Origin of the sequence: Herbidospora cretacea (genome assembly GCF_001570605.1) — a bacterium.
GTDB classification, from domain to species: domain Bacteria; phylum Actinomycetota; class Actinomycetes; order Streptosporangiales; family Streptosporangiaceae; genus Herbidospora; species Herbidospora cretacea.
The window spans coordinates 1-56949 of the sequence record NZ_BBXG01000015.1 but is presented as its reverse complement, the minus strand read 5'-3'; the positions used below and the strand labels follow the sequence as shown (position 1 = coordinate 56949).

Genomic DNA, 56949 nt, shown 5'->3' with positions numbered 1-56949 from the left:
GTCGCGTTCCTCCAGCACGTTGAGCAGGGCGACCTGGATGCGCTCGGCCAGGTCGGGGAGCTCGTTGACGGAGAAGACGCCCCGGTTGGTGCGGGGCACCAGGCCGTAGTGGACGGTCTCCGGGTCGCCGAGGGTACGGCCCTCGGCGATCTTGATCGGGTCGACGTCGCCGATCAGGTCGCCGACCGAGGTGTCGGGGGTGGCGAGCTTCTCGCCGTAGCGATCGCCGCGGTGCTTCCAGGCGACGACGATCTCGTCGTCGGCGAGCGCGCGGCAGCGTCCGCAGACGGGCTCGTAGGGGTGGTCGTTGATCTCGCAGCCCGCGATGACCGGCGTCCATTCGTCGAGCAGGCCGACGACGGTGCGGATCAGGCGGGTCTTGCCCTGGCCGCGTTCACCGAGGAGGACGATGTCGTGTCCGGCGATCAGCGCGCGTTCGAGATAGGGCAGCACGGAGTCGTCGAAGCCGACGATGCCCGGGAATCTCGGCTCACCGGCACGCAGCCTGGCCAGCAGGTTCTCTCGGATCTCGGCTTTGACTGACCGGTGGACATGTCCACTCTCGCGCAGTTCGCGCAGAGTGCTCAATGTCGGAGCAGGTGCTGGCGATTTGTGCACGGGATCGAGACTACGTCGCGATTGGAGTTCCGGCACGCGATTGCCCCGGAGAAGCGGATTGGGATCTTGACCATTGCGTGACGATCCGTGCGCGTCGGCTACGTGGGTCTGGGGAGAAACGGGGCATGAAGCCTATGCAAGACGTCTACCTGAGATAGCGCGACTTGTCCGTAAAAGAGGGGGCGAGACGATGGCGGTAATCACGAGCCGGTTCGCCGACGGTCTCGCCGTCGGGCCCAATCTCGTGGAGAGTGCGGAATCGGCCATCCGGCAGGCCGTGGAAGGCCTCTCCGGGCCCGCCGACCTGGTCTGTTTCTTCATCTGCGGGGAAGATCCCGACGACGTCGCACGGGCGGGGCAGCGGGCCATGCAGCTCGTGCCCGAGGCGGCCGTGATCGGCTGCAGCGCGACCGGGGTGATCGGCGACGCCCAGGGGGTGGAGCTGTCCCCGGCGGTGTCGGCGTGGGCGGCCAGCCTGGGCGAGGCGCGGGTGACGACGTTCGCGCTCGAGTCCCTGCGGGCCGAAGACCGGTTCGTGGTGATAGGCCTGCCGGAACGCGACCCGGACGACCGGGTGGCGATCATGCTGGCCGATCCCTACACCTTCCCGACCGACGCCTTCATCGAGCACTCCGGCGAGGTCCTGGGCGCGCTGCCGATCATCGGCGGCCTGGCCAACGGGCTGCGCGGGCGGGGCTCGGTCCGGCTGTTCGCCGACGGCGAGGTCTACGACGAGGGCGCGATCGGCGTCCTGCTGAGCGGCCCGATCCAGATCAGCACGGTGGTCAGCCAGGGGTGCCGCCCCATCGGCCCGACCATGATCGTGACAGCGGCCGAGGACAACCTGCTCCTGGAGTTGGCCGGTCAGCCCGCCCTGGCCCGCCTTGAGGACATCGTGAGCTCCCTCGACGAGGACGACCGCGAACTGGTGGCCAGCGGCCTCCAGATCGGCGTGGCCATGGACGAGTACGCCGAGCGCCACGAACGCGGCGACTTCCTCATCCGGGGCGTCCTGGGCATCGACCCCGAGCGGGAGGCGGTGGCCATCGGGGACGTCGTGGAGGTCGGCCGCACGGTCCGCTTTCAGGTCCGCGACGCCGAGACCGCCGACGAGGACCTTTACGAACTGCTCGACGCCCACGTCGAGGGGGGCGGCCGGGTCGACGGCGCGCTGCTGTTCTCCTGCAACGGCCGGGGCTCGGCGATGTTCGGCACCCCCGACCACGACGCCCTCGCGCTGCGCGACACGCTCGGCCCGATCGGGATCGCGGGGTTCTTCGCGGCCGGCGAGGTGGGGCCGGTGGGCGGGGTCAATCACGTGCACGGATTCACGGCTTCTGTCCTGGTCTTCTCGTCCATGTCGTGAGAAGGTCGCGCCGTGGCGGTTCTGGCGATCGACATCGGCGGCACGAAGTGCGCGGTCGCCCTGACCGGCGCGTCCGGAGACATCCTGACCTCGGAAGTGGCGCCCACCCCGCCTGACGGGGACGCCGAGACCCTCTGGCTCGCGCTGCTGTCCCTGATCGAGACGACGGTCGGCGACCAGCCGGTCGAGGGCGTGGGGGTGGGCTGCGGCGGCCCGATGGCCTGGCCCGAGGGTGTGGTCGCGCCCCTCAACATGCCGGGCTGGCGCGGCGGCTTCCCGGTGGTGGCCAGGCTCCGGGAGAGGTTCCCCGGCGTTCCGGTACGCATCCACAACGACGCCATCGCCCTGGCCGCAGCCGAACACTGGAAGGGCGCCGGGCAGGGCGTCGACGACATGATCGGCATGGTCGTGTCGACCGGCGTCGGCGGCGGCCTGATCCTGAACGGCCGCCTGATCAACGGCGGCACCGGCAACGCCGGCCACATCGGCCACATCGTCGTCGACCCGGCCGGGCCGCCCTGCGGCTGCGGCGGGAACGGATGCCTGGAGGCCATCGCCAGGGGCCCCGCGCTCGCGGCCTGGGCGGTGGACCAGGGCTGGGTCCCCGGCGCCCCCGCCGCCGGGCCGCTGGACCCGGAACTGTCCGAGAGGGAGGCCGCGGCCCTCTACCGCGAGAACGCCCAGGCCACCGGCCGCCAGCTGGCCCAGGACGCGGCGGCGGGCGACCAGATCGCGGTCGCCGCGCTGACCCGCGCGGGCTGGGCCCTGGGCCTGGCCATCGCCTCGGCCACCCACCTGTGCGACGTGGACCTGGTGACCATCGGCGGCGGCCTGTCCCAGGCGGGCCCGCTGCTCTTCGAGCCGCTGGAGGAGAGCCTGCGGACGCACGCGCGGATGGGCTTCGCGTCGCGGGTGAGGGTCGTGCCCGCGGCTCTGGGCCAGGAGGCGGGCCTGATCGGCGCGGCGGCCCTGATCCTGGGCGGAGACCGCTACTGGTCTCCCTGAGCTCGGCCTGACCTGTGTACCTGTGGCTTTTCACACACCATGTCCGGAAATATTCCCGGGCACCGGAAGGCTGGACTGGGTCATGGAGTGGGGTGCGCTGGTCGGGATCGCGGTGCTGTCGCTCGGGATGGTGCTGACCCCCGGGCCGAACATGATCTATCTCGCCTCGCGGGCCATCTCGCAGGGCCGCAGGGCCGGGCTGGTCTCGCTGACGGGCACCTTCGTCGGGTTCGTCGTCTATCTGACCGCCACCTGCCTGGGCCTGACCGCGATCTTCGCGCTGGTGCCGGCCGCGTACACGGCGATCAAGCTCGCCGGGGCCGCCTACCTGCTCTGGCTCGCCTGGAAGACCCTCAAGCCCGGCGGCCAGGCCGTCTTCTCGCCCAAGGAACTGCCGAGGGACTCCAACGGCCGCCTCTTCTCCATGGGGCTGGTCACGAACCTGCTCAACCCGAAGGTCGCGATCCTCTACATGTCGCTGCTTCCGCAGTTCATCGAGCCCGCCCACGGCCATGTGATCCTGCAGAGCTTCATGCTGGGCAGCGTGCAGATCAGCATCAGCATCCTCGTCAACGCCATGATCGTCCTGGGTGCGGGCGGACTGGCCGCCTACCTCTCGACCCGGCCCACCGCCGTGCGGATCCAGCGCTACGTGACCGGGAGCGTGCTGGGGGCGTTCGCGGTGCGTCTGGCCGCCGACCGGTCCGAAGCCGTTCTCGCGACGCCGTAGTGGCAGGATGGCGCGCATGGCTGCACCGATGGTGACGTACGACGACGTGCTCGCCGCCCGCGAACTCCTCAAAGGTGTGATCGCCCACACCCCGATGGTCCACTCGCGGGTGCTGTCCGAGACGATCGGCGGGCCCGTCTACCTGAAGGCCGAGAACCTCCAGCGGGCCGGGTCGTTCAAGGTGCGCGGAGCCTACGTGCGCATCGCCCGGCTGTCGGAGGAGGAGCGGGCCAGGGGCGTCGTCGCGGCCAGCGCGGGCAACCACGCCCAGGGCGTCGCCTTCGGCTCGGGCCTGCTGGGCGCCAAGTCGACCGTCTACATGCCCGAGGGCGCGCCGCTGCCCAAGGTCGAGGCCACCCGGGGCTACGGCGCCGAGGTCATCTTCGCCGGTCACACCGTCGACCACGCCCTCCACGCCGCCAGGCAGCACGCCGACGAGACCGGCGCGGTCTTCATCCACCCCTTCGACCACCCCGACGTCATCGCCGGTCAGGCCACCATCGGGCTGGAGATCATCGAACAGCTCCCCGAGACGGGGACCATCGTGCTCGCCATCGGCGGCGGGGGCCTGGCCGCCGGGGTGGCCCTGGCGGCCAAACACCTCCGTCCGGGTGTACGTGTGGTCGGCGTCCAGGCCGAACGCGCCGCCGCCTATCCCGAGTCGCTCGCGGCGGGCCACCCGGTGATGGTCGAGCCCCAGTTCACGATGGCCGACGGGATCGCCGTCGGCCGGCCCGGCGACCTGCCGTTCGAGATGATCCACTACCTGGTCGACCAGGTGGTGACCGTCTCGGAGGAGTCGCTGTCGCGGGCCCTGCTGCTCTGCCTCGAACGCGGCAAGATGGTCGTCGAACCGGCGGGCGTCGCCGGGGTGGCGGCCCTGCTCGACAAGCCGCACGCCTTCGAGCCCCCAGTCGTGGCGGTCCTGTCGGGCGGCAACATCGACCCGCTGCTGCTGGCCCGCGTGCTCCGCCACGGCCTGGCCGCCGCGGGCCGCTACCTGGCCTTCCGCATCCGGCTGCCCGACCGCCCGGGGGCCCTGGCGGCGCTGCTCCAGCGGCTGGCCGAGCTCAAGGCCAACATCCTCGACGTCGTCCACGAACGCGTCGGCGCCCGCCTCCACCTCGACGAGGCCGAGGTCCTGCTCCAGCTGGAGACGCGCGGCCCCGACCACTGCCACGACCTGCTCGCCGCCCTCAGGCGGGACGGCTACAAGCTGATCTTCTCCTGACCGCCCCTCAGCCGAGGGTCGTCGGGCGGCCCTTGTCGAACAGCCACTGGCCGAAGAGTTCGCCGAGCTTCTGCCCCGAGAGCTGCTCGGCCAGGGCGGTGAACTGCTCGGTGGTGGCGTTGCCGTATTGGTGGTCGGCGGCCCACCGGCGGATGATCGTGAAGAACGTCTGGTCGCCCACCTGGGTGCGCAGGGCGTGGAGGGCCATCGCGCCCCGCGTGTAGACCGAGTTGTTGAACAGGTCGTTCTTCTGCGCGACGCCCGGCGGGTAGTTCCAGATCGGGTCTTCGGCGTTGCGGTAGTGGCGGTCGAAGATCTGCTGGACGGTGCCCTGGCCCTGGTGTTCGCTCCACAGCCACTCGGCGTAGGTCGCGAAGCCCTCGTTGAGCCACAGGTCCTTCCAGCGGGAGATGCTCACGCTGTCGCCGAACCACTGGTGGGCCAGCTCGTGGGAGATGATCCCCTCGTCGGGCTCGAAGCCGCCGTAGATCGGCTTGGTCTGGTTCTCCAGCGCGTAGCCCGACGCGTAGTCGTCGATGACGCCGCCGGTCGACTTGAAGGGGTAGGGCCCGAAGATCGTCGACCAGTAGTCGGTGATCCGGCCGGAGAGCTCGTAGAGCCGGGTGAGCTGACCCTGGTAGCGGGGGTCGACGGCGGCGTAGACGGGCGTGCCGGCCTCGGAGGTGCCGGTCTTCACCAGGAAGTTCCCGGTGGTCATGGTGGCCAGGTAGCTGGCCATGGGGTGGGTCTCGCGCCACACGAAGGTGGTCTTGCCGCCCGACGACGCCGGCCGGCCCTGCAGTTCGCCGTTGGCGATGGCGGTCACGCCGTCGGGGACGGTCAGCCGGAAGTCGTAGGTGGCCTTGTCGGCCGGGTGGTCGTTGGACGGGAACCAGGTCTTGGCCCCGTTGGGCTCCGCCGTCACGAACGACCCGTCCTTGGTCGGGATGAAGCCGTAGCTGCCCAGGTTGGAGGAGTCGCGCACCGGCTGGGGCTCGCCCTGGTAGGTCACCACGGCCTGGAACGGGACGCCCTTGCGCAGGTCGGCGGTGACGGTCATCTCGTCGCCCGACCGGGAGAACGGCGCCGACCGGCCGCCGACCGTCACCGCGTCGACGGTGAAGCCGCGGAGGTCGAGGTTGAAGCTCGACAGGTTCTCGGTCGCGGTGGCGTCGATCGTGGTCGTGCCGGCCAGCCGCCGCGACGCGGGGTCGTAACCGAGGGCCAGGGTGTAGTGGCCGACGTCGTAGCCGCCGTTGCCGTCGGTGGGGAAGTCGGCGTCGCCGATCCCGCTCGCCCCGGCCGTCCCGGAGCGCGCCGGACCCCGGTCGGACGCCCCCGACGGTGAGCAACTCGTGAGTGTGACGACGATGAGCGCGCCCGATAGCGCGCTGGTGAACCGGCCCTGCAGCATGGGTGCCCCTCCCCGAACGACCTGCCGGGACACTTTATGCGAGGCTGCGGACACCCTCAGGCATCGACGACCAGGGTTGATGCCGCTTTGTCGTGCAGTGCCTGCTTTCTTCGGTCGAACAAAATCCAGACGAGGTCCAGGAAGCCCAGGCAGCAGGTGGCCGTGAGGACGACGTACACGATCGAACGGACCGCCGCCTGGCCGGTGCCGATGCGCGTGCCGTCCTCCCGGGTCACGCGCATGTGGAGGATCTTCTTGCCGGGCGTCTGGCCGTTCCAGTAGGCGTGGAAGAGCCAGTAGTACAGGAACCCGATCAGGAAGCCCCAGAACCAGTGGGTGACCTGCTCGGTGTGCCACACGCCGGTGCGCTCGTCGTACACCTCCGCCCAGGTGTCGTACGTGAACGGCGTGGAGAGGATGGCGACGACGACGGCGTCCACGATGCCGGCGAGAAGACGGCGCCACCGGCCGGCGAGGGGTTGGCCGACCGGTGGCGGGGCGCCGGGACCGGGCGTCCCGTACGGGGGACGCCCGCCCGGCGCGGGCGGCGGTGTCCAGGGCTGGGACGGGTCCTGGCCCGGGAGATCGCCCGGCGGCGGTGTCGGAGAAGCCATGCCAGGGTGATCACCCGCTGCGGACCAGGACAAATCCGCCGCGTAGTAAAGATCTACAGGTTGCCGCGGAGCTCCTGCTCGCGCTCGATCGCCTCGAACAGGGCCTTGAAGTTGCCCTTGCCGAAGCCGAGCGAGCCGTGCCGCTCGATGAACTCGAAGAACACCGTCGGACGGTCCTGCACGGTCTTGGTGAAGATCTGCAGCAGATAGCCGTCCTCGTCGCGGTCGACCAGGATGCGCCGCTTCTTCAGCTCCTCGACCGGGACGCGCACGTTGCCGATGCGCTCACGCAGCGCGGGGTCGTCGTAGTAGGAGTCGGGCGTGTCCAGGAACTCCACCCCGGCCGCGCGCATCCGGTCGACGGTGTCGAGGATGTCGTTGGTCGCCAGCGCGATGTGCTGCACGCCGGGACCGCCGTAGAACTCCAGGTACTCGTCGATCTGCGACTTCTTCTTCCCGGCCGCCGGCTCGTTCAGCGGGAACTTCACCTTGCGGCTGCCGTCGGCCACGACCTTGGACATCAGCGCCGAGTACTCGGTCGCGATGTCGTCGCCGATGAACTCGGCCATCCGGGTGAAGCCCATGACCCGCTCGTAGAACTCGACCCACTCCTCCATGCGCTCGACGTTGCCGACGCAGTGGTCCACCGCCTGGAACATCCGCTTGCCGGGCTCCACAATGGGCTTGGCCTCGACGTATCCGGGCAGGTAGACGCCGGTGTAGTTGGACCGGTCGACCAGGGTGTGGCGGGTCTCGCCATAGGTGGCGATGGCGGCCATCACGACCTTGCCGTGGTCGTCCTCGACCACGTAGGGCTCGGCGATGCCGGTCGCGCCCTGCTCCAGCGCGTGCCGGTAGGCGGCCTCCACGTCGGGCACGTCCAGGGCCAGGTCGATCACCCCGTCGCTGTGCGCGGCCACATGGCGGGCAAGATCGGTGCCGGGACGGATCGCGCCCCGCAACTCGAACCGGGCGCCACCCGACTTGAGCACATAGGCGACCTCGTCGCGGCTGCCGGTCTCCGGACCCTTGTACGCGATCAGGGTCATCCCGTAAGCCGTCGAGTAGTAGTGGGCGGCCTGCTTCGCGTTGCCTACCGCGAACACGACCGCGTCCATGCCGTGGACAGGGAACACGTCATCGCTCATGGGCCCACTCTGTGGTTAAGTGTCCAACCTGTGCAACTGTGTCCGAAAACAGTGGACAATGTGTCTACCGGATGGCAGGCCGGGAAGAGAAAAGTTGTGAGCGTTGACCAGCTTGACATCAGGCTTGTGGCACTGCTGAACGAGGAGCCCAGAATCGGGGTGCTCGAGTGCAGCCGCCGGCTCAACGTCGCCCGGGGCACCGTCCAGGCGCGGCTCGACCGGCTGGTCGCGCGGGGTGTGATCATCGGCTTCGGCCCCGAGATCGACCCGGCCGCCCTCGGCTACGACGTCACCGCCTTCGTGACCCTCCAGATCCGCCAGATGTCCGGCCACGAACCGCTCGCCGACCGGCTCGGCCGCATCCCCGAGGTGCTGGAAGTCCACACGATCACCGGCAGCGGCGACATGCTGTGCCGTATCGTCGCCCGGAGCAACGCCGACCTCCAGCGGGTCATCGACCTGATCGTCGATCTCCACGGGGTCATGCGCACCGAATCGGTGATCGCTCTGGACACACCTGTCCCTTACCGCACACTTCCGCTGGTCAGGGCGGCACAACGCTAAGTGTGCGGAGCATCGCGACGTATCGTTTACGGTGATGGTTCATCGTCGGCCGGGGGGTGCGCGTGGGGATCGGCAGGAAGTTCGCGGGTTTGTGGCCGCGACGGAGGTTCCTGCGCATCGCCCTCATCGGCGTCGGCGTCGCCGCCATGGCCGTGATCGGTGGATTCGCGGTGATCTGGGTGCTGACCCCCATCCCCGACACGACCCAGGAGTCGGCCACCGCGCAGGGTTCGGTGATCTACTACCGCGACGGCAAGACCGTCCTGGCCAACCGGGGCGTCGACCGCAAGGCCGTCCCGCTCTCGGAGGTGCCGAAGGCGGTCAGAGAGGCCGTCATCGCCGCCGAGAACCGCACCTTCTACCAGGACCAGGGCGTCTCTCTGTCCGGCACGGCCAGGGCCATGTGGTCGACCCTCACGGGCAACCAGATCCAGGGCGGCTCGACGATCACCCAGCAGCTCGTCCGCAACTACTACAGCGGCCTGAGCCAGGAACGGTCCATCGGCCGCAAGCTCAAGGAGATCATGATCTCCCTGAAGGTGGATCGCTCCAAGTCCAAGGACTGGGTCCTCGAGCAGTACCTGAACACCATCTACTTCGGCCGGGGCGCCCACGGCATCCAGGCCGCCGCCCAGGCCTATTTCCGGGTGGACGTCGGCAAGCTGACCCCCGCCCAGGGCGCCTACCTGGCGGCGGTGATCCAGCAGCCGTCCAACTTCGCCAACCCGACCGGCGCGATGCTGACCGCCGCCCAGGCCCGCTGGAAGTCGGTCGTCGACGGCATGGTCAAGATCGACGCGGTCACCGCCGGGGAGGCCGCCCAGATGACCTTCCCCGAGCTGAAGAAGCAGAAGAAGCCGCTGTCGCTGTCGGGCCAGAACGGCTACATGCTCGCCCAGGTGGTCAACGAGCTCAACCGCATGGGCTATACCGACGAGAACATCTTCCAAGACGGCCTCAAGGTCACCACGACCTTCGACAAGAAGCTGATGGCCGCCGCCTCGGCCGCCGTCTCCGACGTGCTGCCCGAGGGCACGCCGAAGAAGGTCCGCGCCGGCCTGGCCGCCGTCGACCCCGACAACGGCGAGGTGGTCGCCTTCTACGGCGGCCGCGACTACGCCCAGAGCGAGTGGAACAGCGCCTTCGACGCCAAGGTCCAGGCCGGGTCGACGTTCAAGGCCTACGCCCTGGCCGCCGCGCTCCAGGACGGCAAACCGCTGACCGACCGCTACTACGGCAACTCGCCGATGTACGTGAACGGGGCCAGCATCCCCAACTCCGGCGGTTCCTCCTACGGGTCGGTCAACCTGGTGCAGGCCACCCAATATTCGGTCAACACCGCCTTCGTCGACCTCGGCCAGCAGATCGGCCTCGACAAGATCGCCGCCGCCGCCGAAGCCGCCGGGATCCCCGCCGCCCAGCTCGCCCAGCACCGCAAGGCGGCCACCTTCCCGCTGGGGGTGGCGTCGGTGAGCGCCGTCCAGCAGGCCGGGGCCTACGCCACGTTCGCGTCCGGTGGCGTCCACCACGACCCCCACGTGATCAGGTCGGTCACCGACGCGTCCGGCAAGACCCGCAAGACCGACACCACCGGCCGCCGCGTGTTCACCGAGGACACCGCCGCCGACGCCACCTTCGCCATGGAGCAGGTCGTCACCGCCGGCACCGGCACCGGCGCCCGCCTCTACGACCGCCCGGTCGCCGGCAAGACCGGCACGACCGACGCCTCGGCCGCCGTCTGGTTCAACGGCTACGTGCCGCAGCTCTCGGTCGCGGTCGACATGTTCCGCGACGACAACCTGCCGGTGACGATCCCCGGCTACGGCGAGCTCTACGGCGGAACCCTCCCGGCGCAGATCTGGAAGGCGTTCATGACGGCCGCCATGGAGGGCAAGCCGGTCAAGGAGTTCCCCGACCCGGTGACCTACTACCGCTGGGACAACGACTACTACCGCCCGACCGACGACGACGAGCGCTCCTACGAGTCCGGCGACCCCAGCCCCGACCCGAGCCCGACCTCGCCGGGCGACGACGGGAACTCGCCGCCGCCCAGCGACGACGGCGGCGGCGGTCCTGAGGCGACCCCGCCGCCGTCCGAGGGCGGCGGCCCCGGCGACGAGCCGCCGGGCGACGACCAGCCCGACCAGCAGCCGCCCGACCTGCCGACCGACGGCGGCCCGCCCGACGTGCCGGTCGGCACGCGCTAACCGGCCAGCTGGGCCCGCAGGTCGGCCGGGGTGGTGACCGGCAGCCGGCAGGCGAAGCCACGGCAGACGTACGCCGCCGGTTCGCCGTCGACGAGCGTGCGGCCCGTCATGAGCGGGACGTCCCCCTCGCCCAGCGCGATGACCATGCCCGGCGCGCCCGACAGCAGGGCGGCGCGGTGGAGCGCCCTGGTCCGGTCGTCGGAGGGCGCGCCCGTGATGGCGACCTCGACGGGTCCCGCGAGAGCCGCCGTGGCGACGGCCAGCCCCCAGCCGGCGAAGCGGGCGTAGCGGTCGGCCAGCGTGGAGACCGGCCCCAGCGCCCCTTCGGCCGCCTCGCGGTGTCTCGCCGAGCCCGAGAGGGCGGCGTAGGACAGCAGGGCCCCGGCCGCCGCGAACTGGCCTGACGGGGTTGCGTTGTCGGTCGGGTCCTGCGGGCGCTGGAAGAGGCGTTCGCCGTCGTCGGCGGTGTCGAAGAAGCCGCCCTCGCCGTCGGGGAACCGGTCGAGCAGGGTGTCGAGGAGGGCTCCCGCCCGGTCGTACCAGCGCTGGTCGCCGGTGATGCCGTAGAGGGTCAGGAACCCCTCGGCGACGTCGGCGTAGTCTTCGAGCACCCCGGCGTTGGCCCCCGCGCGGCCGTCGCGGGAGGTGCGCAGGAGGCGTCCGTCCCTGATGTGGACGGCGTCGAGGAGCTCCGCGGCCTTCGTCGCCGCCTCGACCAGCTCCGGCCGGTCGAGCAGCGCGCCCGTCTCGGCCAGGGCGGCGATCGCCAGCCCGTTCCACGCCGCGACCACCTTGTCGTCGCGGCCGGGCCTGACCCGCAGCTCCCGCGCGGTCCGCAGGCGGGCCCGGACCGAGGCGTGGCGCTCCTGGTCGTCGGGGTCGTCGAGGAGCTGCAGCACCGAGGTGCCGTGTTCGAACGTGCCGGTGACCTCGAACAGCTCCGCCGCCCACGCGGCGTCGGCCTGGCCGAGGACCTCCTGGAGCTGGTCGGGCGTCCAGACGTAGAAGCGGCCCTCCTCGCCCTCGCTGTCGGCGTCGAGCGCCGAGGCGAAGCCGCCCTCGGGCGTGCGGAGCTCGGCGATCATCCACCCGGCCGTCTCCAGAGCCACGCGCCTGGCCAGCGGCGAGCCGGTGTCGCGCCACCAGTGGGCGTAGACGCGCAGCAGCAGGGCGTTGTCGTAGAGCATCTTCTCGAAGTGGGGCACGATCCAGGCGTCGTCGACGCTGTAGCGGGCGAACCCGCCGGCCAGCTGGTCGTAGAGGCCGCCCCTGGCCATCGCCTCCAGGGTCCGGTCGGCCATGGTGAGGGCCTGCGGGGTGCGTACGCGCAGCAGGAACTCCAGCACCATCGACGGCGGGAACTTCGGCGCGCCGCCGAACCCGCCCCGCCCCTCGTCGAAGGTCTCCTGAAGGCTGTTGACCGCCGCCTCCAGGGTCTCCCGGGTCGGCAGCGGCCCCGACGGCAGCGCGGCCCGCTCGTTGAGGGCCTCCACGACCTTGCCGCCCTGGTCGAGCACGGCGTCACGGTCGTTGGTCCACGCCTCGTGGACGCCCATCAGCAGCCGCTGGAAGTTCTGGCGGGGGAAGTAGGTGCCGGCGTAGAAGGGATGGCCGTCGGGCGTGGCGAAGACGGTCATCGGCCACCCGCCCTGCCCGGTCATGGCCTGCGTGGCGCCCATGTAGACGGCGTCGACGTCGGGCCGCTCCTCGCGGTCGACCTTGATGTTGACGAAACGGGCGTTCATGATCGCGGCGGTGCCCTTGTCCTCGAAGGACTCGTGGGCCATGACGTGACACCAGTGGCAGGCGGAGTAGCCGACGGAGATCAGCAGGGGCACGTCCCGCCGCCGCGCCTCGGCGAAGGCCTCCTCACCCCACTCGAACCAGTCGACGGGATTGTCGGCGTGCTGCAACAGGTAGGGACTCGTGGCCCCGGCCAGCCGGTTCATACGGCCCAGCCTAGGTGAGCCGTCCGACTGGGGAAGATCGGCCGCGGGGCGGTCACCTCATGGGGGGCGCGTGGCGCTCCATCAGATATTCGTCCCGCCAGGCCCCGTCGAGGAAGACGTGCCGGCGGGCGACGCCGATCGTGGTGAAGCCGTTCTTCTCCAGGACCCGTTTCGACCGGGGATTGTCGACCCGCACCGACGCCTCGACCCGGTGTAACTCCAGCTCGCAGAACGCGATGTCCAGGACGACCCCCAGCGCCGCCGTCGCGACCCCGCGCCCGCCCTCCTTCTCCGCCACCCAGTAACCGACCCGGGCCGACTGGAGGGCGCCTCGGAGGATGGTGTTGAGCGTGATGAAGCCGCACGGGCGGTCGCCCAGGTAGATCAGGGCGGGCCAGCGGTCGCCGGCGCGCATGGCCGTCACCATCATGCGGATGTTGTCGCGCTGGCCGCCGACGGTGAAGAAGTCGTCGGTGCGGACCGGTTCGTAGGGCCGCAGGAAGTCGCGGTTCTCCTGGTAGACGGCGGCCAGGTCGGCCGCCATGGTCAGCCCCGCCGGCCGTATTTCCAGATCCATCCAGCGATGCTACGTAGCCGATGTCGGCAGATTGAAGACCAGGTCGAGAGCGGTTACCTCGAAGAGATGGGCGATATAGGGAGTCATCCCCACGAATCGCATCTCGGCGGGGTGTTCCTCGGCCGCGTGATAGAGGTGGATCAAGGTCGCCAGGCCGGACGAGTCGATGAAGGTGACCCCCGACAGGTCGATCTCCAGGACCCGCAGGCCGCTGTTCATGAATGTGGGCGTCAGGGCCGCCAGGTCACCCGACGTCGTGTAGTCGAAGTCGCCGGAGAGGGTCAGCCGGGTGACCCCTGGGTCCGGGCTCTCGAGCTCGATCAGAAAAGGCGCGGTGTCCATCAGGCTCCATCTGCGGCGAGCGTGCCCTCCGCCAGCAAGTGGCGGGCGCGCGGGAAATCGTGCAGTTCGTCGTGGAGGAGGCGCAGGGCCAGCGCCACCGACCTCGCGGGCACGCCGCGGGCGCGCAGGAGGTCGCAGGTCCACTGGACGAAGTCGGTGAAGAGTCTCGTGTCGTCGATGTAGAGGGCGGCGGCCAGGAAGTCGGCGATGTGGCCGAGGTCGTCGGCGGTGTGGTCGACCTGGGCCTGCGTGTAGTCGAGCATCCGGGGGTAGCGCCGGGGGAGCTCGGTCATCACCCGGGCCAGGATCTCGCCCCGGCGCTTGACGAACAGGGTGTACTCCTCGTCGGCCAGGTGGGCCAGGGTCTCGCCGGGGGTGGGGAACGAGGGGAGCCGGCCTTCCTCGAGCAGGTCGGCGGCGGCGTCGGCCGTGGGGGCCCAGCCGTCGGCGCCGAGCTTGACGGCGAAGCGGCCGTCGGCGCCGAAGCCCGCGCCGCCCGCCAGGACCGGGATGCCGACGGCCTGGCAGGCCGTCAGGGTCGCGTGGGCGCGCGGCAGGCGGGTGGCCAGCGCGCAGCCGATCGCGACCGCGTCGGGGCCGGTCTGGTGGAGATGGGTGATGAGGTGAGGGCCGGGCACGTTCGCGCCGAGGAAGTCGACCTGCCAGCCGCGCAGCCGCAGGACCTCGGCCAGCAGGCGGGTCGGCAGCGCGTGGTATTCCCCGTCGGCGCAGGCCACGGTGATACGGCTCTTGGTCGGGCGGGGGCGGACGCTGGTGGTGATGGCGGCCACGGCGCGCTCGCTGATCGCGGTGGCGCCGTGTTCGCGGGCGACCGACCAGTCGCCGGCCGCCCACAGCTCACCGACCCGGCGCTGGGCCGGGGCGATCACGTCGAGGAGCAGGGACTCGGGCGGCACCCCGTCGCCGAGCAGGCCCAGGACCAGGTCGATGGCGCCGAACTCGTCGGCCGCGCCGACCCTCTCCAGGTAGTCGTCGACCGCGCCGGCCACCTTCACCGGGCTCGTCACGCTCATCGTGACCGCCGGATCGCCAGCAGGGCGCGGTCGTCGAAGACCCCTCCCGCCAGCCAGTCGCTGTTGAGCTGCTCCAGGCGCTCGACCACCGCGCCGGCGGGCAGGCCGGCGCAGGTGGCGAGGGCGGTCTTGAGCCGGCTCGCGCCGTACATCTCGCGGCCGGTGGTGCCGCCGAAGGCCTCGGTGATGCCGTCGCTGTAGAGGAGCAGCAGGTCGCCGGGGGCGAGCTCGATCGTGGCGGTACGCAGCACGATCATGCCCGACTTGATCGCGCCGAGCAGGGAGCCGCGCGCGTCGACCTCCTCCACCGTGCCGTCGGCCCGCAGCAGCAGCGGGGCCGGGTGGCCGGCGACGGCGAGGTCGATCACGCCGTCGGCGGGCCGGATCGCCGCCAGCACCAGCGTCACGTGGGAACTGGGCGTCGGTGAGCCCAGCAGCGCCCGGTTGATCAGGCGCATGAGCTTCTCGGGGTCGCGTTCGAGCAGCAGCAGGGCGCGCAGGCTGTGGCGCACCTGACCGGCCAGCACGGCCGCGCGCGGGCCCTTGCCGCACACGTCGCCGAGGGTCACCAGGGGGCCCTCGGAGGTGGGCAGCACGTCGTAGAAGTCGCCGCCGATCAGGGCGGTCTGCTGGGCGGCCCGCAGCGAGCCGGCCAGCTCCAGCCCGTCGACGACGGGCAGCGGCGGCGGCAGCAGGTCGCCCGCGAGGATCGCATTGGTCGTGCTCTGCTGCTGGTAGAGCACCGCGGCCGAGATGGCGGCGCCCGCACGGGCGGCGAACACCCGGACCAGCGTCTCGGTCTCGTCGTCGTAGCCCTTGCCGCCCTCGCGGCGGGCCAGCACGAGCGCACCTGCGGGCACGCCGTTGCCCGGCAGCGGGGTCACCAGCAGGTGGCCGACCGGGCCGAAGCCGTCGGGCAGCAGCCAGTCGGGCGCCTGCGACGGGTCCAGCCAGCGGCTGGGCACCGGCGGGAAGCCGGCCAGCGCCTCGGCCAGACCGGGCACCTGGTCGGCGGAGGCGACCGGGATCTCGCCCTCCTCCAGCCCGGCCTCGGAGGACCGGAGCCAGGAGGTGCGGCGCATGCCTCCCGGCGGCAGCACGACCATCGCCACGTCGGCCAGCAGACCGGCCGCAAGCTCGGCGGTGGCGCGGGCGCACCGGCGGGTGTTGAGCGAGGCCGACAGCCGCCGCCCCGCCTCGACGAGGAACTGGGTGCGCTCACGCTCGGCCCGCAGCGCGTCGGCGCGGGCCGCCTCGGCCGTGACGTCACGCAGGTACCAGGCCTGGTGGACGATGCCGAAGATCTCCCGGCGGACCCGCAGCAGACGGTCGCCGACCGCCGTCTGATAGGTCTCCCCGGGTTCGCGGCTCCGATCGAGGACGGCGGTCACGTCGCCCGGAACCATCTCCGTGGCGGCATGGTTGACCAGCACGACCGCGCCGTCGGCGTCGCACAGCACGACTCCGTCGGCGGCCGCTTCCACGATCGCCCGCAGCACCTCTGTCGAGGGCGCATGCGTTACCGACTCCATCACCGGCCCTTTCACGCGAGGATCAGCCAACTTTACCGGGCCGGGTCAGCCTCGACGCGTGAAGTCACATTGCCCGGAATGATGGCAATCATGCGGGTTGCGAATTGACCCGCGGGTGGCGGGTAGTTAGCGTGCGACGAGCTAGTACAGGGGGACGGAGTGAACACCGACCAGCATCTCCGGTGGGCGATCACCACCGACCTGGTGAGCCTGCGCGGCCGGGTGACCGCGCTGGCGACCGAGGCGGGCCTGCGCGGCCACCGCCGGGGCGACCTGGTCACGGCGGTCAACGAAGCCGTGATCAACGTGCTCGAACACGGTGGAGGTGAGGGCGTCGTGGAGATCTGGTACGACCATGAGGGCGTGACCGTCGAGGTCACCGACTCGGCGGGCACCCTCCAGCCGCAGGACATCCACCGCAGCCGCCCTTCGTCGAGCACGCCGCGGGGCTTCGGCCTGTGGCTGATGGGCCAGCTCTGCGACGAGTTCAGCATCTCCCAGATGGTGGGCAGGTCCCGCATCCGATTGCGAATGGTCCTTGCCCAAGCACCCCGCTAGCCGCGTCACACCGGCGGGCGTAGGCTCACGACACGTGAGCGAGCGAGCCGTCAGGCACAGAAGTCGGAAGCACCTGCCGACGGAGGAGACCGCGTGAGCGTCGATCTGGACTTCGCGGCTCGCCACGCGGGCCGGGCCGCCCGTGAGCTGACCCGGCGCGACGTCGCCCGAGCGCTGCTGGCCGTCCAGTCGGGGCAGGCGCTGGTGTCGCTGCCCGACCTCAAACGTGAACTGATGGCGGCCGGCAACCCGCTGACGCCGGTGTTCTGGGAGTCGGCCAAGTCGACCCTGACCCGCATCGAGTCGGGGGTGGCCACGGTCGGCGACGTGCAGCGCTGGCTGGAGTCGACCGGCACCGAGCCGATCCTGCTGACCCGCAGCTACTTCGTCTGGCCCGACGAGAGCGAGCGCGGCCCGGTGGCCACCGAGATGTACGGCCGCCTCGTGGCCCACCTCGAAGACCTCGTCGCGGCGGGTGTGATCGATCCCGACGCGCTCGCCCAGGGAGACGTGACCTCGCGGCAGGCGTACGAGGAACTGCAGGAGCGCTGGCTGACCGCGGGACTGCCCGACGGGCGGGTGCCGGGCGTCTCGGTGAGCGAGGAGCAGGACGCCGAGCTCTACGCCGCCTGGGACGAGGAGGAGGCCTACGCCCTCCAGGAGCTCAGAAGGGCCCTCGACGACCTGCCCGAGCCGCCCTTCCCGGCGGCCGACCTCAAGGCGGCGGCCGAACGGCTGCGGCGCTCCCTGGTGGCGCCCGGATTCCCCGGCAACGTGCTGCGGGCCTGCGCCGGCCTCGACGAGCACCTGCTGCCCGACACCGACGAGGACCTCTGGCTCCAGGTGGCGGCGGGCATCGCCGCGCCCATCTCCGACCTGCCCGACGAGGAGGACGCCGCCCGGTTCTTCGACCTCGACGGCGAGCTCAGCCACGAGGACTCGGTGCTGGCGTCGCTGTGCGCGATCCACCACGCCGACTGGCTGGCCGCGATCGTCGCGCTGACCCGCTACGGCCCCGGGGTGCTGGCCTCGCCCGAGCGGATCGCCCGGTTCATCGCCGACTCGGAAGACCTGGTGAGCGAGCCCGACGACCCCGAGGAGCTGGAGGCGACCGAGATGCTGTTCACCTCGGTCACCCCGCTGTGGGCCCATCTCGGGATCGTCGACAAGGCCGAGGTGCTCACCCCGCTCGGCTGGTGGGGGCTGCCCAAGGCGCTGGAACGAGCCTGGTCAGGCGACTAGGTCGGCATATTCGGGGTGGCGGTCGATGTAGCCCTTGATGAACGGGCACATCGGCACCACCTCAAGGCCCCGCTCGCGGGCCGAGTCGAGCACCGCGCGGGCGAGCTTGGAGCCGAGGCCCTTGCCCTCGTGGGCCGGATCGATCTCGGTGTGCACGAACACGATCCGGCCGGGCCGCGGCAGCCGGTATTTGACGAAGCCCGCGACGGCGCCGTCGACGCTGATCTCGAAGCGCTCGGCCTCGGCGTTGTCGGCGACGTCAGTCACTTTTGGACCCCTCGTGGGGCACCTCGATCTTCGCGATCTGCCGGTTCATCGACTTGATCAGGAAGAACAGGGCCACACCGATGGCGGCGACGACGAGGAAGCCCAGCAGGCCGGGCCCGATGGCCGTCGGGTCGGTGGCGGGAGTGGCGATCGACATCACGGTATGCAGTCTACGAGCAGGGGGTGGCGCCGGTCCCGGCGGGGACCTGGATGCCGGCGAACAGGTCGTCCTCCGGCAGGGTCACGTCGACCAGTGAACGGGCCAGGTGGTAGTCCTCGGTCGGCCAGATCTCCTGCTGGATCTCGCGCGGGCAGGCGAACCAGAAACCGTCGGGGTCGACCTGGGTGGCGTGGGCCATCAGGGCGCGGTCGCGGGTCTCGAACCAGTCGCCGCAGGGGATCCGGGTGGTGGTCTCCCACTTCTGCGGGCGGTCCTCCCAGCGGGCGATCCAGTCGGCGTAGGGGGAGCCCAGGCCGCGGCTGTTCATCGCCTCGTGGAGCGCCTCGAAGCGCGCCTTGGTGAAGCCGCCGTGGAAGTACATCTTGAGCGGCTGCCAGGGCTCGCCGGTGCCCGGGTAGCGGTCGGGGTCGCCGGCCGCCTCGAAGGCCTCCACCGACACCCGGTTGGTCTTGATGTGGTCGGGGTGCGGGTAGCCGCCGTCGTCGTCGTAGGTGAGGATCACGTGGGGACGGAACTCGCGCACGGCCGCCACCAGGGGGGCCGAGGCGACCTCCAGGGGCTGCAGGGCGAAGCAGCCCTCGGGGAGGGGCTCGTTCTCGTCCTCCGGCAGGCCGGAGTCGACGAAACCGAGGAACCGCTGGTCGACGCCGAGGATCTCCCTCGCGCGCTCCATCTCCAGGCGGCGGACCTCGCCCATGTTCTCGAGGATGTCGGGGCGGTCCATCTTGGGGTTCAGGATCGAACCGCGTTCGCCGCCCGTGCAGGTCACGACGAGGACCTCGACGCCCTCGGCGGCGTAGCGGGCCATCGTCGCGGCACCCTTGCTCGACTCGTCGTCAGGGTGCGCGTGCACGGCCATCAGCCTCAGCGCGTTCGTCACGGTTCTCCTTAGTTGGGGCGGATTCCCGGTGTGGGCCACGGCCGACCCGCGGGTTGCATCCAATAGCGTTGACGAGAATTGTCTCGGACAACGCCGGGACCTCGCGAGGAGATTCCTTTCATGTCGGCACCAGCTCCGCGCCCCATCCTGGGCACCCCCGACGAGTTCCCGCCCAGACCCCCCATGGGGCGCGGCCGGTTCGTCGTGTACGTGGTCATGGCGCTCGTCGTCGCGGTCGTGGCCGGCGGCTGGGGTTACGTGATCCTGTCGGCGCGGGGTAACCCGGAGGTCCGGGCCGACGTCGTAACCTTCGACACCAGCCGCCCCGGCACCGCCGAGATCACCTTCATGGTCCACAAGCCCGACGATCGCGCGGCGACGTGCCGTCTCCGGGCCGTCGACGTCCACCACGTCGAGGTCGGGACCCGGGAGATCACCATCCCGCCGGGTGATGGTGACGTCACCCTCACCGAACAGGTGAGGATCAGCGCGCAAGCCACAAGCGTAGACGTACAGGGCTGCTCACTCGTATAGACTGGAATCTTTGGGGAAGCGTTCGAAGGCGTTAACTTGTTAGCCCTTCGACTCACCTAGGGAAGCAAGGAGAACCCGCGTGGCCGTCTCCCAGAACGAGAACGTCACCTGGCTGACGCAGGAGGCGTACGACCGCCTCAAAGAGGAGCACGACCGCCTTTCTGGTCCGGGTCGGATCGAGATCGCCAAGAAGATCGAGGCCGCCCGCGAGGAGGGCGATCTTAAGGAGAACGGCGGCTACCACGCCGCCAAGGACGAACAGGGCAAGATGGAGGCCCGGATCTTCCACCTCCGGCAGATCCTCGACACCGCGAGGGTGGGTGAGGCGCCGCGTACCGAAGGCGTGGTCGGTCCCGGTATGACCGTGACGATCCGGTTCGAGGGTGACGACGAAGAGGTCACCTTCCTGCTCGCCTCCCGTGAGGAAAGTGGTTCGCCGATCGACGTCTACTCGCCGAAGTCGCCGCTGGGGGCTGCGATCAACGGCAAGAAGATCGGTGAGAAGGCCAGCTACTCGATGCCCAACGGCCGCTCGATCACCGTCGAGGTGCTGGAGGCCGTTCCCTACATCGGCAGCTAGGTCGTCCTGAGGACATTCGAATCCGCCGGAGCACCGCGCTCCGGCGGATTTTGACTTCTCGGACCTCATTGGGCACTCTCGTGGAACGGGACAGCCCGCTGAGATCATTCGGAGGGAGTGGTGGCGTGCCCGGTCCGCGGATCGGAGACCTCCTCAGGGAGGCCCGCCAGGATCTCGCCTTCCGGCCCCGCTTCCGCCGCCCCCAGCTCGCCAGGAGGGCGGTCCCGGTCATCGGGGTCGCGCTCGCGGTGGTGCTGATCACCGACTTACTCGTGCTCGCCGGGCTCGACGAGGTGCGCGAACGCGACGCCCTCGACGTGCGCCGCCCCCCGGTCGCCGCCGGTGACTACGTCGCGGCCAGCGGCCAGCTCCCCACCAACGCCGTCGCCCCCCTGGGCCGGCTCTCCCGCCCCCATCTCTTCGTCGTCGCCCGCGAGGCGCTCACGCCCGAGCAGGTCGACAGCGTCCGCGGCCAGAAGGGCGTGAAGACGGTCGAGGTCGCCGACGCCGCCGACGTGAACCTGGGCGGCTGGCGGGTGCCGACGATGGGCGTCGACCCCTCGACGTTCCGCAAGTTCACCCCGAAGAAGACCGCCGCCTCCGACGAGCTGTGGACCAACGTCGCCGCCGGTGACGTCGTGGTCTCCTACGAACTCGGCAAGGAGGGCGGGCTCAAGCTGGGCGACGACGTCCGCAGCCCCGGGGCCGAGCTGCGGGTGGGCGCCTACGCGACGGTCGGGCTGGGGTCGATCCACGCGGTGGTCTCCCGCGAGACCGCGACCCGGCTCGGGCTGCCCCACGGCAACGCCATGGTGGTCAGCGCGCCCAGCGTCGACTCGGCCAAGCTGCGCAAGGCGCTGCTGAAGGTGCTGCCGGGCAGCCAGATCGCCACGATCAACCCGGTCGTGATCGCGCCGCCGCGCCAGCGCATCGCCCAGCCGCGCCAGGTCGTGCAGTGGCCGGCCACGGCGCTGATGTCCAACCCGCAGATCGAGACCGCGCTCAGGGCGGCCTCCTCGAAGCTCGGCAGTCCCTACGTGTGGGGGGCCGAAGGCCCCGACACCTTCGACTGCTCCGGCCTGGTGCAGTGGGCCTACGGCCAGGCGGGCATCAAGATGCCCCGGGTGACCAACCAGCAGTGGGCGACCGGGCCGCAGGTGCCGCTCTCCCAGGCCCAGCCGGGCGACCTGCTCTTCTGGCGCAACGACCCGACCAACCCGGGCTACATCTCCCACGTGGCCATCTACTGGGGCAACGGGCAGATGCTCCACTCGCCGCGCACCGGCGACGTCGTGAAGATCGTGCCCGTCAACACCCGCAACCTCGCCGGGGTGGTGAGGGTCAGCCCTCAGGTCGCGGCGCGGGTTCGATAGGCAGCCCGGCTTCGAGGAGGGCGAAGGCGTCGTCGATCATCCCGGCGAAGTCGACGTCGTCGTCGGCGGTCGCCCAGGTCTGCAGCACCGGGATGATCGTGCCCATCACCGCGCCGATGAGGACCCGGACCTGGAACGAGTCCGGGTCGACGCCGGCGCGCCGGCCGATGCCCTCGGCGAGCACGTCCATCGTGTCGAAGATGTTCTGGAGCACGCGGGTGCGGATGGCCGGAATGCCGAGCTGGAGCTGGGAGCGGGCCCGGATGTCGCGGATCTCCTGGTCGGGGATGGCCCGCATGGCCTCGCCGAAGGCGTTGCGCAGCGCCCTGAGCGGCGGCAGGCCGGCCGGCTGGGCGGTCAGCCGCTCCAGGATCATCGGGTCGTAGTCGTCCTGGACGACGATGTCTTCCTTGGTGGGGAAGTAGCGGAACAGCGTGCTCGGGGACACCTCGGCGGCCTCGGCGATCTGCTCGATCGTGGTGGCGTCGTAGCCCTGCTCGGCGAACAACCGCAGGGCCTGCTCCTGGATCGTCCGCCGGGTCTTCTGCTTCTTGCGCTCACGGAGTCCCGGCGAGTTCATGGTTCGATTCTCCCGCCGGTTCCGGCGCGGCGGAACGCATGAAGGCGACGATCAGCAGCGCGGCGAGGGCCATCAGGCCGCCGCAGGTCCACAGCACGGCGTCCATCGCGTCGCCGAAGGCCGCCCGCCCGGCCTGCGCCCATCCGGGGACCCGGACCGCCGCCGCCACCGAGTCGCGCACCGGGGCGGGGGCGCCGGCGGGGAGCGCGTGGGCGTACACGGAGGAGAGAAGGCTGCCGAGCCCGGCCACGCCGAACGCGCCGCCGGTCTGGCGCAGGGCCTGCAGGACGCCGCTGCCCATGCCGGTGCGCTCCGGCGGGAGGAGGGCGAGCAGGCCGTCCATGGCCGGGACCATCGTCAGGCCCACGCCCGCGCCGGTGACGGTGAGCCAGATCGCCGTGTACGTGTAGTCGCCCGGCAGCACCGCCCCCGCCATCAGCCCGGCGGCCAGCACGACCAGCCCGGCACCCATGATGACCCGCAGGCTGAGGCGCTTGATCAGGCGTTCGCCGACGAGACCGCCTGCCATGAGCCCGCCGATCATGGGCACGATGCGCAGGCCGGTGGCCATGGCGTCGAAGCCCTGCACCGCCTGGAGATAGAGCGGCGCGACGAACAGGACGCCCATCATGCCGAGCGAGACCACGGTCGCGCCGAGAGCGCCCCACACGAAGGTGCGGTCGCGGAACAGCCCCAGGTCCATCATCGGGGCGGCGGAGCGGGCCTCCACCCGTACGAACAGGAAGAGCAGCACGAGCCCGGCGGCGATCGAGCCGAGCACCAGGGCCGAGCCCCAGCCCCGCACCGGGGCCTCGATGACGCCGAAGACGAGTGCGGCGAGCCCGGCGACCGACAGGAGCGTGCCGGGCACGTCGGTGCCGCGCTTCTCGGCGGCGCGGGACTCCGGCACCAGGAAGGCCACCGCGACCAGCGCGACCGCCACGGCGGGCAGGTTGATCAGGAAGATCGAGCCCCACCAGAAGTGGTCGAGCAGGTAGCCGCCGACGATCGGGCCGAGCGGCAGGCCCACGGCCATGCCGCCGGTCCAGACGGCGATGGCCCTGGCCCGCTCGGCGGGCGGGAAGATCGTCGGCAGGATCGACGTGGACAGCGGCATGATCAGCGCCGCCCCGGCGCCCATGAGCGCCCGCCCGGCGATCAGCCAGCTGGTCGAGCCGGCCAGCATCGCGATCAGCGAGGCGACGCCGAACGCCACCAGGCCCGCGATCAGGAGCCTCTTGCGCCCGAAGCGGTCGCCGAAGACCCCGGCGGGCAGCAGCAGGGCGGCGAACACGACGAGATAGGCGTCGACGATCCACTGGAGCTCACCGGTGGTGGCGCCGAGATCGACGGCGAGGGTGGGCAGCGCGACGTTGAGCACGGTCGCGTCGAGCCCGATCACGAGGACGGAGAGGACCAGGGCTGACAAAGCCCACCATCTGGAAGTTGCCATGAATTGATAGTAACTCTCAAAAAGTAGTTACTGTCAAAATATCTCCGCCCGATTCTCTGGCAACGATGTAATGTTGATTACATGAGTGCAGAATCTGAGTGGTTCGCCCACCGTCTCCCCGAGAACTGGTTCACCGAGCGCCCCGAGGTCGTCGTCGACCGCGAGGAGATCACCGTCGTCGGCGCGCTTCCCCCGCTGACCGTCACCGAGGGCCTGCCCGACGCCGAGCGGGCCGCCGCCGAAGAGGGCTACGTCGAGCGGTTCCGTGAGGAGACCCGCGAGCGCCGCATCGAGATCGCCCGCCAGGCGGAGCACAGGTTTCGGCGCAAGGTCGCCTGGGGCGTGAAGATCGGTGAGCAGACCGTGATGTTCACCACACTTTCCGTCCCCGTCATGACCCGGCTCCGGCAGGGTGAGCGCCAGGTGCTCGACACGCTCGTCGCCGCGGGGGTCGCGCGCAGCCGCTCCGACGCCCTCGCCTGGTGCGTCCGGCTGGTCGGCCGCCACACCGACACCTGGCTCGCTGACCTGCGCGATGCCCTCCAGGCCGTCGACCGCGTGCGCGCCGCGGGCCCCGGCGGAGTGGACTGAACCAATTCCCCGAATGGTCTGGACCATTCGCAATGGCCTATACCAATGTTTAGTCGTAGAACAACTGGTAAGGGGTGGTCAGCACAATTGGAAATCATCCGTCAGGGGTACGCTCCATCCATCATCTACTTCGCTGACCTGCGGTTATGGCGGCGAATATCCGGTGGTCCACACCAATTGGATTTACCGGGTAATCGTCGCGGATGATGAATTGGCCCTGACGTACATTAAGGAGCCGCCCTCGTGTCCGTGTCACTGCAGCTTTCGCATCCGACCACTCACGCCGAACTGGCCGCCTGGGTCAGCGAGATCGCGGAACTCACCGAGCCCGACCGGATCGAGTGGTGCGACGGGTCCGAGGCCGAATGGACCCGGCTCACCAACATGCTCGTGAAGCAGGGCACGCTGACCCGCCTCAGGGCCCGCCCGAACAGCTTCCACGCCGCCTCCGACCCGTCGGACGTCGCCCGCGTGGAGGACCGGACGTTCATCTGCTCCGAGCGGGAGAAGGACGCCGGGCCCACCAACAACTGGATCGAGCCCGGCGAGATGCGGCGGACCTTCGGGCGGCTGTTCAAGGGCTCGATGCGCGGCCGGACGATGTACGTCGTCCCGTTCTGCATGGGCCCCCTGGGCGGCCCGATCTCCCAGCTGGGCGTGGAGATCACCGACTCGGCCTACGTGGCCGTCTCGATGAAGGTGATGACCCGCATGGGCGAGGAGGCCCTGCGGCTCATCGAGGAGCGCGGCGACTACGTGAAGTGCGTCCACTCCGTCGGCGCCCCGCTGGCCCCCGGCCAGGAGGACGTCGCCTGGCCGTGCAGCGACACCAAGTACATCAGCCACTTCCCGGAGACCCGGGAGATCTGGTCGTACGGCTCCGGCTACGGCGGCAACGCCCTCCTCGGCAAGAAGTGCTACGCCCTGCGGATCGCCAGCACGATGGCCCGCGACGAGGGCTGGCTGGCCGAGCACATGCTGATCCTCAAGCTCACCCCGCCCAGCGGCGAGACCCGCTACATCGCGGCGGCCTTCCCGTCGGCGTGCGGCAAGACCAACCTGGCCATGCTCAAGCCGAGCATCCCGGGCTGGAAGGTCGAGACGATCGGCGACGACATCGCCTGGATGCGCTTCGGCGACGACGGCCGCCTCTACGCGATCAACCCGGAGGCGGGCTTCTTCGGCGTCGCGCCCGGCACCGGCGAGACCACCAACGCCAACGCGATCACGACGCTGTGGGGCAACAGCATCTTCACCAACGTCGCGCTGACCGACGACGGCGACGTCTGGTGGGAGGGCCTGACCGACGAGCCCCCGGCCCACCTGACCGACTGGCGCGGCCATTCCTGGACGCCCGGCTCGGGGGAGCTCGCCGCCCACCCGAACGCCCGGTTCACCACGCCGGCCCACCAGTGCCCGACGATCGCCCCCGAGTGGCAGGACCCGAACGGCGTGCCGATCTCGGCGATCCTGTTCGGCGGCCGCCGGGCCACGGCGGTGCCGCTGGTCACCGAGGCCCGCAGCTGGCGGCACGGCGTCTTCATGGGCGCCAACGTCGCCTCGGAGAAGACCGCCGCCGCCGAGGGCAAGGTCGGCGAGCTGCGCCGCGACCCGTTCGCGATGCTGCCGTTCTGCGGCTACAACATGGGCGACTACTTCGCCCACTGGCTCGACGTCGGCGAGACCGAGGGCGCGAAGCTGCCGCGGATCTACTACGTCAACTGGTTCCGCAAGGACGGCGAGGGCCGGTTCGTCTGGCCCGGCTTCGGCGAGAACATCCGGGTGCTCAAGTGGATCGTCGAACGCCTCAACGGCCAGGCCGAGGCGGTCGACACCCCGATCGGACGGCTCCCCGTCAAGATCGACACCGAGGGCCTGGACATCGCCGAAGACGACATGGACCTGCTGCTCACCGTCGACCGCGAGGTCTGGCGCGAGGAGGCCGCCCTGATCCCGGCCCACTTCGAGACCTTCGGCGACCACCTGCCCGAAGGCCTCTGGGAGGAATACCGCTCCCTGGTCGCCCGATTGGGGTGACCCCACCAGCAGGAGTCCCGCCGACGGCGTCGGGATTCCCCCACCCGAGACGGCTCGCGCCGGGTCCAGCCGGATCCACGGCGCGAGCCGTCTCGTCGTTTTTGTGGTCTCCTGCTGAAGACGGAGGAAATGGCCGTTATTACGGCCGATGCGCGAACCCGGCGCCCCATGGGATCGTCTAATCAGTCGTAACTCTCCCCTGGGGTCATGGAGGCGGCATGGACTCCCTCGTCCTGTTCATCCCGGCGATCGTCGCCGTGGTGCTGGTCTTCCGTCAGGCTCGCCGGGTCAAGCAGGAGCAGCGCCGGGTGAAGTCCGGCGGCGGCTACGCTCCGCCCGGCCTCGATCCCTACTCGCTGGCCTTCCTCGCGGGCGGCCCCCGGCGGGTGGTCAACACCGCGGTCGCCGTGCTCGTCTCCCAGGGCCGCGTGCGGATCTCCCGCGACGGCTCGGTGACGGCCGTCCGCGGCATCGCCGGGGCCCCCGCCGAGCGGGTCGAGCAGGAGGTGCTCGACCTCGCGACCGGGGTCAACGGCCGGCCGCTGGCCGACATCCGGCGGACCGTCTGCGTGGGCCCGGCCGTCACCGGCATCGACTACGGGCTGCGGGGCCACGGGCTCGTGGTGGCCGACTCGGCGCTCACCTCGGCCCGGCGGGCCAACACCAAGCTGCGCTGGCTGTGCGGGCTCGCGGGGCTGTTCGTGCCGGTCAGCATCGTGTCGCTGGCGTTCGGCTGGTTCGAGTCGGTGCTCTGGAGCGTGCTCACGCTGATCGTCTCGGTGCTCACCTGGATCATCGGGATGGCGGTGGCGTCCGGGAACGCCAAGGAGAACCTCAGCGTGCTGACCCCGGCCGGGCACGCCGCGCTGCGGGCGGCCAAGGCGCGCTACCCGCGCACCCGCGAGCTCGCCTACGCCCACAACAGCGGCAACGACAGCACGATCGCCCTCTACGGCCTGGCCATCTACACCGGCCCCGGCCACGCCGAGATCCAGCACGGCGGTGGCGGCTGCGGCGCCGGCGCCTGCGGCGGCGCGGTGGGCGCCGACTCCGGGTGGGGCTCCGGTTCCGACTTCGGCGGCGGCGACTTCGGCGGCGGCGGGAGCGACTCGGGCGGCGGCGGCGACTCCGGCGGCGGGTCGAGCTGCGGCGGAGGGTGCGGTGGTGGCTGCGGTGGCAGCTGACCGGCTGGGCGTGGGGATCGGCTGGCGGTCGGAGATCGACCTGACCGTCGAGCACCTGCCCGGGGTCGAGTTCACCGAGGTCATCGCCGAGACGATCGTCCCGGCGCGGGTGCCCGAGTCGCTGCGGCTGATGCGCGGGCGGGGGATCCCGGTGATCCCCCACGGCGTCGCGCTCGGCATCGGCGGCGCCGAACGGCCCGACCAGGCCCGGCTCGACCACCTGGCCGCCGTCGCCCAGGCCCTCGGGTCTCCGCTGGTGAGCGAACATCTCGCGTACGTTCGGTCGGGAGACCTCGAAGCCGGGCACCTGCTGCCGGTGCCGCGCACCCGCGACGCGCTGAGCGTGATCGTGGAGAACGTCCGCATCGCCCTCGACTGCCTGCCGGTGCCGCTGGCCCTGGAGAACGTCGCGGCCCTGTTCGGCTGGCCCGGCGACGAGCTCACCGAGGCGCAGTTCCTCGGCGAACTGGTCGAACGGACCGGGGTGAAGCTCCTGATCGACGTGGCCAACCTCTACACCAACCAGGTCAACCTGGGCCTCGACGCGGTCAAGGCCCTCGACGCGCTGCCCCTGGAACACGTCGCCTACGTCCACGTCGCGGGAGGCCACGGTCACGGCGACGTGTGGCACGACACCCACACGGCCTCGCCGCCGCAGGAGGTCCTCGACCTCCTGGCCGAACTCTCCGCCCGCCACCGGCCCCCGGGCGCGCTCCTGGAGTGGGACGCCGACTACCCCAGCGACGCGGTCCTCTCCGAGGAACTCGACCGGATCAGAGCGGCCCTGAACCGTGGCTGACCCTCGGGCTCAGCTGGCCGATCAGCAGCGGGCGCTGCTCGCGGCTCTGGTGGCGGGGGCCGCGCCGCCTCACGGGTTCGACGCGGAGCGGCTGCGGATCCAGGCGAGCAGTCTGATCGCCAAGAGGCGGGGGCTGGTCGCAGCCCTTCGGCCCGACGTCGTCCGGGCGCTCGGGCAGGCGTTCGGGCGGGAGTTCCACGCTTATGCTTCCGGCCGTCCGAAACCCCAGGGCGGATCGCGGGCCGACGCGGCGGCGTTCGCCGAGTGGCTGGGGGAGCGGGGGCTGCTGGCCGCCGCCGAGCCGGAGCGCCAACAAAAGCGGCACTGGTGGCGAATTACCCCAAAGAAGGATCAATACCGGTAGGGCCGGTTTGCCGGGGTGTGCCCGGGATACCCTCTGTGGCGTGGGTGGACTACGGTGCGTTGACGGTTCGTACCTGACGGTTGATCCCGTGGCATGCCGCGACAGCGCCGGGGTGCCCTACGAGGTCACGTTGGAGCTGTTCCGCGACGGCGTGCCCTACGGCTCGGTCGGGGAGCGGTGCGGCTGGTATCTGGCCCGGCTGGCCCGGTCGGTCGCCGAGGCGCGCGATTCCCAGGGGGCCTGGGACGACCCCGACGACCGGTTCCCCGGCGACGACGAGGAGGAACTGTTCGGGTTCCGCTACCGCAGCCGCACCGACGTCGTGGGCGGCGGGGAGCTCCGCTGCCAGCTCAGGCTCATCCCGGTCTGGGTGCCCGGCCGGGGCGTCACCGGCCGGTGGCGGCTGACCCGGCGGGCCCACGTCGAGGCCTGGGGCGCTTCGGGGGCCGGATTGCGGGCGACGCTCACTTCCGGAGAACTCCTGATATTCCTGAGCACATTGGTGACTGAGTCAGAAGTCCGGCTAGGAACCCAATATGGGATGGAACGTAACAGCTCCCTCATTTCGGGAGCGGGGACCTCATCGCGCCCCCGATAATTGCTTGACCATGTCTGTCATGTGACAGCGGGCTCAGGCGAACACCGGGGGAGTCATGGACCTGCGCGATCTTGTTTACAAGGTGTACGAACGCAGGCTCGAACGGAAGCTCACCTCGATCCAGGCCCCCCGCCACGTCGGTGTGATCGTCGACGGCAACCGCCGCTGGGCCCGCTCCAACGGCCACGAGGACGTCCGCCACGGCCACCAGAAGGGCGCCGACAAGATCTCCGAGCTCCTCGTCTGGTGCAAGGAGGCCGGCGTCGAGTACGTCACCCTCTGGCTGCTCTCCACCGACAACCTCTCCCGTGACAAGAAGGAGCTCGAACCGCTCCTCCAGGTGATCGAGAACCTGGTCACCGACCTGGTCGACCAGGGCTGGCACGTCAAGCCGATGGGGTCGCTCGACCTGCTGCCCGATCACACGGCCCATGTCCTGAAAAATGCCAAAGAAGCGACATCTCACCGACCTGGGCTGATTGTGAACGTGGCCGTTGGGTATGGAGGAAGACGTGAGATCGCTGATGCGGTGCGCTCCCTCCTCCAGGAGCACGCGAGCAAGGGCGCGAGCATCGAAGACCTCGTGGAGGTCCTCGATGTGGAGCACATCGCCGAGCATCTCTACACGCGTGGCCTGCCCGACCCGGATCTCGTCATCCGGACCTCGGGAGAGCAGCGACTCTCCGGATTCCTGCTCTGGCAGAGCGCCCACTCGGAGTTCTACTTCTGCGAGGCCTACTGGCCTGATTTCCGCAGGGTGGACTTCTTGCGGGCACTTCGCGCCTACGCCGCGCGTAACCGTCGGTACGGATTCTGAAACGGCATGTGAACACCCCCTTTCGGCAAGGATTGGAGCGTTGGCGCAGGGGGATTCAGGACGTACCGTAAGGAGTGAGCATCCACGCTCACCTCGGGAGAGGGCCCGTTCTTGCGTCTTGATGACTTCGCAGGAGGGGCCGGTTCCCGGCTCCGCCTTCGAGGCGTCCGGGCCCGGTCCGTTCACCACCAGTCAAGGCAGGGCGCCGACCCCAGGCGCCCGGGGGAGAACGCGTGGCATTGTCCAACCCGTCCATGTCCGGTCACACGCCTGGCACCTCCCGGCGCACGTACATCCTGGACACCTCTGTCCTGCTCGCAGACCCGGCCGCACTCAGCCGGTTCGACGAACATGAAGTGGTGCTCCCCGTTGTCGTGATCACAGAGCTGGAAGGTAAGCGGCACCATCCCGAACTGGGATACTTCGCCCGCAAAGCCTTGCGTTTCCTGGACGATCTGCGTGTCCAGCACGGTCGCCTCGACGAGCCGATCCCGATGGGCGAGGGAACCATCAGGGTCGAGCTCAACCACAGCGATCCATCCGGCCTGCCGGCCGGGTTCAGGCTGGGCGACAACGACACGCGCATCCTGACCGTCGCGCAGAATCTGGCCTCCGAGGGCCTCGACGTCGTGCTGGTCTCCAAAGACCTGCCGATGCGGATCAAGGCCGCCTCGATCGGCCTGACCGCCGAGGAATACCGCGCGGAGCTGGTCGCCGAATCCGACGAGACGTGGACCGGCATGGCCGAGCTCCAGGTCACCGCGGAAGACGTCGGCGAGCTCTTCGAACACGGCGGCACCGAGCTCGAAGAGGCCCGCGACCTGCCGACCCACACCGGTCTGCGGCTGCTGACCAGCAAGGGCTCCGCGCTCGGCCGGGTGCTCCCGGACAAGTCGGTGCGCCTGGTGCGCGGCGACCGCGAGGTCTTCGGCCTCCACGGCCGCAGCGCCGAGCAGCGCATCGCGCTCGACCTGCTGATGGACCCGGAGATCGGGATCGTCTCGCTGGGCGGCCGGGCCGGCACCGGCAAGTCGGCGCTGGCGCTCTGCGCGGGCCTCGAGGCCGTGCTCGAACGCCGCCAGCACCGCAAGGTCATCGTGTTCCGCCCGCTCTACGCGGTCGGCGGCCAGGAGCTCGGCTACCTGCCCGGCAGCGAGAACGAGAAGATGGGCCCGTGGGCCCAGGCCGTCTACGACACCCTGGGCGCGGTGACGACGCCCGAGGTGATCGAGGAGGTCCTCGACCGGGGCATGCTGGAAGTCCTGCCACTGACCCACATCCGCGGCCGGTCGCTCCACGACGCGTTCGTGATCGTCGACGAGGCGCAGTCGCTGGAACGCGGCGTGCTGCTGACGGTCCTGTCGCGCATCGGCGCCAACTCGCGGGTCGTGCTGACCCACGACGTCGCCCAGCGCGACAACCTGCGGGTCGGCCGGCACGACGGCGTGGTCGCGGTGGTCGAGAAGCTCAAGGGCCACCCGCTGTTCGCCCACGTCACCCTGACGCGTTCGGAACGCTCCCCGATCGCGGCCCTGGTGACCGAGATGCTGGAAGACATCACGCCCTAACGGGGCAGTTGCCGGCCCGGCGCCGCGAGACTCCAGAACTCGCGGCAGGTGTGCTCACCGTAGGACACCGGGCCGGTGACGTCCGTCCTGGTGATCGTGACGGCCCAGATGTCCTGCCGCTGCCGCATGGCGGTGCAGGTCATCTGGGCCTGCGCCTTTTTGGTGATCGGGCGTGCGCCGCTGACGAACAGCGACAGCCGGAAGCCGTCGGCGTTGTCGGGGTCGTTGCGGACCGCCCCGAACCGGGTGAGCTGGCTGGTCTGCCAGACCAGGCCGGTGAGCTCGCTGGTCAGGCCCGAGGTCGAGCGGGTGCCCGCCTCGAAGAGGGCGGCCATCACGTTGTCCATCGAGTGGGAGGCCACCGCGACGCTGCTGGGCTCCAGCTTGCCCGCGCGCAGCAGGTAGACGGTCGCGACGGCGGCCTTGGGGCTTATCACCGGCGGCGGGCCGCCGTCCTGGACGCCGGTCGAGGTGACCCCACAGCCGGTCAGGGCCGCCAGGAGCAGAACGCTGAGCCGTTTCCTCATGGGCGCGGTATCCACAACGTGAACTGGGTTCCGGGGTCGGCGAGTTTGACGGTGATCGTGCCGCGGTGGAGTTCGGCGTTGGCCTTGGCGATCGACAGGCCCAGGCCGCTGCCGCCCGAGCGGGCCCGGTTGGCGCCGGTCTTGAAGAAGCGCTCGAAGACGTGGGGCAGGTCCTCGCGGGGGATGCCGGGGCCGTGGTCGCGGACGCGGACCTCCAGGCCGCTGGGCAGGACCTTGGCGGTGACGGTGACGGGGCGTTCGCCGTGCTTCAGGGCGTTGCCGACGAGGTTGGCGACGATGACGTCGAAGCGGCGCGGGTCGACCCGGTAGGTCAGGCCGTCGGGGACCCGCAGGGTCACCTGGTCGGTCCAGCCGCGGATCTCCAGGCACTCGGTCAGCTCGTCGCCGACGTCGACGGTCTCGCGGCGGAGCACGGCCGCGCCGGAGTCGAAGCGGCTGACCTCGATCAGGTCGTCGACCAGGGAGCGCAGCCGCTCGATCTCGGCGACCACGAGGTGGACGGCCTGCCCGGCGTCCGGCGGCAGCCGTTCGGCCTCGTCGGAGAGCATGTCGGTGACCGCCGTCATGGTGGTCAGCGGGGTGCGCAGCTCGTGGGAGACGTCCGCGACGAAGCGCCGCGACATCGCCTCCAGCGACGACAGCTCCTGGACGGTCTGCTCCAGCGCCCGCGCCGTCTCGTTGAACGTGGCGGTGAGCTCGGCGAGTTCGTCGCGGCCGTGGACCGGCAGCCGGGTGTCGAGCCGGCCGGCTCCCAGCGCGCGGGCGGCCTCACCGAGGCGGCGTACCGGAAGAAGGACCTGGCGGGCCGACAGCAGCGCCACCGTGAGCGCGAGGACGAGCGTGAGCGAGCCCGCCTGGAGCAGCGCGGCGCGCAGGTTGACCAGCACCCGGTCGACGTCGGTCATGGAGACGAACACGAAGACCGTCATGCCGGTGGAGCGGACCGCGCCGCTGCCGGTCTGGCGTTTGACGTCGGTGCCGACCACGAGCGTCGGCTCCTGGTCGACCTCCATCGTCCGGTAGGCGATCCGGGTGCGGGCGGCGGCCCGGACGTCGTCGGGGATGTCGGCCAGGGTGACGTGCGCGCCTTCAGAGAACCGGGGCGGCTCCTGGCCGTATTCGACGATGACCTGGCGGTCGGGGCCGCTGAGGCTGGTGACGAGGTTGCGCAGGTCGTCGTCGGTGACCGAGGCGTCGTTGGGCCACAGCAGGTCGCTGGTGCCGATGGGCAGGGTCAGCCGGTTCATCGTGTCGCGGACGTCCTCCACCGCGCTCGACTCGGCCCGGCGCAGCAGCTCGCCCCGGACGATCTGGTAGCCGATCCCGGCGACCATGAACGAGGCGGTCACCGCCACGACCGTGAAGGTGACGACGAGCCGCTTGCGCAGGCTGCTCACGGAAGACTCACGGGCCGCTGAAGCGGTAACCGAACCCGCGCACCGTGTGGATGTAGACGGGGTCGCCGGGCGTCGGCTCGATCTTGGCGCGGATGCGCTGCACGCACGCGTCGACCAGGCGCGAGTCGGCCACATGGGTGTGGTCCCAGACCGAGCGCAGCAGGTAGCGGCGGTTGAGCACCTGGCCGGGGTGGCGGACGAGCTCCAGCAGCAGCCGCAGCTCGGTGGGGGTGAGGTGCACCTCGCGGCCCTCCAGCGTGACCTTCAGGGCGCCCCGGTCGATCATCAGCTCGCCGAAGGTGACCCGGTCGGTGGAGGCCGACTCCATGCGGCGCAGGATGGCCCTGATCCGGGCGTCGAGCACGCGGGGCTCGACCGGCTTGATCACGTAGTCGTCGGCGCCGGCCTCCAGGCCGACCACCACGTCGAGGTCGTCGCCGAGGGCGGTCAGCAGGATGATCGGGAGCGAGTCGAGCTTGCGGATCCTCCGGCACACCTCGACCCCGTCGATGCCGGGCAGCATCACATCGAGGATGACGATCTCCGGCCGCCGCGCCCGGATGTGCTCCAGGGCCTCCTCGCCGGTGCCGAAAGCGGTGATCGAGTGACCCTGGCGGGCGAGTGCGAGCTCGAGTCCCGTTCGGACCGAGGGGTCGTCTTCGACGAGGAGGATGCCAGCCATCCGGTCATTATGCGGCCTGCCCGGACCGGAAGAAGCTGGCATAAGGCGACGAAATCGGGTGTGACCAAAATCACATCAGTGAAGAAAGTCCATGTTAACCCCCTTTGTCTAAAGAAGTGGTCAAGCGGGTTTCGTGAATCGGTTGCGGACCACCCACCCCCACACGGCAAGCTCATAGGTCGTGAGTTCTGGTCAGCCTGTCAGGGAACGCCGCCCCGGGGCCCGTCGCGCCCGCGGTCCCGCGTCGCCGCCCCCGCCCACGCCGTCGTCCCCGCCGAGCTCGTCGGAGCCACCGCCGCCGCCCAAGCGGCCCAAGGGCCCGATGTTCACGCCCAAGCGCCTGATCATCACCGGTGTCACCGTGGCGCTGGTCGCCGGGTTCACCACCTTCCTCGTCCGCACCGCCGTCGAGAACGCGGCCCGGCCGCAGACCCCGATCGACGTGCTCGGGTTCAACCCGGACATCATCGGCAACGACCCCAGGATCGACGCGCTGAAGGCCGACGCCGCGGCGGCGATGCAGAAGAACGAGCTCGCCGGCGACCGCGAGGGCCGCGAGCCCTTCGGCCCCAACGACAGCGTCAAGATCCCGAAGGAGGCGCCCGGCGGCGGCGGCTTCCTGCCGGCCGACTTCCCGCCCGGCTCCAGCCCCGACCCCGGCTCCAACAAGGCTCTCGGCAAGCAGATGAACGCCGCCATGGGCTGGGAGGGCGAGTGGGGCTGCCTGGAGAAGCTCTGGGACAAGGAGAGCCACTGGAACGAGCGGGCCATGAACCGCTCGTCCGGCGCCTACGGCATTCCCCAGTCGCTGCCCGGCAGCAAGATGGCCTCCGCGGGTTCCGACTGGCAGACCAACCCGGCCACCCAGATCAAGTGGGGTCTTGGCTACATCAAGGGCCGTTACGGCTCACCTTGTGGCGCCTGGGGCCACAGCCAGCGGGTGGGTTGGTACTAGGTAAGGAATGGTCAGCCTTCGGCAAGGCTGAACCGCGCTCGGGCGCATCCCCCGCACGCTGAGGGGATGCGCCAAGGGCTGAAAGTCTCCGTCGCGGTCCCTGTCGGAAATGCCGGGCCCGCCACCGACTCGTTCGACGCGTGCGTGCGCTCACTGCTGGAGCTCCCGCCGGACGAATACGAGGTCATCTTCGCCGACGACGGCTCGACCGACGGCACCCGCAAGCGCCTCGACGCCCTCGCGGCGACCCGGTCCAACGTGCGGGTGCTGCATCTCGAACGGACCGGCAACCCGGCCCACGGCCGCAACGCCGCGCTGTCGGTGGCGCTGGGCGAGTTCGTCTTCCTGATGAACGCCCACGACCGGCTCGAACCGGGCTCGCTCCAGCGGCTGTTCGAGCGGGCCAAGGAGACCGAGGCCGACGTGCTGGTCGGGCGGCTGGCCGGGGACGGGCCGCCGGCCGCCGCGTTCACCCGCGACCGCGACCGGGCCGACCTGCTCCGCGACCGGCTGCTCACCGCCGTGACCGCGCACAAGCTGTTCCGGCGCGAGTTCATCGAGACCCACCAGCTCCGGTTCGCCGACCGGGCGCTGTCGGAGCAGGCGTTCGTGCTGCGGGCCTACCTGTCGGCCAAGGTGATCGCGGTGGCGGCCGGGCACGTGGTCTGCCACCTCGCCCACGGTGCGCCCGGCGCCGAGCCCGAGCCGGGGGACTGGGACCTCGTCGCGGGACTGAGCGCGATCATGGACATCGTCGAGGCGCAGACCGAGCCGGGCGTCCAGCGCGACCGCATCGCCGCCCACTTCTTCCGCAGCGTCGCGCTGCGCCGCCTCGGCCCGCCGTTCCTCGGGCTCACGCCCGAGCGTCAGGAGCTTCTGTACGGCCACCTCAAGGCCATCACCGCCACCCGGTTCCCCGGGTCGCTCGACACCCATCTGCCGGTCCACCTGAGGGCCAGGGCCGCGCTGCTGCGCACCGGGGACGCGAAGGGGATCGCCGACCTGGCCAGGGCGGCGCAGGGGACCAGGCTCGGGGCCGAGCTCGGCGACCTGCGCTGGGCGGGCCACGTGCTGTCGCTCACGCTGACCGCCGAGCTGCTGGCCCCCGACGGGTCGCCGATGGTGTTCGCGGCCGAGGGCGACCGGGTCTGGTGGGTGCCGCCGTCGCGGGTCGACCGGCTCGACCCCGCGCTGCGCGAGGTCACCGAGGCGGCCGGCGAGGTGCGGATGGAGGTGTACGTCCGCCACTCCGAGACCGGGGAGATGCACTTCCTGCCGGTCACCGGCGACGTCGAACGGCTGCCGGTCGAGGGGGGCGTGCGGCTGCGCGCCTCCGGGGAGGCCCGCTTCGACGTCGGCACCGCCGCCTTCGGGCGGCCCCTCGACCCGGGGGTGTGGGAGGTGCACGTGCGGATGCGCGGGGTGAACCCGGCCCGCACCCGCGTCGTCCGCCCCGACCACGGGGTCACCTCGGCCGGGATGATGGCCGAGTACCCCCGGCGGCTCGTGGTGCCGTGCTGGTCGGACAAGGGCGAGCTGAGCGTGTGCGTCGAGCCGCGCTCGTTCGCCGAGTCGATCGCGCTGGTCTCGCAGGCGGCCACGGTGTCGGCGCACGAGGGCGCGGTGTTCGTGTCGGTGCCGGTGCCCTACGTGCCGCCGAACGGCGGGCCGGCGGCCGAGCTGGTGCTGCGGCGGGTCGGCGGCCGGACCGTGGTCGCGCCCGCGCTGATCGAGCCGGGCGAGCCGGGCAGGTTCGCCGGGCAGCTCATCGCCAAACTGCCCGGCGGGCGCGGCGGGCTGACCCGCGGTCTGTGGCGGCCCAAGCTGCGGATGGACGGCAGCCTCGTCGACCTCCGCTTCGCCGTCGAGACCCAGCGCGGGAAGGCGGTCGTGCGGACCCTGGAGACCCCGCGCCCGCCCACCCGCTGGAAGCGGCTGGTCGCCTCGGTGAAGCGGCGCTACGGGATGATCTGAGCCAGGTGCTTGCGGAGGGCCGCGCGGAACTCCTCGGGCTTCTCGATGTGCGGGCTGTGGCCGGTGTCGTCGACGACGACCTCGGTGTAGTCGCCGTACGCGTCCAGGAACGCCCGCGTCTGGGCGACCATCGGCTGCGCCGGGGTGCCCGGGGAGCCGGGGATCGCGCCGAGCGCGCCGAGGTGGGCCAGGTCGAACAGCGAGGCGTCCGAGACGATCACGTCGTGGGAGCCCCGGATCCACAGGATCGGCGGCTTGGGGTCGACGCCGCTCAGGTCGATGCGGAAGTGCGCGGGCGACAGGGTGTTGAGCACGCCCCGGGTGCCGGGCGCGACGCCGGGCCAGTTCTCCGAAGGGACCCCGTCGCCGGGGTAGTGGTCGTCGCCGATGCGCGTGGTCAGCATCGAGGCGACCCAGCGCTCCTCGCCGGGGACGGGGTTCTTCACGTACGTCGTGCGGAACACCCGCAGCGGCGTCACCGGGCCGTCGCCGGTGTCGCGGTTGGCCAGGGCCGACACGAAGTCGGGGTTGGCCCCGCCCGCGCCGCTGCCCGCGTGGTCGGCGTGGGTGACCGTGCCGGCGACGTCGTGGGTGCCGCCGAAGCCGTAGGGGGACACCGGGTTGACCAGCGTCACGCTGGCGACGACCGAGGGGCGGTCCATGAGCGCCTGGAGGACCACGCCGCCGCCCAGGCTCCAGCCGACCAGGTGCACCCGGTCGATCTCCAGCGCGTCGAGCAGCGCCAGCACGTCGTCGCTGTAGTCACGCACCCCGCGGGTGGCGTCGACCGGCTCGGGGTCGGTGTCGCCGAAGCCGCGCAGGTCCACCGCGAGCGGGCGGCAGGTGTCGGCCAGGGCTTCGAGGGTGTCCTCCCAGAAGGCTCCGGAGGACACGTTGCCGTGCACGAACAGCACCGCTTCGCCCTCGGCGCCGGGCACCGACCGGACGTTCTGCGTCAGCCTCGCGGTGCCGATTCGTTCCATGTTCATGCTCACAACCTAGAAGTGACGCCCGTCACTGGCCATGGGCGTACGGCACATATCACCGGCCCGGCGGATGGCGGAAGGCGCTACCGAGCCGTAGCGCGAGCTGGATCTCCAGCGCCCGCTCCGGGTCCTGCCAGCCGTCGCCCAGCAGCCGCCCGATCCGGTCGAGCCGCTGGGTGACCGTGTTGACGTGGATGTGCAGCGCCTCGGCCGTCCGGGTGAGCTGCCCGCCGCACGCGAAGTAGCCGACCAGGGTCTGGACGAGCTGGGTGCCCTTCTTCTCGTCGTAGTCGCGCACCGGCCCGATGACGCCCTCGACGAACCCCGCCACGTCGCGCCCCTCGCCGATGACCAGCCCGACGAAGCCCAGTTCGGCCGCGCCCGCGCCGTCGCCCGCCCGGCCGAGCGCCAGCAGCGCCGACGCGCACCGGCGGGCCTCCTCGTAGGCGGCGGCCACGTCGGACTCCGCCCGCGCGGCCCCGGCGGTGGCCGGGCGGCCCAGACTGGCCGACAGCTCCGCCGCCACCCGCTTGGCCGTCACGCCGGGCTTGTCGCCCGGCAGCAGCAGCACGACCTCGTCGCCGCGCGCGGTCGCCAGGCCGCCCGCCAGCGCCGCTTCCGACGACGCCCAGAACGCGGCCCGCTCCCGCTGCCCGTGATGGGAGGCGGCCACCAGCACGTGGGGTTCGGCCAGGTCCAGGCCCAGCCGCCGGGCCCGTTCGGGCAGCCCGGCCAGGTCCGGCCGGGCGATCAGGTCGTCGAGCAGTTCCCCGCGCACCCGCCCCTCGGCGTCGGCCACGCTGCGCCGGAACAGCAGCAGCAGGGCGGTCACCAGCGCGGCCCGCTCCAGGATGCGCCGGTCGGTGTCGGCCACCGGCCCGGCCGTGCGCAGCACCAGCGTGCACAGCGGGGCGCTCTCCGAGCCGCCCACATCGACCGACGCGATCAGGTTCCGGCCCCGCTCCACCGACCGGCCGAGCGCCCGGGAGGCGCGCGCGGCATCCGGGACGCTCGGGTCGACGTCGCCCGGGTCGCCCACCAGTGGTTCGCCGGAGCCGTCGAGCACGGTCAGCCGCCCGCCGATGACCTCGGTGACGACCGCCGCGACGTCCTCCACGCCGCCGCCGCGCAGCACCAGGCCGGTCATCCGATCGTGCGCGTCGGCGGCCCGTTCGATCGCGGTCGAGTGGTTGCGGATCAGCCGGTTGGCCTCGCTCAGCTCGGTCAGCGCGGCCCGGGTCTCCTCCAGCCGCCGCGCGGTGTCGATGGCGACCGAGGCGTGCGCGGCCAGCGACGACAGCAGCGCGATCTCCTCGCGCGCGAACGGCCTGACCCCCCGGTCGGCCGCGAACAGCACGCCGATGACCTGGTTGCCCAGCCGCAGCGGCACGCCCAGTATCGCGACCAGCCCCTCTTCGGTGACCGCGTCGTCGATGCCGCTCGCGCGGCGGAACCGCTCGTCGGCGAAGTAGTCGGAGGTCGCGTAGCCCTCACCCGTCTGGGCCACCAGGCCGCCCAGGCCGGTGCCGGGAGGAAGGCGTACGGCACGGAAACGGGAAGTGATCACGCCGTCGGTGACCCGCATGTAGGTGTCGCCGCGCTCGGCGTCGTTCAGCGTCAGGTAGGCCACGTCGGTGCCGAGCAGCCCGCGCGCCCGGTGGACGATCGCGGCCAGCACGGCGTCGAGGTCACGCAGGCCGGCCAGGTCCTTGGCGGTGTCGAACAGCGCCGACAGCTCGGCCTCGCGGCGGGCCCGGCGACGCATCACGGCCCTGATCCGCAGCGCGGCGACCTTCTCGCGCTCCAGCGCCTCCAGCGTGGCCGCGTCGGCCCCGGCCGCCCGCGCCTGGAGCACCGGCCCCTCGAACTCCACGGCCGAGGCCTCCCTGGCCAGCAGTTCCAGGAAGACGTTCATCAGCGCGCGCTCCAGCCTCCGTCGAGTGGAATGGACACCCCCGTGATGAACGATCCCGCGGGGCCGCACAGATAGGCGACCATCTCGGCAACCTCTTCGGGTTCGACCAGCCGCTTGATGGCGGCCGGTTGCAACATGATGCGCTCGACGACGTCCTCGGGCGAGATCCGGTGCGCCTCCGCCTGGGCGGCGATCTGGTCCTCCACGAGCGGGGTGCGGACATAGGCCGGGCAGACACAGGTCGAGGTGATCCCGTAGGGGGCGCCTTCGAGCGCGACCACCTTCGACAGGCCTTCGAGGGCGTGCTTGGCCGTCACGTAGGCCACCTTGAACGGCGAGGCCCGCAGCCCGTGCACCGAGGAGATGTTCACCACCCGGCCGAACTTGTTCCCCTTCATGTACGGCATCGCCGCGCGGATAAGCCGGAAGGGCGCCTCTACCTGCACCGACAGGAGACGGGAGAAGACCTCCGGGGGAAACTCCTCGATGGGCGCGACGTGCTGGAACCCGGCGTTGTTCACGATGATGTCGGCGTGCTCCGCATGATCGCCCAGCGGCCCCTCGAAGGCGGCGGGATCGGCCAGGTCGGCCGTGACCGCGACGCCCCCGACCATGGCCGCGGTCTCGGCCGCCTCGTGGTCCCGCAGGTCGACGACGACCACCCGGGCCCCCGCCGCCGCCAGCCTGATCGCGCAGGCCCGGCCGATGCCGCTGCCCGCGCCCGTCACCAGAGCCGTCCGCCCGGCGAGGTCTTCAGTCATGGGGCCCGAATCTACGCGTCGGGGTCGTTGTCGCCCATGTGGGGCTCCGACATAGCAGGCTTTTCCGGTATGTGTCCGGTCATGGGCAGCACGTCGAGGAGCTCGTTGAGCTGCTCCTCGCTGAGACCGCTTCTTTCCAGGGCGACGTCACGGATGGTCCTCCGCTCCTTCAGCGCCTGCTTGGCGATGCGAGCCGCCTCCTCGTAGCCGACGTACCGGTTCAAAGGGGTGACGATGGAGGGCGACGACTCGGCGTACTCCCGGAGTCTCTCGGTGTTGGCCGTGATCCCGTCGACGCAGCGGTCGGCGAGCAGCCGGGAGACGTTCCCCAGCAGGCTGATCGACTCCAGCAGGTTCCGCGCGATCACCGGCATCTGGACGTTCAGCTCGAACGACCCCGACGCCCCCGCCATCGTGATCGTCGCGTCGTTGCCGACGACCTGGGCGGCGACCATCGTCACGGCCTCCGGGACGACCGGGTTGACCTTCCCCGGCATGATCGAGGAGCCCGGCTGGAGGTCGGGCAGGTTGATCTCGCCCAGCCCGGTCCGCGGCCCCGACCCCATCCACCGCAGGTCGTTGGCGATCTTGTTGAGCGAGACCGCGATCGTCTTCAGCACGCCCGACAGCTCGACGAGGGCGTCCCGCGCGCCCTGGGCCTCGAAGTGGTTCCTGGCCTCGGTGAACGGCAGCCCGGTGGCGCGCGAGATCTCCGCGATCACCTTGCCGGCCCACTCGCGGTCGGGGGTGTTGATGCCGGTGCCGACGGCCGTCCCGCCGAGGGGCAGCTCGGCGACCCGGGGGATCGCCGCCTGGAGCCGCTCGATGCCGAGTTCGACCGCCGCGGCGTAGCCGCCGAACTCCTGGCCGAGGGTGACCGGGGTGGCGTCCATGAGATGGGTCCGGCCCGCCTTCACGACCTCGGCGAACTCGGTCGACTTGGTCTCCAGGGCGGTGCTGAGATGCTCCAGGGCCGGGGTGAGCCTCTTGGAGATCTCGATCACGGCGGCGACGTGGATCGACGAGGGGAACACGTCGTTGGACGACTGGGCGGCGTTCACGTGGTCGTTCGGATGCACCGGACGCCCCAGCCGCTCCTCCGCCAGGGTCGCGATCACCTCGTTGGCGTTCATGTTCGACGACGTGCCGGAACCGGTCTGGAAGACGTCCACGGGGAAGTGCTCGTCCCATCGGTTGGCGGCCACCTCACCCGCCGCCTCGGCGATCACCGCCGCCATGTCGGCCTCCAGCAGGCCGTAGGAGGCGTTCACCACGGCGGCGGCGGCCTTGACGGTGCCCAGCGCGGAGATGTGCGCCGGCTCCAGCCCCCGGCCGGATACCGGGAAGTTCTCCACCGCGCGCTGCGTCTGCGCCCGCCACTTCGCCAGATCGGGGACCTCGACCTCGCCCATGGAGTCATGCTCGATGCGCGTCATACCCCCCAGTCTGTCCCCAGACGGGCGAATGATTCAGTCGGGGTGGCGCTGGAACCGGAACGAGGCGAAAACGGCGTCCTTCTGCTTCTTGGCCTTCGCCCAGCCGGTCTCGGGGACCGAGTAGAAGACGGCGTACCCGCCGCCGTCCGGGACGTCGACCCACCGAGAGACGACGTGGACCAGCCCGTCCCTGCCCTCGTAGGCGTACTCCCACTCGGCCGTGTCGGCCCCCTCGTAAGGGGACTCCTCCAGCGGCGCGATCCGGATGAGCGCGTAGCCCTCGTAGGGCTGCTTGGCCTCGGCGGCCTCGATCGTCTTCAGCAGATCGGTCTCGATCTCCACCTTGGCCACCCGGACCGAGGCCTTGCCCTTGGCCGAGAAGGCGACCTGGGTTCCCTTCTCCGTACGACCGAAACCGGCCGGGACGTCGATGGTGAACCCGTCCCCCTGCTGGCGCTTCATGCCCTTGGCCGGAGCGGGCGCCGGAGGCTCCGGCGGGTAGGTGGCCGAGGTCGGGCTGGGGGGGATGATTCGCCCGGCCGTCTGCTTCTTGGGCGCGCCGTTGGCCCCGAACGCCGACACGGCCACGATGGCCAGCGCCACGAACGCGACGAACGCCAGCACCAGCAGCACGACCAGCCGCCCCTTGCCCCGCGGCTTCCCGGGAGGGGGCGGGGGCGCGGCCCCCTGCATGGAGAAGATGTCGGTCCCCAGCCCCCGGGGGACGGCCTGGGTGACGTTGGGGTCGCCGCCCTGGTCGTAGGGGTAACCGGGCTGGTTGCCCTGCGCCGGGGGGAAGCCGGGCGGAGGGAAGCCGTGCTGGTGAGGGTGACCCATCTGGGGCGCGTGGCCCGCGGGCGGAGGCGCCCACTGCTGCTGCGGGGGGTGCGGCGGCAGCGGTAGGGCCGAGGGCGGCGTGACATCGGAGTCGATCTCGGGACGGCGGGGGGCCGGGTCGGGCGGATAGACCCGCTTCCCGGGAAGCTGCCCTTGGACGATGGTGACGTCATCAGCGAGGACACCGGAGTTGTCGCCCTCAGGCCTCACGACGACAACGGTCTGATCCCCCGGAATACCGGGCCGCCCGAACCGAGTGGCATCAGGATCCTCGAAACCACCCGCGCTGTGAGCACTCTCACCCGGGACATCAGTGCCAGGCCAACCCGAACTGAGCCCACCTGCGCCGGGACCACCTGCGCCGGGACCGCCCGCGCCGGGACCGCCCGCGCCGGAACCACTTGCTCCTGGACCGCCTACCCCAGGAGCACGTGTGCCCGGACCACCTGCGCCAGAACCATCCGAACCGGGACCGGCCTCACCGAAACCACGTGGACCGCCAACCCCGGGAGCACCTGTGCCCGGGCCGCCTGCGCCAGGAGTGGGAGCGCCACTAAAGGGGTGGCCCGTATGTGCAGGCTCGCCGCCAGGTGCGAAGGCGCCTGCTTCAAGACCACGGCCAGCGGAATCCGGACCTATTCCAGGTCCAGGAATTTCGGCATCTGCTTCTGAACGCCCACCTGCCGGACGCGGCCCACCAACGGGACCGGCCGAACTCGGTACACCGGGTGAACCCGGACCGCCCGCCGAACCTGGCCCTTGCGCCAAACCGGGCCTCTGCGTCCAGCCGGGACCTTGTGCCGAACTGGGCCCTTGTGCCGAGCCGGGCCCATGTGCCGAGCCGGGCCCTTGTGCCGAGCCGGGCCCTTGAGCTGAACCGGGCCCCTGTGCCGAACCGGGTTCTTGTGCTGAGCCTCGACCCCGTGCTGAATCCCGACCGCCCGCTGAGCCCTCAGGCTCGGATGGGCGAGAGCTCACGAAGCCAGATGCCGAAATTTCGGGATCTGCCCACGTCGGGTGGACATCACCGGGCACCGCGCTCGGGGTTCCACCTGCTACCGGTCCTCTGGACCCTGCCCCACGTCCGGAAATTTCCGGATCTGAGCCGCCCGACCGGGCTCCCGGCGTCGGGCCAACGCCGCCACGTGCGGAAATATCGGCATTTGCGGCGCTCGCGCCTCCTGCTCCCGGGCCGCCTGCTCCCGGGCCACTTGCTCCCGCGCTGCTTGCTCCTGCGCCCGATGCGGCACCGGCTCCGCCACGTCCCGAAATATCGGCATCTGTTGCCGGGGAGCGCGTTGGGGCCGTGGTTCGGTTGGGGTCCTGGTTCTTGGTCGTGCTGTCCAGGACCGGGCGGGGGGCGCCGAAGGGGCGGTCGACGCTGTGGTCTCGGTCTCCGTAGGGGGACACCGCGTCGGGGGCGAAGGCTCCGCCCGGCGGGCGGGGGGCGCTGGAGCCGGACGCCGGGAACTGGGTCATCGTCGGGGTGTCGGCGACCGCTCTGAGCAGGACCGAGGCTCGCTCGGCGGTGATGCGCCGCGTGTGGTCCTTCTCCAGCATCGCCTCGAGGACCGGTCGAAGCGGCCCGGCGTTGCGGGGTGGGTCGCATACTTCGGTCATCAGGGCCGCGAGGGTCTCGGCGATCGAGCGCCGCTCGTAGGCGGGGCGGGCCTCGACCGCGTAGTAGAGCGTCGCGCCCAGAGACCACAGGTCGGACTCCGGGCCCGTGTAGTCGCCGCGTGCGCGTTCGGGGGCGGTGTAGCCGGGGGAGCCGATCACCATGCCGGTCTGGGTCAGCGCGGTGTCGCCGCGGGACTTGGCGATGCCGAAGTCGGTCAGGACCACCCGGCCGGAGTGGGTGATCAGCACGTTGCTCGGCTTCACGTCGCGGTGCAGGATGTCGGAGGCGTGGGCGGTGCGCAGGGCGCCCAGCAGGTCGGCGCCGATCTCGGCGACCAGGCGGGGCGGCAGGGGGCCGTCTTCGTCGACGACCTGTTCCAGGGAGCGGCCCTCGACGAGTTCCATGATGATCCACGGCACGCCGCCGACCTCGATCGCGTCGAAGATCGTCGCCACGGAGGGGTGGTGCACCCGGGCCGCCGCGCGGCCCTCGCGGATCATGCGCTCGCGGAGTTCGGTGCGCTGATCCTGGGTCAGGCCAGGGTCCTGGCGGATCTCTTTGACCGCCACGTCACGCCCGAGCGTGCGGTCGACGGCACGCCAGACGGTGCCCATCGTGCCGCGCCCGAGGGGGGAGATCAGTTCGTAGCGCTCCGCGAGCAGCCTGCTCTGCATGACTAGAAAGATAGCGTCCTAGGCCTTGAGGAACGCTTTAGGTTCACTTGCGAAATTTTCTCGGCCAGAACCGGCGTGGAAGCACGATGCGGACGAGGTTCCAGAAGCTCCGGGTCAGTGGTCCGATGGGCACTTCGTAGGTGGCCGGCTTCCGGTGTGACCCTTCGGCCGGCCGTCGTCGTTGGGCCGGGATGGGCACCGCCGTGTAAGCGCCGGTCGGGTGGGGTTCGTGCGGGAGGACCTGGGGCGCGGGCGGGCGGTTCTCGGCCCGGTGCTGCCCGCGGTGCGGGGGCTTGCGGGTGGGCGGCGGCGCGGCGCCGGGAGGGCGGACCGGCGGGCGGTGGACCGCGATCGGCTCCTCGGCGGTGCCGCCGGCGGCTATGCGGGCCAGCATCAACGCCGCCCGCACCCCGTCGAGGCGGACCGCCGGGTCGATCTGCAGCAGGCCGCGGAGCACGGGGGCCAGCGGGCCGGCGTTGTCCATCGGTATGGGGGCGCCGCTGGTCAGGGCGGCCAGCGCGGCGGCGGCCGTACGGCGACCGTGAAGGCCCCGGCCCTCGACGGCGGTGTAGAGAGTCGCGCCGAGCGACCACAGGTCGGCGGCGGGGGAGGCCTTGTCGCCGAGGACACGCTCGGGCGCGATGTACCCGGCGGAGCCGAGCACGATGCCGGCCTGGGTAATGGAAACGTCACCTTCGAGTGCGGCCAGACCGAAGTCGGTGAGCACGGCCCGGTCGTCGGTCACGAGCACGTTGCTGGGCTTCACGTCGCGGTGGAGGATGCCCTTCGCGTGGACGGCGCGCAGCGCGCCGAGCACCTGGCGGCCGATCTCGGCGACCCTCACGGGATGTTGCGGGCCCTGGGCCTTCACCAGTTCCTCAAGTGACTGGGCCTTGAGGAGTTCCATGACGATCCACGGCCGGTCGTCTTCGGTGACGACGTCGTAGACGGTGATCACCGAAGGATGGGCGACCATCGCGGTGGCGCGGCCCTCGCGCTCGGTGCGGGCGCAGAGCTCGGCCCGCAGTTCCTCGTCGAGGACGAGCGGCAGCCGCACCTCCTTTACCGCCACGTCGCGGTCGAGAAGCTCGTCACGCGCACGCCACACCGTGCCCATGCCGCCGCGGCCTACCGGCTGAACGAGCCGGTAGCGCGCGGCTAACTGGTATCCGGACGGCGCACGCATGGGTGGCAGCTTACCGATTTGTGCCTAGTCGCCTGTAGAGACCGGGCCGATTCATTGTCGAGAACTTTTGTCAAAGTCCGTCAGGTTCGGCGTCCGATGGACAGAATCGGCCTAGTTGTGTCGGTGAAGAAGTCATTGCCCTTGTCGTCCACCACGATGAAGGCCGGGAAGTCGACCACGTCGATCTTCCAGACCGCCTCCATCCCGAGCTCCGGATATTCCAGGACTTCGACCTTCTTGATGCAGTCTTGCGCCAGGCGTGCGGCGGGACCGCCGATCGAGCCGAGGTAGAACCCGCCGTAGGTCTTGCAGGCGTCGGTGACCTGCTTGGACCGGTTGCCCTTGGCCAGCATGACCATCGAGCCGCCCGCCGCCTGGAAGCGCTCGACGTAGGAGTCCATGCGGCCCGCGGTCGTGGGGCCGAACGAGCCCGACGCGTAGCCTTCGGGCGTCTTCGCGGGTCCGGCGTAGTAGACGGCGTGGTCCTTGAGGTACTGCGGCATCTCGCCGCCGGCGTCGAGGAGCTCGCCGATCTTGGCGTGGGCGATGTCGCGGGCCACCACGAGCGGGCCGGTCAGCGACAGGCGGGTCTTCACCGGATATTTGGCGAGCTCGGCCAGGACCTCGGGCATCGGGCGGTTGAGGTCGACGCTGACCACGTCGCCGCCGAGGTGCTCGTCGGTGGTGTCGGGCAGGAACCGGGCCGGGTCGGTCTCCAACTGCTCCAGGAAGACGCCCTCGGTGGTGATCTTCGCCAGGGCCTGGCGGTCGGCCGAGCAGGAGACGGCGATGGCGACCGGGCACGACGCGCCGTGGCGCGGCAGCCGGATCACGCGGACGTCGTGGCAGAAGTACTTGCCGCCGAACTGTGCGCCGATGCCGAGCTTCTGGGTGAGCTCGAAGACCTTCTGCTCCATCTCCAGGTCGCGGAAGCCGTGGCCCTCGGGGGACCCCTCGGTGGGCAGCGCGTCGAGGTAGCGGGCGCTGGCGTACTTGGCCGTCTTCAGCGCGAACTCGGCGGAGGTGCCGCCCACGACCACGGCGAGGTGGTAGGGCGGGCAGGCGGCCGTGCCGAGGGAGCGGATCTTCTCCTCCAGGAAGGCCAGCATGCGCTTCTCGTTGAGGACCGCCTTGGTCTCCTGGTAGAGGAACGACTTGTTGGCCGACCCGCCGCCCTTGGCCATGAACAGCAGCTTGTAGGCGTCGTCGCCCTCGGCGTAGAGCTCGATCTGGGCGGGCAGGTTGGAGCCGGTGTTCTTCTCCTCCCACATGGTGATCGGGGCCATCTGGGAGTAGCGGAGGTTCAGTTTCGTGTACGCGTCGTAGACGCCCCGCGCGATGTGCGCGGCGTCCTGCCCGTCGGTGAGGACGTGGCGGCCGCGCTTGCCCATCACGATCGCGGTGCCGGTGTCCTGGCACATCGGCAGCACGCCGCCGGCCGAGATCGACGCGTTCTTCAGCAGGTCGAGCGCCACGAACCGGTCGTTGCCGCTCGACTCGGGGTCGTCGACGATCTTCCGGAGCTGGGCCAGGTGGGAGGCGCGCAGGTAGTGGGAGATGTCGTGGATCGCGGTCTCGGTCAGCAGCCGCAGCGCCTCGGGCTCGACCTCCAGGAACCGCCGTCCGGCCGCCTCGACGACCCGGACCCCTTCGGAGGTGATCAGCCGGTATTCCGTCTCATCGGCCCCCAGCGGAAGGAGGTCGGTGTAGCTGAACTCGGGCATGGGGTCGAGCCTCCGTTGATCACGCCGGTGTGAGCTGTTCAGCACTTTACGGCAACCGCCGGAGGGCCCTGCGCGAAGGAGCAGATAGTGACAAAGTAGACATTAGACACCAATGCGGGAGGAATCATGGCCTTTATCGCGATCGGCATCATCGGCGTCCTCTTCGTCGTCTCGGCCCTGATCTTCATGCTCATCAGGACCGTCCGCCGGGACCTGAACGACCCGCACCCGCACTGGCCGGTCGGGTAGCAGCCCGGCGACGATGCCGCAGACCACGATCGCGGCACCGGCCAGTTCCGCGCCCGACGGCAGGCCCAGCCCGACGACGGTCCCGGTCGTGATCGCGCCGACCGGGATCACGCCGGCGAACAGCCCGGCGCGGCCGGGCCCCAGCCGGGGCAGCGCGGTGTACCAGAGGAAGAACGCCCCGCACGTCACCACCGACGCCAGGTAGGCGAGCCCGAGCGCCTCGGGCAGGGTCGGTACGCGCAGCATGTCCGCGCCGTCGATCGCCAGGCCCGTGACCAGCAGCAGCGGTACGGCCAGCGCCGCCGACCAGGCCGTCACCCCCACCGCCCCCAGCTTGGGCAGCAGCGGCAGCGCCAGCAGCGAGAAGCACACCTCGCATCCGACCGCGCCCACCGCCCACAGCAGCGCGCCCACCCCGCCCCCGCCGAACCCGACCGCCAGCAGCGCGCCCGCCACCACGACCGCGGCCGCCACGACCAGGCGCGGCCTGGGCCTGCGCGAGGTCAGCACCGCCATCACCAGCGGCACCGTGGCCAGCATGGTCCCCACCAGCGCCGGTCCGGCCCCCCGGGTCGACTCGATCACGCACACGTTGAACAGCACCAGGCCGGTCAGCGCGAGTGCGACCAGAAGCCCGTAATCCCTTACCGTGAGGTGGGCCCGGGGCCCGCGCCTCGCCCTCACGATCGCGAACATGATCAGTGCGGCGACGGCGTAGCGCACCGTCTGCCCGCCGTAGAGGGGATAGTCCTTGATCAGGCCACTCACCGCGGCGAGAGTGCCCACCAGGAACATCGCCCCCGCCGCCGCGGCCACCGTCGTGCCTCTGCTCATGACGTTGGATGCTATGAATGTAATGGTTCACGTAATCAGTCCAATTTCTCCACCAAAACGAGGACCAATCGGTGGCCGACCTGCATCTCTCCCTCGACCGCCAGGCCGGCGGTCTCGCCCGCCAGGTGGCCGGTGAGCTCCGCGAGGCGGTGCGCACCGGCCGGCTGCCCGCGGGCACCCGGCTCCCGGCCAGCCGCGACCTCGCCCGCGATCTGGCCGTCTCGCGCGGGGTGGTCGTGGAGGCGTACGAGCAACTCGTCGCCGAAGGCTTCCTGGAGTCCCGGATCGGGGCAGGGACGACCGTGGCGGCCGTCACCATCGAGGAGCCCGCGTCGCCGGCCGACCCCTCCGGCGACTTCGGCGGGCGGCCGACCTCGCCCGACCTCGGCGCGTTCCCCCGGCAGGCGTGGAGCGCGGCCTACCGCCACGTGCTGGCCACGCTGCCCCACGACGCGCTCGACTACGGCGACCCCGGCGGGGTGCCCGAGCTCCGGAGCGAGCTGGCCGCCTATCTGAAGCGGGTCCGGGCGGCGCGGGCCGAGCCCGAGAACGTCGTGGTGGTGACCGGGGTCGCGCAGGGGCTGTCGCTGGTCGTCCAGGCGCTCGGGCCGTTGCGGCTGGCCACCGAGCTGCCGACGAGCGAGCGGCAGACGCCGCTCCTGCGCAGGGCCGGGGCCGAGCTGGTCGGGATCCCGGTGGACGACGAGGGGATCGACGTCGCCGAACTGGCCCGCAGCGGGGCCCAGGCGGTGCTGCTGACCCCGGCGCACCACTATCCGACCGGGGTGGTGCTGTCGCCGCGCCGTCGGGCCGAGCTGATCTCGTGGGCGGCCAGGACCGGGGCGACCGTCCTGGAGGACGACTACGACGCCGAGTTCCGGTTCGACCGCGAACCCGTCGGCTGCCTCCAGGGGCTCGCCCCCGGCCGGGTGGTGCTGGCCGGGAGCGTCAGCAAGGCCCTCGCGCCGGGCCTGCGGCTGGGCTGGCTGGTCGCGCCCGCCAAGCTCGCCGCCGAGCTCCGCAAGGTCCGCAGCGAGTTCGACCTGGGGTCACCGGTGCTCGACCAGTACACGCTGGCCCACTTCATCGCCAACGGTGCCTACGACCGGCACCTGCGGCGGATGCGGCGCGAATACCGGGCCCGCCGCGACGCCCTGGTGGGCGCGCTGGGCGAGCGGTTCCCCGAGGTCAAGGTCTGCGGCATCTCGGCCGGGCTGCACCTGTTCGCCGAGCTGCCGCCCGAGTGGGACGCCCGCGAGTTCGCCGCTCAGGCGGTCGCGGCCGGGCTGGCCGCCGAACCGGTCGACGGGCCCGCCGTGGTCATGGGGTTCGCCCGATGGCCGGGTCATCGGCTCGCGGCCGCCGTACGGGAGATGCGAAGCCCCTGGCCAGCACCACGATCCCGGCCGCCAGGATGAGCGGCGCGACGAACGCGGCCTGGAACCCGGCGGCGTCGCCGATGCCGCCGACCAGCGCGGCCCCCACGATGAAGCCGACGTAGTTGAACATGTTGACCCGCGCGATGGCCACGCCGGTCCCGGCCGGGTCGAGCCGCCCGGCCGCCGAGAACGACTGCGGCGCGACCACCGACAGCCCGACCCCGGTCAGCGCGAACCCGGCGATGGCCGTCACCTCACCCGGCGCCAGCACGATCAGCAGGAACCCGAGCGCCGCGACCGCCCCGCCGACCCGCACGATCGTGGCGGGCCCGAACCGGCGGACCGCCGCGTCCCCGCCGACCCTGACGACGAAGGTCGCCGCCTGGTAGGCCCCCAGCGCCCACGGCGCCAGCCACGCCTCGGCGCGGAGCGCCTGGTCGAAGTAGACCGACCCGAAGTTGGAGACCGACGCGTCGCCCACGTAGAGGAAGGCCATCGCCAGGCAGAGCGGCAGGATCGGCCCCCACGGGACCTTGACCCGGGGCGTCTGCGCGACGGACTCGACGTGCTCCTCGGCCGGGCCGCACAGCCACCGGTTGGCGGCCAGCGAGATGATCACGGCCGGGACCATCGCGATCGTGAACACCGGGCCGAGATCGAGCCCCTGGCCCGCCGCGTTCGAGGCCCAGGCCGCGCCGATCACCGCCGCCAGGCTCCACAGCGCGTGGAAGCCCGTCATCACCGGCCGGGCGTAGCGCCGCTCGACGGCGGTGCCCTGCATGTTCATCCCGGCGTCGACCCCGCCCAGGCCCAGCCCGAACAGCACCAGCGCCGCCACCAGGAACGGCACGTTGGCCGCCCACCCGGTGAGCGCGACCGCGACGCAGGCGAGCGGCTGGACGTACAGGATCATGAAGCGGCTGCCCCACCGGGCGGCCACCTGGCCCGCCACGACGCTGCCCACTCCGGCGATGACCGGGACGACCAGCAGCAGGAGGGTCAGCTCGCCCTCGCTCAGGCCGTGTCTGCGCTGCAGCGCCGCCACCTGGGTGAGCAGTGTGGAGAAGGCCAGCCCCTGCACGAAGAACACGGCGAAGGTGGCGATCCGGGCCTGCCGGTCACGCGGCACGAGAGCCCCCGAATATGAGCGAGGTTCAGATTTTCGCTCAGGCTAGGGGCGGGCCGGTTCCAGGTCAACAATCTCCCGCACGGTCATCGAGAAGGCGACCAGGATGATCGCCGCCGAGATCGGCAGCAGGTCCAGCTCGATCGCCGGCAGCACACTCGCCACCAGCACGGACGCCGGGATCCAGAACGGGACCAGACGCCGGATCGCGAGGTGGGTCAGCATGGCGAACAGAGCGACGTAGAAGAGCGGCGGCCCGGCGACCCGGACGACCACCTCCAGCCCCGGCACGTCGTAGACCTGGCCGAACAGGTCGCCCATCTCCGCGCGGTCGGCGGACAGGAAGCCCACCACCAGGTCGATGAGGAACTGCGCGGCGAAGGCGGCCAGGCCGAGGAGGCCGACGACCGTGAAGCCGGTGTGGGTGTGCCGCCCGAGGTCGAGCAGGACGACGGCGTAGAGGCCGAGGGCGACCAGGAAGGCGAGGTGGCCCGTGGTCCAGGCCAGACCGGGGCCGTGCTCGCTCAGGAGCCGGATCACCCCGTACGCGAAGGTGAGGAGGGGCGCGCCGAGGTAGGCGATGCGCGGATTCATGCGTTCAGCGTCGCGTCCGCATCGGTCGCCGGGATCGCCCGGAAAGCTGAACCGGGGCTCCTTCCCGCGGCGGAGCTCCCCGGAGGCGGCGGCTCAGGGATGACCCTGAGCGGGGGGATCCGGGCCTTTCCCGGGTGGGAAATCCGCGCGCACCCCGTAATCTTCGAAGAGTGAGCAACGACTTCCGTGAATGGATCGCCGCCCTGGTCGCCCCCAACCAGGGCTCCTCCGGTCCGCGGCCCGAGGAGTTGCGCGCCTCCGACGCCGACCGCGAGCGGGTCATCTCCGTGCTCACCGACGCCATGGCCGACGGGCGGCTGTCCCGGCTCGAACACGAGGAACGGGTCGACGCCGCCTACCAGGCCCGGACCCTCGGCGACCTGATCGGGCTCACCCGCGACCTGCTGCCGCCCGACCAGCAGCCGATCGCCCTGCACAACCGGCCCGTCGCGGCCGTGTTCCGGAACGAGACGCGCGGCGGGCGCTGGATCGTGCCCTCGACGGTCCCGGTCAGCTCGATCGGCGGCAAGGTCGACCTCGACCTGCGCGACGCGCTGCTCCAGTCGCGCCGGATCGTCGTCCAGCTCGCCGTGGTGGCGGGCACGGTCAACATGACCGTCCCGGAGGGCGTCCGGATCACGATCGCCCCCGGCGCCCGGGTCCCCCAGTTCAAGGACCAGACCCGGCCACCCGCCGACCCCGACTGCCCGGTCATCGAACTGACCGGATACGTCTGGGGCGGGCGAGTGATCGCCAAGTCGCCCAAGCCCCCGAAGAAGGGCTGGCGGCGCTAGAGCGCGGTGTCTCAGAGCGCGGTGTCGAAGTTGATCGCGCTGTAGGCGCCCAGCTTCCAGAGCTGGTGTTCGCTCTCGATCCGCCGGATCGTGCCCGACCGGCCCCGCATGACCAGTGAGTGGGTACGGGCCACGCCGCCCCGGGTGTGCCGGCCGCCCTGGTAGCGCACGCCGTTCATCAGCTCGCCGTCGGTGACGCCGGTGGCGGCGAAGAAGACGTCGTCGGAGCTGACCAGGTCGTCGGTGGTGAGCACCCGGTCGAGGTCGAGGCCCGCGTCCAGGGCCTTGCGGCGCTCCGCCTCGTCCTGGGGCCACAGCTTGCCCTGGATGGTGCCGCCCAGGCACTTCATCGCGCAGGCCGCGACGGTGCCCTCGGGCGTGCCGCCGATGCCGAGCATCAGGTCGATGCCGGTGCCCGGCTGGGCCGCCATGATCGCGCCGGCGACGTCGCCGTCGGTGATGAACTTGATCCGCGCGCCGGTCTCCCGGACCTCCCGCACCAGGTTCTCGTGGCGGGTCCGGTCGAGGATCACCACGGTCACGTCGGACGCCTTGCCGCCCTTGGCCTTGGCCACCGCGGCCACGTTGCGGGCCACCGGCGCCTCGATGTCGACCACGTCGGCCGCCTCGGCGCCCGTGACGAGCTTCTCCATGTAGAAGACGGCGCTGGAGTCGTACATCGAGCCCCGGGGGCTCACCGCGATCACCGAGATGGCGTTGTTCATGCCCAGGGCGCACAGGCGGGTGCCGTCGATCGGGTCGACCGCCACGTCGCACTGCGGGCCGGTGCCGTCGCCGACCTCCTCGCCGTTGAACAGCATCGGGGCCTTGTCCTTCTCGCCCTCGCCGATCACCACCACGCCGCGCATCGACACCGTGTTGATCAACTGGCGCATGGCGCTGACGGCGGCCCCGTCGGCGCCGTTCTTGTCACCCCGGCCGACCCAGCGGGCGCTGGCCATCGCCGCCGCCTCCGTCACCCGGACCAGTTCGAGGGCGAGGTTGCGGTCGGGAGCGCGGTGCTCGGTCGCAAGAGGCGGCGGCACGGACTGATCTGAGTTCATAACCCTGCCCTACCCGGTATCGCCTGTTGATTCTGCGTGAGTCGTGCCACACCGCCCGGCTCCATCGATAATCTCGCCTGCATGAGCGGCGACAGCACGAAGGAGACCGTCCGGGGCACCTCGGAACGCGGCGCGGCGACCCGGGTGGCCCTCCTCGACGCCGCCCGTGACGTCTTCATCGTCCAGGGGTTCGCCGAGGCGGGCGTGACCGAGGTGGTCCAGCGGGCCGGGGCCAGCGTGGGCAGTCTCTACCACCACTTCTCCGGCAAGGCCGATCTCTATCGGGCGCTGTTCGAGGAGTTCCAGGACCGGCAGGCCCAGCGCACCAAGACCGCCGTCCAGGAGGTCCGCGCCCAGGGGGAGACCGAGCCGATGGGGCTGTTCCTGGCCGGGGCGCGGGCCTATCTCGACGGCTGCGTGCAGGAACGCGACCTGGCGGCGCTCTTCCTGCGGGGCGACGGCCCGCCCGGGTTCGAGGTCGTCATCCGGGAGCGGCTGCGCACCTGGGCCCGCCGCAACGCCTCGCTCTTCGAGCACGAGGACGCGCTGGTGGTGGTGATCACGGGGGCGCTGGCGGCGGTCGTCCAGGAACTGACCCTGTCGGCCGACCTCGACGCGGCCCGGCTGATGGCCGACCAGGCCCTCGCCATCATCGGCCGGATCAGGAACCCCTGACCCGAGCCGGTAGGCTCGTTTATCGTGCGCCGATACACCCAGGGTCTCTATGGCTACGTCTTCGCGCTGCTGGTCTGCTTCGCCGGCGTGGGGCTGTTCCTGCTGGTCGCGACGCCGAGCAGCACCGAGCACATCCCCCGCGTCGAGTTCGCCGTCGACGCGGGCAACGCCGCCCGCGCGGCCGAGTTCCCCATCGAGGTGCCCAAGGCGGTCCAGCCCGACTGGGTGCCGACCAGCTCCCGCCTCACCACCGACAAGGGCGTGGTGACCTGGCGGCTCGGCTTCGCCACCGGCAAGCGCATGCACGCCATGCTGGCCCAGAGCAACGAGCAGCCCCTGGCGGGCTTCGCCAACCGGATGGCCAACACCGAGACCCCGGCCGGCACCGCCGTGATCAACGGGGCGACCTGGGAGAAGCGCTTCCGGGAGGACAAGAACCAGCGCTCGCTCGTGCGCGTCCTCGACGGCCGCACCGTCGTCGTCACCGGCTCGGCCGACTGGCCGGAGCTGGGCGCTCTCGCGGCCAGCCTGGTCGAGCGGGACGTCTAGCTGTATTGACCACGAACGTTGTTGACTGCAGGGGTTGATCAATAGCGAAGACCTCCGGTGTGGTGGAGCTGTCTAGGAACCGCCCACCGGAGGTCTTCGTGCCCCACCGTAACGCCCGGCTGACCGTGTATGGCCGCCAACTGCTCATCGATCGGGTCCAATCCGGACGGCCGGTGGCCCACGTGGCGGCCGAGATGGGCATCTCCCGCGCCACCGCCCACAAATGGGTGCGCCGCTGGCGGCAGGAAGGGCCCTCTGGTCTCCATGACCGCTCCAGCCGCCCCCGCACTACACCGCATCGCACCCCGGCGGAGGTCGAGACCCAGGTCTGCCAGCTGCGCGCCACCCGCAAACTCGGCCCGGCCCGCCTGGGCCCGATCGTGGGCCTGCCGCCCTCAACGGTCCATCGCATCCTGACCCGCCACGGCCTGAACCGCCTGGCCTGGCTGGACCGCCCCACCGGCATCCCGATCCGCCGCTACGAGCACCCCCGCCCCGGCGACCTGATCCACATCGACGTCAAGAAACTCGGCCGCATCCCCGACGGCGGCGGCTGGCGCGTCCACGGCCGCCAAGCGCGTCCCGGCCGCCACCACCCGGCCGTCGGTTTCGACTACGTCCACTCAGCCGTCGACGACCACAGCCGGCTGGCCTACAGCGAGATCCACACCGACGAGAAAGCCGCCACCTGCGCGGCCTTCCTGCGCCGGGCCGCCGCCTTCTTCGCCGCCCACGGCATCACCCGCATCCACCGGGTCATCACCGACAACGCCCTGAACTACCGCCGCGCCCATGCCTGGAAACAGGCCCTGGCCGAACTGGGCGCGGCCGCCAAGCACACTCGCCCCCACCGGCCGCAGACCAACGGGAAAGTCGAGCGCTTCAACCGCACCCTGCTCGATGAATGGGCCTACCAGCGGATCTACACCAGCAACACCCAACGCGCCGCGGCACTGCAGGACTTCCTGCACAGCTACAACTACCATCGCTGCCACACCGCACTCGGAGGCCAGCCACCGATCAGCCGCGTCAACAACGCACCGGGTTCATAC

At 71.0% G+C, this 56949-nt stretch carries 54 protein-coding genes and 1 pseudogene (1 of these 55 only partly in view); 26 read left to right on the top strand and 29 right to left on the bottom strand.

Annotation, left to right across the window (positions count from 1 at the left end; genetic code table 11):
* Positions 1-588, bottom strand: partial view of a sigma 54-interacting transcriptional regulator gene (locus tag AW270_RS25985; RefSeq protein WP_439649074.1) — the beginning only. 786 nt of this gene lie to the left of the window's left edge; the window shows 588 of its 1374 coding nt (coding positions 1-588); it begins with the start codon at positions 586-588; its stop codon lies beyond the left edge, outside the window.
* A 220-nt stretch (positions 589-808) separates the two neighbouring features.
* Between AW270_RS25985 and AW270_RS25980 the strand changes: the two genes are divergently transcribed.
* From AW270_RS25980 to ilvA, 4 genes are all read left to right on the top strand, one after another.
* Positions 809-1984, top strand: a complete 1176-nt coding sequence (locus tag AW270_RS25980) for an FIST signal transduction protein (protein WP_061298523.1) — start codon at positions 809-811, stop codon at positions 1982-1984.
* 12 nt (positions 1985-1996) lie between these two features.
* A complete protein-coding gene (locus tag AW270_RS25975; RefSeq protein WP_061298521.1) occupies positions 1997-2989 on the top strand; it encodes an ROK family protein in 993 nt (330 codons plus the stop codon).
* Positions 2990-3071: 82 nt separating this feature from the next.
* Positions 3072-3719, top strand: a complete 648-nt coding sequence (locus AW270_RS25970; protein ID WP_061298519.1) for a LysE family translocator — start codon at positions 3072-3074, stop codon at positions 3717-3719.
* Between the two features lie 16 nt (positions 3720-3735).
* Positions 3736-4950: a threonine ammonia-lyase gene (ilvA, locus tag AW270_RS25965; RefSeq protein ID WP_061298517.1), complete on the top strand. Its 1215-nt coding sequence runs from the start codon at positions 3736-3738 to the stop codon at positions 4948-4950.
* Between the two features lie 7 nt (positions 4951-4957).
* Here the strand turns inward: ilvA and AW270_RS25960 are convergent, their stop codons facing one another.
* The 3 genes from AW270_RS25960 to hppD are packed head-to-tail and all read right to left on the bottom strand — an operon-like array spanning position 4958 to position 8126.
* Complete coding sequence (locus AW270_RS25960) at positions 4958-6364, bottom strand: M1 family metallopeptidase (protein WP_061298514.1); 1407 nt, start codon at positions 6362-6364, stop codon at positions 4958-4960.
* A 56-nt stretch (positions 6365-6420) separates the two neighbouring features.
* Positions 6421-6978, bottom strand: coding sequence for an RDD family protein (locus tag AW270_RS25955; protein ID WP_082801843.1), 558 nt, complete (start codon positions 6976-6978; stop codon positions 6421-6423).
* Between the two features lie 53 nt (positions 6979-7031).
* The gene (gene hppD / locus AW270_RS25950) at positions 7032-8126 is read right to left on the bottom strand and encodes a 4-hydroxyphenylpyruvate dioxygenase (RefSeq protein WP_061298510.1); all 1095 of its coding nucleotides are present in this window, start codon (positions 8124-8126) and stop codon (positions 7032-7034) included.
* A 96-nt stretch (positions 8127-8222) separates the two neighbouring features.
* Here hppD and AW270_RS25945 point away from each other — a divergent pair, with 96 nt between their 5' ends.
* The gene (locus tag AW270_RS25945) at positions 8223-8690 is read left to right on the top strand and encodes an Lrp/AsnC family transcriptional regulator (protein ID WP_061298508.1); all 468 of its coding nucleotides are present in this window, start codon (positions 8223-8225) and stop codon (positions 8688-8690) included.
* A gap of 62 nt (positions 8691-8752) precedes the next feature.
* On the top strand, positions 8753-10897 hold the full coding sequence (locus AW270_RS25940) for a transglycosylase domain-containing protein (RefSeq protein ID WP_245674853.1): 2145 nt from the start codon (positions 8753-8755) through the stop codon (positions 10895-10897).
* On the opposite strand, the gene AW270_RS25935 is transcribed toward AW270_RS25940, so the two are convergent.
* Genes AW270_RS25935 through AW270_RS25915 form a run of 5 tightly spaced genes read right to left on the bottom strand, consistent with a single transcriptional unit; the run spans position 10894 to position 16331 of the window.
* The gene (locus AW270_RS25935; protein WP_061298506.1) at positions 10894-12846 is read right to left on the bottom strand and encodes a thioredoxin domain-containing protein; all 1953 of its coding nucleotides are present in this window, start codon (positions 12844-12846) and stop codon (positions 10894-10896) included. The genes AW270_RS25940 and AW270_RS25935 overlap by 4 nt on opposite strands.
* A 52-nt stretch (positions 12847-12898) precedes the next feature.
* Positions 12899-13423 (bottom strand): GNAT family N-acetyltransferase, encoded by a 525-nt coding sequence (locus tag AW270_RS25930; RefSeq protein WP_063819339.1) that lies wholly within the window; start codon positions 13421-13423, stop codon positions 12899-12901.
* A 9-nt stretch (positions 13424-13432) separates the two neighbouring features.
* Positions 13433-13765: an STAS domain-containing protein gene (locus AW270_RS25925; protein WP_061298503.1), complete on the bottom strand. Its 333-nt coding sequence runs from the start codon at positions 13763-13765 to the stop codon at positions 13433-13435.
* Positions 13765-14799, bottom strand: a complete 1035-nt coding sequence (locus AW270_RS25920) for a cobalamin B12-binding domain-containing protein (protein ID WP_061298501.1) — start codon at positions 14797-14799, stop codon at positions 13765-13767. The genes AW270_RS25925 and AW270_RS25920 overlap by 1 nt, the downstream gene beginning before the upstream one ends.
* Positions 14796-16331 (bottom strand): SpoIIE family protein phosphatase, encoded by a 1536-nt coding sequence (locus tag AW270_RS25915; protein WP_157522636.1) that lies wholly within the window; start codon positions 16329-16331, stop codon positions 14796-14798. Before AW270_RS25915 ends, AW270_RS25920 begins: the two co-directional genes overlap by 4 nt.
* Positions 16332-16490: 159 nt before the next feature.
* On the opposite strand from AW270_RS25915, the gene AW270_RS25910 reads away from it, so the two are divergent.
* Positions 16491-16889, top strand: coding sequence for an ATP-binding protein (locus AW270_RS25910; protein WP_061298497.1), 399 nt, complete (start codon positions 16491-16493; stop codon positions 16887-16889).
* A 93-nt stretch (positions 16890-16982) separates the two neighbouring features.
* The gene (locus tag AW270_RS25905; RefSeq protein WP_061298495.1) at positions 16983-18131 is read left to right on the top strand and encodes a hypothetical protein; all 1149 of its coding nucleotides are present in this window, start codon (positions 16983-16985) and stop codon (positions 18129-18131) included.
* Here the strand turns inward: AW270_RS25905 and AW270_RS25900 are convergent.
* Genes AW270_RS25900 through mca form a run of 3 tightly spaced genes read right to left on the bottom strand, consistent with a single transcriptional unit; the run spans position 18120 to position 19459 of the window.
* Entirely contained in the window at positions 18120-18398 is a 279-nt protein-coding gene (locus AW270_RS25900) for a GNAT family N-acetyltransferase (RefSeq protein WP_061298493.1), read from the bottom strand. The two genes, AW270_RS25905 and AW270_RS25900, sit on opposite strands and share 12 nt — an antisense overlap.
* On the bottom strand, positions 18391-18558 hold the full coding sequence (locus AW270_RS39710) for a hypothetical protein (RefSeq protein WP_218009350.1): 168 nt from the start codon (positions 18556-18558) through the stop codon (positions 18391-18393). Before AW270_RS39710 ends, AW270_RS25900 begins: the two co-directional genes overlap by 8 nt.
* Positions 18559-18568: 10 nt before the next feature.
* Positions 18569-19459: a mycothiol conjugate amidase Mca gene (gene mca / locus AW270_RS25895; RefSeq protein ID WP_061298491.1), complete on the bottom strand. Its 891-nt coding sequence runs from the start codon at positions 19457-19459 to the stop codon at positions 18569-18571.
* Positions 19460-19579: 120 nt separating this feature from the next.
* Here mca and AW270_RS25890 point away from each other — a divergent pair, with 120 nt between their 5' ends.
* From AW270_RS25890 to AW270_RS25880, 3 genes are all read left to right on the top strand, one after another.
* Positions 19580-19993, top strand: a complete 414-nt coding sequence (locus tag AW270_RS25890; RefSeq protein ID WP_061298489.1) for a DUF4307 domain-containing protein — start codon at positions 19580-19582, stop codon at positions 19991-19993.
* A gap of 79 nt (positions 19994-20072) precedes the next feature.
* Positions 20073-20573, top strand: coding sequence for a transcription elongation factor GreA (greA, locus tag AW270_RS25885; protein ID WP_061298487.1), 501 nt, complete (start codon positions 20073-20075; stop codon positions 20571-20573).
* A gap of 125 nt (positions 20574-20698) precedes the next feature.
* On the top strand, positions 20699-21946 hold the full coding sequence (locus AW270_RS25880) for a C40 family peptidase (protein ID WP_245674852.1): 1248 nt from the start codon (positions 20699-20701) through the stop codon (positions 21944-21946).
* Here the strand turns inward: AW270_RS25880 and AW270_RS25875 are convergent.
* Both AW270_RS25875 and AW270_RS25870 read right to left on the bottom strand, forming a co-directional pair.
* A complete protein-coding gene (locus AW270_RS25875) occupies positions 21915-22526 on the bottom strand; it encodes a TetR/AcrR family transcriptional regulator (RefSeq protein WP_061298483.1) in 612 nt (203 codons plus the stop codon). The two genes, AW270_RS25880 and AW270_RS25875, sit on opposite strands and share 32 nt — an antisense overlap.
* Positions 22504-23979 carry an MFS transporter gene (locus AW270_RS25870; protein ID WP_061298481.1) on the bottom strand — a complete coding sequence of 492 codons (1476 nt, stop codon included), beginning with the start codon at positions 23977-23979 and terminating at the stop codon, positions 22504-22506. The genes AW270_RS25875 and AW270_RS25870 overlap by 23 nt, the downstream gene beginning before the upstream one ends.
* An 81-nt stretch (positions 23980-24060) precedes the next feature.
* Here AW270_RS25870 and abmR point away from each other — a divergent pair, with 81 nt between their 5' ends.
* From abmR to phoH2, 8 genes are all read left to right on the top strand, one after another.
* Positions 24061-24570 carry an ATP-binding transcription factor AbmR gene (gene abmR, locus AW270_RS25865; RefSeq protein ID WP_061298479.1) on the top strand — a complete coding sequence of 170 codons (510 nt, stop codon included), beginning with the start codon at positions 24061-24063 and terminating at the stop codon, positions 24568-24570.
* A gap of 249 nt (positions 24571-24819) precedes the next feature.
* Positions 24820-26607 carry a phosphoenolpyruvate carboxykinase (GTP) gene (locus AW270_RS25860; protein WP_061298758.1) on the top strand — a complete coding sequence of 596 codons (1788 nt, stop codon included), beginning with the start codon at positions 24820-24822 and terminating at the stop codon, positions 26605-26607.
* 218 nt (positions 26608-26825) lie between these two features.
* The gene (locus tag AW270_RS41430) at positions 26826-27791 is read left to right on the top strand and encodes a TIGR04222 domain-containing membrane protein (RefSeq protein ID WP_061298477.1); all 966 of its coding nucleotides are present in this window, start codon (positions 26826-26828) and stop codon (positions 27789-27791) included.
* Entirely contained in the window at positions 27781-28590 is an 810-nt protein-coding gene (locus AW270_RS40685) for an MbnB/TglH/ChrH family RiPP precursor modification enzyme (RefSeq protein WP_061298757.1), read from the top strand. The genes AW270_RS41430 and AW270_RS40685 overlap by 11 nt, the downstream gene beginning before the upstream one ends.
* Complete coding sequence (locus AW270_RS40680; protein ID WP_061298475.1) at positions 28583-28954, top strand: SCO6045 C-terminal-like domain-containing protein; 372 nt, start codon at positions 28583-28585, stop codon at positions 28952-28954. The genes AW270_RS40685 and AW270_RS40680 overlap by 8 nt, the downstream gene beginning before the upstream one ends.
* An 88-nt stretch (positions 28955-29042) precedes the next feature.
* Positions 29043-29552, top strand: coding sequence for a hypothetical protein (locus AW270_RS25840; protein ID WP_245674851.1), 510 nt, complete (start codon positions 29043-29045; stop codon positions 29550-29552).
* Between the two features lie 55 nt (positions 29553-29607).
* The gene (locus AW270_RS25835) at positions 29608-30369 is read left to right on the top strand and encodes an isoprenyl transferase (RefSeq protein WP_061298474.1); all 762 of its coding nucleotides are present in this window, start codon (positions 29608-29610) and stop codon (positions 30367-30369) included.
* Positions 30370-30623: 254 nt separating this feature from the next.
* On the top strand, positions 30624-31937 hold the full coding sequence (gene phoH2 / locus AW270_RS25830; RefSeq protein ID WP_061298472.1) for an RNA 5'-3' helicase PhoH2: 1314 nt from the start codon (positions 30624-30626) through the stop codon (positions 31935-31937).
* Here phoH2 and AW270_RS25825 read toward each other — a convergent pair.
* From AW270_RS25825 to AW270_RS25815, 3 genes are read right to left on the bottom strand one after another with little or no spacing between them, the layout of a single operon-like run.
* Positions 31934-32464: a hypothetical protein gene (locus AW270_RS25825; RefSeq protein ID WP_061298470.1), complete on the bottom strand. Its 531-nt coding sequence runs from the start codon at positions 32462-32464 to the stop codon at positions 31934-31936. The two genes, phoH2 and AW270_RS25825, sit on opposite strands and share 4 nt — an antisense overlap.
* Entirely contained in the window at positions 32461-33882 is a 1422-nt protein-coding gene (locus AW270_RS25820) for an ATP-binding protein (RefSeq protein WP_061298468.1), read from the bottom strand. Before AW270_RS25820 ends, AW270_RS25825 begins: the two co-directional genes overlap by 4 nt.
* A gap of 7 nt (positions 33883-33889) precedes the next feature.
* A complete protein-coding gene (locus AW270_RS25815) occupies positions 33890-34564 on the bottom strand; it encodes a response regulator (RefSeq protein ID WP_061298466.1) in 675 nt (224 codons plus the stop codon).
* A gap of 322 nt (positions 34565-34886) precedes the next feature.
* On the opposite strand from AW270_RS25815, the gene AW270_RS25810 reads away from it, so the two are divergent.
* Complete coding sequence (locus tag AW270_RS25810; RefSeq protein WP_245674850.1) at positions 34887-35519, top strand: aggregation-promoting factor C-terminal-like domain-containing protein; 633 nt, start codon at positions 34887-34889, stop codon at positions 35517-35519.
* Between the two features lie 66 nt (positions 35520-35585).
* Positions 35586-37493 carry a glycosyltransferase family 2 protein gene (locus AW270_RS25805; RefSeq protein ID WP_082801841.1) on the top strand — a complete coding sequence of 636 codons (1908 nt, stop codon included), beginning with the start codon at positions 35586-35588 and terminating at the stop codon, positions 37491-37493.
* Here the strand turns inward: AW270_RS25805 and AW270_RS25800 are convergent.
* The 9 genes and pseudogenes from AW270_RS25800 to AW270_RS39045 all read right to left on the bottom strand — a co-directional run bounded on the left by AW270_RS25800 (position 37478) and on the right by AW270_RS39045 (position 49716).
* Entirely contained in the window at positions 37478-38482 is a 1005-nt protein-coding gene (locus tag AW270_RS25800) for an alpha/beta fold hydrolase (RefSeq protein WP_061298462.1), read from the bottom strand. The genes AW270_RS25805 and AW270_RS25800 overlap by 16 nt on opposite strands.
* Before the next feature lie 52 nt (positions 38483-38534).
* The gene (locus AW270_RS25795; protein ID WP_061298459.1) at positions 38535-40394 is read right to left on the bottom strand and encodes a helix-turn-helix domain-containing protein; all 1860 of its coding nucleotides are present in this window, start codon (positions 40392-40394) and stop codon (positions 38535-38537) included.
* The gene (locus AW270_RS25790; RefSeq protein WP_061298457.1) at positions 40394-41155 is read right to left on the bottom strand and encodes a 3-hydroxybutyrate dehydrogenase; all 762 of its coding nucleotides are present in this window, start codon (positions 41153-41155) and stop codon (positions 40394-40396) included. The genes AW270_RS25795 and AW270_RS25790 overlap by 1 nt, the downstream gene beginning before the upstream one ends.
* Positions 41156-41166: 11 nt before the next feature.
* Positions 41167-42591, bottom strand: coding sequence for a class II fumarate hydratase (locus tag AW270_RS25785; protein WP_061298455.1), 1425 nt, complete (start codon positions 42589-42591; stop codon positions 41167-41169).
* A gap of 33 nt (positions 42592-42624) precedes the next feature.
* Positions 42625-43638 carry a serine/threonine kinase C-terminal domain-containing protein gene (locus AW270_RS41425; RefSeq protein WP_061298453.1) on the bottom strand — a complete coding sequence of 338 codons (1014 nt, stop codon included), beginning with the start codon at positions 43636-43638 and terminating at the stop codon, positions 42625-42627.
* A 1365-nt stretch (positions 43639-45003) separates the two neighbouring features.
* Positions 45004-45663, bottom strand: a pseudogene (locus AW270_RS42190) (serine/threonine-protein kinase); the annotation flags it as partial.
* A 103-nt stretch (positions 45664-45766) separates the two neighbouring features.
* Positions 45767-46909, bottom strand: a complete 1143-nt coding sequence (locus tag AW270_RS25765; protein ID WP_061298446.1) for a serine/threonine-protein kinase — start codon at positions 46907-46909, stop codon at positions 45767-45769.
* Positions 46910-46989: 80 nt separating this feature from the next.
* Positions 46990-48633: a fumarate hydratase gene (locus AW270_RS25760; protein WP_061298444.1), complete on the bottom strand. Its 1644-nt coding sequence runs from the start codon at positions 48631-48633 to the stop codon at positions 46990-46992.
* 102 nt (positions 48634-48735) lie between these two features.
* On the bottom strand, positions 48736-49716 hold the full coding sequence (locus AW270_RS39045) for a DMT family transporter (protein ID WP_218009347.1): 981 nt from the start codon (positions 49714-49716) through the stop codon (positions 48736-48738).
* Positions 49717-49787: 71 nt separating this feature from the next.
* Between AW270_RS39045 and pdxR the strand changes: the two genes are divergently transcribed.
* Positions 49788-51134 (top strand): MocR-like pyridoxine biosynthesis transcription factor PdxR, encoded by a 1347-nt coding sequence (pdxR, locus tag AW270_RS25750; RefSeq protein WP_061298442.1) that lies wholly within the window; start codon positions 49788-49790, stop codon positions 51132-51134.
* On the opposite strand, the gene AW270_RS25745 is transcribed toward pdxR, so the two are convergent.
* A complete protein-coding gene (locus tag AW270_RS25745; protein ID WP_061298440.1) occupies positions 51037-52224 on the bottom strand; it encodes an MFS transporter in 1188 nt (395 codons plus the stop codon). The two genes, pdxR and AW270_RS25745, sit on opposite strands and share 98 nt — an antisense overlap.
* Positions 52225-52266: 42 nt before the next feature.
* Positions 52267-52815 (bottom strand): hypothetical protein, encoded by a 549-nt coding sequence (locus tag AW270_RS25740; RefSeq protein WP_061298439.1) that lies wholly within the window; start codon positions 52813-52815, stop codon positions 52267-52269.
* 170 nt (positions 52816-52985) lie between these two features.
* Between AW270_RS25740 and AW270_RS25735 the strand changes: the two genes are divergently transcribed.
* A complete protein-coding gene (locus AW270_RS25735; protein ID WP_061298437.1) occupies positions 52986-53609 on the top strand; it encodes a DUF1707 SHOCT-like domain-containing protein in 624 nt (207 codons plus the stop codon).
* Between the two features lie 11 nt (positions 53610-53620).
* On the opposite strand, the gene glpX is transcribed toward AW270_RS25735, so the two are convergent.
* Positions 53621-54673 (bottom strand): class II fructose-bisphosphatase, encoded by a 1053-nt coding sequence (gene glpX, locus AW270_RS25730; protein WP_061298436.1) that lies wholly within the window; start codon positions 54671-54673, stop codon positions 53621-53623.
* 81 nt (positions 54674-54754) lie between these two features.
* Between glpX and AW270_RS25725 the strand changes: the two genes are divergently transcribed.
* From AW270_RS25725 to AW270_RS25715, 3 genes are all read left to right on the top strand, one after another.
* Positions 54755-55348: a TetR/AcrR family transcriptional regulator gene (locus AW270_RS25725; protein ID WP_061298434.1), complete on the top strand. Its 594-nt coding sequence runs from the start codon at positions 54755-54757 to the stop codon at positions 55346-55348.
* Positions 55349-55372: 24 nt separating this feature from the next.
* Positions 55373-55897, top strand: coding sequence for a DUF4245 domain-containing protein (locus AW270_RS25720; protein ID WP_061298431.1), 525 nt, complete (start codon positions 55373-55375; stop codon positions 55895-55897).
* Between the two features lie 98 nt (positions 55898-55995).
* Positions 55996-56949: IS481 family transposase (locus AW270_RS25715; RefSeq protein ID WP_061298753.1), on the top strand; the 954-nt coding region annotated here is incomplete at its 3' end.

What these genes read in the sequence shown, in the direction of transcription:
- AW270_RS25980 (WP_061298523.1), top strand. Translation starts at nt 809, where the DNA reads ATGGCGGTAATCACGAGCCGGTTCGCCGACGGTCTCGCCGTCGGGCCC.
- AW270_RS25970 (WP_061298519.1), top strand. Translation starts at nt 3,072, where the DNA reads ATGGAGTGGGGTGCGCTGGTCGGGATCGCGGTGCTGTCGCTCGGGATG.
- ilvA (WP_061298517.1), top strand. Translation starts at nt 3,736, where the DNA reads ATGGCTGCACCGATGGTGACGTACGACGACGTGCTCGCCGCCCGCGAA.
- AW270_RS25960 (WP_061298514.1), bottom strand. Translation starts at nt 6,364, where the DNA reads ATGCTGCAGGGCCGGTTCACCAGCGCGCTATCGGGCGCGCTCATCGTC.
- AW270_RS25955 (WP_082801843.1), bottom strand. Translation starts at nt 6,978, where the DNA reads ATGGCTTCTCCGACACCGCCGCCGGGCGATCTCCCGGGCCAGGACCCG.
- hppD (WP_061298510.1), bottom strand. Translation starts at nt 8,126, where the DNA reads ATGAGCGATGACGTGTTCCCTGTCCACGGCATGGACGCGGTCGTGTTC.
- AW270_RS25935 (WP_061298506.1), bottom strand. Translation starts at nt 12,846, where the DNA reads ATGAACCGGCTGGCCGGGGCCACGAGTCCCTACCTGTTGCAGCACGCC.
- AW270_RS25930 (WP_063819339.1), bottom strand. Translation starts at nt 13,423, where the DNA reads ATGGATCTGGAAATACGGCCGGCGGGGCTGACCATGGCGGCCGACCTG.
- AW270_RS25925 (WP_061298503.1), bottom strand. Translation starts at nt 13,765, where the DNA reads ATGGACACCGCGCCTTTTCTGATCGAGCTCGAGAGCCCGGACCCAGGG.
- AW270_RS25920 (WP_061298501.1), bottom strand. Translation starts at nt 14,799, where the DNA reads ATGAGCGTGACGAGCCCGGTGAAGGTGGCCGGCGCGGTCGACGACTAC.
- AW270_RS25915 (WP_157522636.1), bottom strand. Translation starts at nt 16,331, where the DNA reads ATGGAGTCGGTAACGCATGCGCCCTCGACAGAGGTGCTGCGGGCGATC.
- AW270_RS25890 (WP_061298489.1), top strand. Translation starts at nt 19,580, where the DNA reads ATGTCGGCACCAGCTCCGCGCCCCATCCTGGGCACCCCCGACGAGTTC.
- AW270_RS25875 (WP_061298483.1), bottom strand. Translation starts at nt 22,526, where the DNA reads ATGAACTCGCCGGGACTCCGTGAGCGCAAGAAGCAGAAGACCCGGCGG.
- AW270_RS25870 (WP_061298481.1), bottom strand. Translation starts at nt 23,979, where the DNA reads ATGGCAACTTCCAGATGGTGGGCTTTGTCAGCCCTGGTCCTCTCCGTC.
- abmR (WP_061298479.1), top strand. Translation starts at nt 24,061, where the DNA reads ATGAGTGCAGAATCTGAGTGGTTCGCCCACCGTCTCCCCGAGAACTGG.
- AW270_RS41430 (WP_061298477.1), top strand. Translation starts at nt 26,826, where the DNA reads ATGGACTCCCTCGTCCTGTTCATCCCGGCGATCGTCGCCGTGGTGCTG.
- AW270_RS25835 (WP_061298474.1), top strand. Translation starts at nt 29,608, where the DNA reads ATGGACCTGCGCGATCTTGTTTACAAGGTGTACGAACGCAGGCTCGAA.
- phoH2 (WP_061298472.1), top strand. Translation starts at nt 30,624, where the DNA reads ATGTCCGGTCACACGCCTGGCACCTCCCGGCGCACGTACATCCTGGAC.
- AW270_RS25825 (WP_061298470.1), bottom strand. Translation starts at nt 32,464, where the DNA reads ATGAGGAAACGGCTCAGCGTTCTGCTCCTGGCGGCCCTGACCGGCTGT.
- AW270_RS25815 (WP_061298466.1), bottom strand. Translation starts at nt 34,564, where the DNA reads ATGGCTGGCATCCTCCTCGTCGAAGACGACCCCTCGGTCCGAACGGGA.
- AW270_RS25810 (WP_245674850.1), top strand. Translation starts at nt 34,887, where the DNA reads ATGTTCACGCCCAAGCGCCTGATCATCACCGGTGTCACCGTGGCGCTG.
- AW270_RS25805 (WP_082801841.1), top strand. Translation starts at nt 35,586, where the DNA reads ATGCGCCAAGGGCTGAAAGTCTCCGTCGCGGTCCCTGTCGGAAATGCC.
- AW270_RS25800 (WP_061298462.1), bottom strand. Translation starts at nt 38,482, where the DNA reads ATGAACATGGAACGAATCGGCACCGCGAGGCTGACGCAGAACGTCCGG.
- AW270_RS25795 (WP_061298459.1), bottom strand. Translation starts at nt 40,394, where the DNA reads ATGAACGTCTTCCTGGAACTGCTGGCCAGGGAGGCCTCGGCCGTGGAG.
- AW270_RS25790 (WP_061298457.1), bottom strand. Translation starts at nt 41,155, where the DNA reads ATGACTGAAGACCTCGCCGGGCGGACGGCTCTGGTGACGGGCGCGGGC.
- AW270_RS25785 (WP_061298455.1), bottom strand. Translation starts at nt 42,591, where the DNA reads ATGACGCGCATCGAGCATGACTCCATGGGCGAGGTCGAGGTCCCCGAT.
- AW270_RS25765 (WP_061298446.1), bottom strand. Translation starts at nt 46,909, where the DNA reads ATGCGTGCGCCGTCCGGATACCAGTTAGCCGCGCGCTACCGGCTCGTT.
- AW270_RS25760 (WP_061298444.1), bottom strand. Translation starts at nt 48,633, where the DNA reads ATGCCCGAGTTCAGCTACACCGACCTCCTTCCGCTGGGGGCCGATGAG.
- AW270_RS39045 (WP_218009347.1), bottom strand. Translation starts at nt 49,716, where the DNA reads ATGAGCAGAGGCACGACGGTGGCCGCGGCGGCGGGGGCGATGTTCCTG.
- AW270_RS25740 (WP_061298439.1), bottom strand. Translation starts at nt 52,815, where the DNA reads ATGAATCCGCGCATCGCCTACCTCGGCGCGCCCCTCCTCACCTTCGCG.
- glpX (WP_061298436.1), bottom strand. Translation starts at nt 54,673, where the DNA reads ATGAACTCAGATCAGTCCGTGCCGCCGCCTCTTGCGACCGAGCACCGC.
- AW270_RS25725 (WP_061298434.1), top strand. Translation starts at nt 54,755, where the DNA reads ATGAGCGGCGACAGCACGAAGGAGACCGTCCGGGGCACCTCGGAACGC.